33 protein-coding genes are annotated in these 56,537 nt (G+C 55.2%); 13 read left to right on the top strand and 20 right to left on the bottom strand.

All coding sequences use genetic code 11. From position 1 onward, the window contains the following. Positions 1-163: 163 nt before the first annotated feature. Entirely contained in the window at positions 164-757 is a 594-nt protein-coding gene (locus tag ABJK56_RS04730; RefSeq protein ID WP_347243514.1) for a hypothetical protein, read from the bottom strand. 210 nt (positions 758-967) lie between these two features. After that, positions 968-1,318 carry a hypothetical protein gene (locus tag ABJK56_RS04725; protein ID WP_347243513.1) on the bottom strand — a complete coding sequence of 117 codons (351 nt, stop codon included), beginning with the start codon at positions 1,316-1,318 and terminating at the stop codon, positions 968-970. An 828-nt stretch (positions 1,319-2,146) separates the two neighbouring features. Here ABJK56_RS04725 and ABJK56_RS04720 point away from each other — a divergent pair. Next, positions 2,147-3,931, top strand: coding sequence for a chemotaxis protein (locus ABJK56_RS04720; RefSeq protein WP_347243512.1), 1,785 nt, complete (start codon positions 2,147-2,149; stop codon positions 3,929-3,931). Here the strand turns inward: ABJK56_RS04720 and ABJK56_RS04715 are convergent. Beyond that, positions 3,922-4,875 (bottom strand): serine/threonine-protein kinase, encoded by a 954-nt coding sequence (locus ABJK56_RS04715; RefSeq protein ID WP_347243511.1) that lies wholly within the window; start codon positions 4,873-4,875, stop codon positions 3,922-3,924. The two genes, ABJK56_RS04720 and ABJK56_RS04715, sit on opposite strands and share 10 nt — an antisense overlap. 307 nt (positions 4,876-5,182) lie before the next feature. On the opposite strand from ABJK56_RS04715, the gene ABJK56_RS04710 reads away from it, so the two are divergent. From ABJK56_RS04710 to tatC, 4 genes are all read left to right on the top strand, one after another. Beyond that, on the top strand, positions 5,183-5,950 hold the full coding sequence (locus tag ABJK56_RS04710; protein WP_347243510.1) for an ABC transporter ATP-binding protein: 768 nt from the start codon (positions 5,183-5,185) through the stop codon (positions 5,948-5,950). A 52-nt stretch (positions 5,951-6,002) separates the two neighbouring features. After that, positions 6,003-8,384, top strand: a complete 2,382-nt coding sequence (locus tag ABJK56_RS04705) for an ABC transporter permease (protein ID WP_347243509.1) — start codon at positions 6,003-6,005, stop codon at positions 8,382-8,384. 45 nt (positions 8,385-8,429) lie between these two features. Further along, positions 8,430-9,749 (top strand): HlyD family efflux transporter periplasmic adaptor subunit, encoded by a 1,320-nt coding sequence (locus tag ABJK56_RS04700; RefSeq protein WP_347243508.1) that lies wholly within the window; start codon positions 8,430-8,432, stop codon positions 9,747-9,749. A 232-nt stretch (positions 9,750-9,981) separates the two neighbouring features. Then, a complete protein-coding gene (gene tatC / locus ABJK56_RS04695; RefSeq protein WP_347243507.1) occupies positions 9,982-11,358 on the top strand; it encodes a twin-arginine translocase subunit TatC in 1,377 nt (458 codons plus the stop codon). A gap of 134 nt (positions 11,359-11,492) precedes the next feature. Here tatC and ABJK56_RS04690 read toward each other — a convergent pair whose 3' ends face one another. The 7 genes from ABJK56_RS04690 to ABJK56_RS04660 all read right to left on the bottom strand — a co-directional run bounded on the left by ABJK56_RS04690 (position 11,493) and on the right by ABJK56_RS04660 (position 21,131). Then, positions 11,493-12,884, bottom strand: coding sequence for a hypothetical protein (locus ABJK56_RS04690; RefSeq protein ID WP_347243506.1), 1,392 nt, complete (start codon positions 12,882-12,884; stop codon positions 11,493-11,495). A 75-nt stretch (positions 12,885-12,959) separates the two neighbouring features. Next, on the bottom strand, positions 12,960-13,907 hold the full coding sequence (locus ABJK56_RS04685) for an NAD(P)-dependent oxidoreductase (protein ID WP_347243505.1): 948 nt from the start codon (positions 13,905-13,907) through the stop codon (positions 12,960-12,962). 165 nt (positions 13,908-14,072) lie between these two features. Further along, a complete protein-coding gene (locus ABJK56_RS04680) occupies positions 14,073-14,756 on the bottom strand; it encodes a hypothetical protein (RefSeq protein WP_347243504.1) in 684 nt (227 codons plus the stop codon). Between the two features lie 47 nt (positions 14,757-14,803). Next, complete coding sequence (gene floA / locus ABJK56_RS04675; protein WP_347243503.1) at positions 14,804-15,874, bottom strand: flotillin-like protein FloA; 1,071 nt, start codon at positions 15,872-15,874, stop codon at positions 14,804-14,806. 172 nt (positions 15,875-16,046) lie between these two features. Beyond that, positions 16,047-16,637, bottom strand: coding sequence for an NfeD family protein (locus ABJK56_RS04670; protein ID WP_347243502.1), 591 nt, complete (start codon positions 16,635-16,637; stop codon positions 16,047-16,049). A gap of 246 nt (positions 16,638-16,883) precedes the next feature. After that, the gene (locus ABJK56_RS04665) at positions 16,884-19,160 is read right to left on the bottom strand and encodes an NfeD family protein (protein WP_347243501.1); all 2,277 of its coding nucleotides are present in this window, start codon (positions 19,158-19,160) and stop codon (positions 16,884-16,886) included. Positions 19,161-19,454: 294 nt separating this feature from the next. Then, on the bottom strand, positions 19,455-21,131 hold the full coding sequence (locus tag ABJK56_RS04660) for a right-handed parallel beta-helix repeat-containing protein (protein WP_347243500.1): 1,677 nt from the start codon (positions 21,129-21,131) through the stop codon (positions 19,455-19,457). A gap of 269 nt (positions 21,132-21,400) precedes the next feature. Between ABJK56_RS04660 and ABJK56_RS04655 the strand changes: the two genes are divergently transcribed. After that, on the top strand, positions 21,401-22,429 hold the full coding sequence (locus ABJK56_RS04655; RefSeq protein ID WP_347243499.1) for a zinc-dependent alcohol dehydrogenase family protein: 1,029 nt from the start codon (positions 21,401-21,403) through the stop codon (positions 22,427-22,429). A 24-nt stretch (positions 22,430-22,453) separates the two neighbouring features. Here ABJK56_RS04655 and ABJK56_RS04650 read toward each other — a convergent pair whose 3' ends face one another. Next, positions 22,454-24,052, bottom strand: coding sequence for a cation:proton antiporter (locus ABJK56_RS04650; RefSeq protein WP_347243498.1), 1,599 nt, complete (start codon positions 24,050-24,052; stop codon positions 22,454-22,456). A 160-nt stretch (positions 24,053-24,212) separates the two neighbouring features. Between ABJK56_RS04650 and ABJK56_RS04645 the strand changes: the two genes are divergently transcribed. The 3 genes from ABJK56_RS04645 to ABJK56_RS04635 all read left to right on the top strand — a co-directional run bounded on the left by ABJK56_RS04645 (position 24,213) and on the right by ABJK56_RS04635 (position 31,227). Further along, positions 24,213-24,662 (top strand): hypothetical protein, encoded by a 450-nt coding sequence (locus ABJK56_RS04645; protein WP_347243497.1) that lies wholly within the window; start codon positions 24,213-24,215, stop codon positions 24,660-24,662. A gap of 458 nt (positions 24,663-25,120) precedes the next feature. Beyond that, positions 25,121-27,250 (top strand): efflux RND transporter periplasmic adaptor subunit, encoded by a 2,130-nt coding sequence (locus tag ABJK56_RS04640; RefSeq protein ID WP_347243496.1) that lies wholly within the window; start codon positions 25,121-25,123, stop codon positions 27,248-27,250. 92 nt (positions 27,251-27,342) lie between these two features. Then, positions 27,343-31,227, top strand: a complete 3,885-nt coding sequence (locus ABJK56_RS04635; protein ID WP_347243495.1) for an efflux RND transporter permease subunit — start codon at positions 27,343-27,345, stop codon at positions 31,225-31,227. 23 nt (positions 31,228-31,250) lie between these two features. On the opposite strand, the gene ABJK56_RS04630 is transcribed toward ABJK56_RS04635, so the two are convergent. The 3 genes from ABJK56_RS04630 to ABJK56_RS04620 form a co-directional block, all read right to left on the bottom strand. Further along, the gene (locus ABJK56_RS04630) at positions 31,251-32,282 is read right to left on the bottom strand and encodes a rhomboid family intramembrane serine protease (protein WP_347243494.1); all 1,032 of its coding nucleotides are present in this window, start codon (positions 32,280-32,282) and stop codon (positions 31,251-31,253) included. Between the two features lie 202 nt (positions 32,283-32,484). Further along, positions 32,485-33,339 (bottom strand): sugar phosphate isomerase/epimerase family protein, encoded by an 855-nt coding sequence (locus ABJK56_RS04625; RefSeq protein ID WP_347243493.1) that lies wholly within the window; start codon positions 33,337-33,339, stop codon positions 32,485-32,487. Positions 33,340-33,422: 83 nt separating this feature from the next. Continuing rightward, on the bottom strand, positions 33,423-34,079 hold the full coding sequence (locus ABJK56_RS04620; RefSeq protein ID WP_347243492.1) for a hypothetical protein: 657 nt from the start codon (positions 34,077-34,079) through the stop codon (positions 33,423-33,425). A gap of 176 nt (positions 34,080-34,255) precedes the next feature. Here ABJK56_RS04620 and ABJK56_RS04615 point away from each other — a divergent pair, with 176 nt between their 5' ends. Next, entirely contained in the window at positions 34,256-35,794 is a 1,539-nt protein-coding gene (locus tag ABJK56_RS04615) for a sulfatase (protein ID WP_347243491.1), read from the top strand. 52 nt (positions 35,795-35,846) lie between these two features. Here the strand turns inward: ABJK56_RS04615 and ABJK56_RS04610 are convergent, their stop codons facing one another. Continuing rightward, on the bottom strand, positions 35,847-37,106 hold the full coding sequence (locus ABJK56_RS04610) for a trypsin-like peptidase domain-containing protein (protein ID WP_347243490.1): 1,260 nt from the start codon (positions 37,104-37,106) through the stop codon (positions 35,847-35,849). An 821-nt stretch (positions 37,107-37,927) separates the two neighbouring features. On the opposite strand from ABJK56_RS04610, the gene ABJK56_RS04605 reads away from it, so the two are divergent. Then, a complete protein-coding gene (locus ABJK56_RS04605) occupies positions 37,928-38,680 on the top strand; it encodes a gamma-glutamyl-gamma-aminobutyrate hydrolase family protein (protein WP_347243489.1) in 753 nt (250 codons plus the stop codon). Between the two features lie 71 nt (positions 38,681-38,751). On the opposite strand, the gene ABJK56_RS04600 is transcribed toward ABJK56_RS04605, so the two are convergent. Together ABJK56_RS04600 and ABJK56_RS04595 are read right to left on the bottom strand one after the other, a co-directional pair. Then, positions 38,752-40,911 carry an alpha-amylase/4-alpha-glucanotransferase domain-containing protein gene (locus ABJK56_RS04600; protein ID WP_347243488.1) on the bottom strand — a complete coding sequence of 720 codons (2,160 nt, stop codon included), beginning with the start codon at positions 40,909-40,911 and terminating at the stop codon, positions 38,752-38,754. Positions 40,912-41,175: 264 nt separating this feature from the next. Beyond that, positions 41,176-42,186: a DUF4921 family protein gene (locus ABJK56_RS04595; RefSeq protein WP_347243487.1), complete on the bottom strand. Its 1,011-nt coding sequence runs from the start codon at positions 42,184-42,186 to the stop codon at positions 41,176-41,178. 240 nt (positions 42,187-42,426) lie between these two features. Here ABJK56_RS04595 and ABJK56_RS04590 point away from each other — a divergent pair, with 240 nt between their 5' ends. Then, a complete protein-coding gene (locus ABJK56_RS04590; protein WP_347243486.1) occupies positions 42,427-43,509 on the top strand; it encodes a PmoA family protein in 1,083 nt (360 codons plus the stop codon). Positions 43,510-43,754: 245 nt separating this feature from the next. Further along, positions 43,755-45,119, top strand: coding sequence for a dicarboxylate/amino acid:cation symporter (locus ABJK56_RS04585; protein WP_347243485.1), 1,365 nt, complete (start codon positions 43,755-43,757; stop codon positions 45,117-45,119). 65 nt (positions 45,120-45,184) lie between these two features. Here ABJK56_RS04585 and ABJK56_RS04580 read toward each other — a convergent pair whose 3' ends face one another. From ABJK56_RS04580 to ABJK56_RS04570, 3 genes are all read right to left on the bottom strand, one after another. Next, entirely contained in the window at positions 45,185-46,636 is a 1,452-nt protein-coding gene (locus tag ABJK56_RS04580; protein ID WP_347243484.1) for a hypothetical protein, read from the bottom strand. 165 nt (positions 46,637-46,801) lie between these two features. Further along, the gene (locus tag ABJK56_RS04575; RefSeq protein ID WP_347243483.1) at positions 46,802-48,142 is read right to left on the bottom strand and encodes a Gfo/Idh/MocA family oxidoreductase; all 1,341 of its coding nucleotides are present in this window, start codon (positions 48,140-48,142) and stop codon (positions 46,802-46,804) included. Positions 48,143-48,403: 261 nt separating this feature from the next. Then, positions 48,404-56,506 (bottom strand): GEVED domain-containing protein, encoded by an 8,103-nt coding sequence (locus ABJK56_RS04570; protein ID WP_347243482.1) that lies wholly within the window; start codon positions 56,504-56,506, stop codon positions 48,404-48,406. Positions 56,507-56,537 lie beyond the last annotated feature (31 nt).

Genomic DNA, 56,537 nt, shown 5'->3' with positions numbered 1-56,537 from the left:
AAACGCCTGACGCTGGAACCACTTCAACTCCCGACCACCGGGTTCAGAGGGAGTTCGGTTGTCCTTTTTGGAGAATCTCCTCGAGTGGCGAGATGGCCGTTCACAACGGATGGGTCCTGGCAAGAACAGACATCCTAAACGGATGAGTGTGGGGGGACCGAAATTACCCTCCCGCTGCAAACGGATTAGTGATCCGCTGGGGTTGAGGACCGATGGAACCGAAGCGTACCATCACCTTGCTACGGTCACCGACCTCCGGCGACACCGTGGATGGGCTGTGCACTTCCGGCCCATTCTGCGCGTCCGCGGCAAACGGATTGATCACAAGGATGGGGCCCGAAACCTGACGATAATGGTCAGACGTTTTCGTTTTTGCCCGGGTCACTGACGAGTCATTCCCCGGTACGATCTCCCCTTTGGCCAACGCTTGCGCGATCCACCTGTAATTCCACCAGGTTTGTCGGGTCCACTGGTCACCGTAGCGCGCGATGTCCGAGCGATAGATCGCGCGTCCCCATCGATGGAGAGTCCGGTAAGAGAAGCTGATCACAGGAAACTGGGAGAAGTACGGCACCATGTTCGTTTCGTAAGGGAGGAGACCGCGGTCGAGAATACAGGCCGGAAGGTTGTTCGGCGTCCACGTATAGCCGGGCATTCCACGCCAAACGGGGTCACACCCATGGCTCGCAGAAAGGCTCGAGCATGCTGTTGCCGTGACAAGAAAGCAAGTCCATGTGATGCCCGAACAAAACGACATGGTTGTGACTCCTGTGTGGTGTCAGCCAATCGCCCACTGGCCCCATCTATTTTTCAGCTTAATCAACGAGGTTGGCGCAATCAAAAGGTCGGCTTCGTTCGCCGACCGGGGATCTGGCGAGACGCACTTTCTCCGCCAGTGTGTCAGGAACTCCACACCGCCATGATCGGCGAAATCCCGCCGACCGGGTTCTTTGTTCCTAACCGAATGTCAGAAAGGTCGCTCCACAATCGGACTGCAATCGCCAATGGGATCTTGGTCCTGACTCAGGTCTCCGTTAGCAAGGCGACTTTGCGCCATACCAGCAGAGTCCTGGTAGGACGAGCTGGACGCGCCGTCGGCTTCACAGTTGGGAATTTTGATCTCCCACGGGTGGGCGATAAAGTACGACTGGTCGAGGGAGATGACAGCTTCTACAACATCGCCCAATTCTGTGATCAGTCCATCGCGAACAGCGCTCAAACCGCCAACGATTCCGATGACGAGGATGGTAATCAAGAGGATCCATTCAAACGTGAGAACGCCCTCTTCCTGCTTCAAACGTGCCAGCAAGCGTGTCATTAAACTCGACCCTCCATTGCTAAACGTCAGAACATGCAAGCTACCAATTTCGACCCAATTCTCGTTCGCGTGGCGCCGATCCAATTCCCCGCATTCGGTTTCAAGTTTACCAATTTGAACAGACACCGGCGCACCACGACGCAATGATTTCCAAGCAAAGCCTGTGCCACGGCTTTGTCACTGACGCGGGCTTTGGGATAACAGATTGTTTGTTGGCCTGTTGTGCAACGGCTTATCGCGAAAGTGGCCATAATTTGTCGCATACGAGGGGAGCGAACATCAGCCGTCCTGAACGGTCGCTGTGCCAGCCCCTACGTCTGGTGTTCAGAAAAAGCAACATCGAGCGTCGTTAGAGGTTAACCGCACCGAACACGCTTGGCGTGGTCACTCGGCGCTTGGATCAAGTTCCAAATGGGCTTATCGTGCTGGATATGCGGGCGGCGGCAAGTGCGAGGGAACGCGCTTAATCGCTCGGGAATCTGTAATAGGGCGAGTGTGACGTAGGTTTTTGTAGAGCATCCTCAGTCGTTTCCCACCCGTGATCGGCTACATCCTGAACAAGGGCACCGGCCAGTCGTGCCTGCGGATTCTCTGTGAGTGCTGGCAATCCCAGCCGGCAATTCGACACGAACTGGTTGAGTGGCTTTCTGGGAGAGCGGAGGTCAGGAGTTAAGAATAGCGATTAGTATATGGACCATGATTCGGAAGTTCGTTGGCCCGGTGAACCATCTTGGATGGTCTGCAACAGATTGTTCCGGCAGGTGAAAGACCAGAGTACACAGTAAGCGCCACAGTGGTTTCGCCTGATTGGCTTCACGAGGTAAACCCATGAGCAAGATCAGCCGTTTGCTGCTGGAAAAAGAGATTCTGCTCGAGAGCGGAACGAATGAGTTGGAAATCCTCGTTTTCGACGTGGGGGATTATGTGTTTGGGGTGAACGTCGCCAAAGTCCGGGAAGTTCTACCGGCTCCGGAAATTACCCATCTCCCGGATGCCCATCCGAGCATTCGTGGCGTTTTCAAACTGAGAAACCAAGTTGTTCCGTGCGTCTCGTTGGCAGATTTTCTGGGCGTCTTTCGACACAACGGAGAAGCAGAAACGACCGCAATTCTCACGGATCTTAATCAGCAGCAGACGGCATTTCTGGTCGATAGGGTGGAGAAAATTCATCGCTTGAGCTGGGAAGATGTTCTGGCCGTGCCGGCCTGGCGAGATCTGTCCCAAACACCGGTGACGGCTTTGGCCCGATGTGGGGACCGTCTTATTCTCATGCTCGATTTTGAAATGATTCTGGACGAAGTGACCAGTCAGTATTTCCGCACTGCCTCCGTGGAGAATCCAGAGGGACTTCCGCGCCACGAGGCGACGATTGTCTTGGTGGAAGACTCGCCGACGGTTCGGGCAGCGATCCAGCAGACACTCTTGGGTAGTGGTTACTCTCAACTGGTTGTATTTGAGAATGGCAAGAAGGCCTGGGAATGGTTGGAACGGAAGATTGGTGAGCTGCAATCTGATCCTTCTTGCGGGAGTCGGCGCCTCCCGTGCGACCTACTCATCGCAGATATTGAGATGCCCCAGGTGGATGGCCTTCACCTGACGAAACGGATTAAAACCCATCCTCAATTGAGTAATATTCCAGTTCTTCTCTACTCCAGCATCATCACACCAGAAAATCGCCGAAAAGGGGAGGCTGTCGGCGCGGACGCCCAGGTCGCAAAGCCTGACCTCTGTCACGTCGTGGAATACGCTGACCACCTCATCTTTAAGTCAGGAACTTTACAGGCCCAGGATTGGAGCAGTCAGTCACCATCGGATTTGGCCGCCTCATGCTCCGCCCTAACCTGGCGCACGGAGAGTGAAGGCGTTAAGGAGGAGCAGGATGTAACGGCCCTCGATGGCCCGATTCCAAACACGGTCCATCTGGGGCAGGGACACAAGGTAGCTCAGGCCAAAGCAGCAGAAATTCCTGAGAATAGGAAATCGACTGATGCGAGAGATACGCGAGCCGATACAACAGTAGATGCGACGTCCGCGGAAATGCTTTCCAACCATCCGATTTGCTCAGTGAGCGAGAAGATAACCGATGCGACCGCAACGAAGCGTGCAGAGGGCACTTGCCAGTTTGACATGTCGGAGGATCAACCAAGCCGGGAGGAATATGAATTCGAGACTGCCAACTGCGTTGAACCGCCAGAAGGGGTAGATCATCATTTGTGGCAGACGTTCCTTCACGAATTGCATCATCGGTCACAGCTTTTGCGAGTGTCGATTGCGGAGTTGCGGAAAAAAGAAAATCAGAATCTCGCAAATAGTTTTGATATCGTGGTGGACCTGGCCCGAGGGCTCCATACTATTAAATCGGCTGCGATGGTGGTTCCGGTGGATGCGGTCGTGCGGGTGACACACTCCCTGGAGAGTCTCCTGGAGACAGCCACACGTCCCAATGTTGCTTGGGACGTCACACTGCTCCAGAGGTACTGCGACTGGCTGGATATGTTTCTGAACTGTGCCGGACTCACCTGGGTCGATCTAAATAAAGTCGGAGAAAATCTCCTTCACGACCTGGAAAAGATAATTCCGGCTGAAGTACCCGGGACATCCGTTCAGCAGTGACAGGAGAAAGGGCCTTTCGTGCCGGCGAGCTCCAAAGCCAGCGAATAGTCGCGATCGGTGAAGAACTCGATTTCGAGCGGGTAAAGTGCCTCGATCAGAGCGCTTGCAGAGTGCGGTCTTCGCTCGGGTATTCTTGCAAGAAGGCTCCGCAGCAACCGAACCAGCTCGTGCGGTAGCGTCCCTCGCATAATGCGTCCATTGGGGAGATGCCAGGTTCGATGCAGTGCGACCAACTCATCTAACGTCTTCGCGTTGAAGGGTCGCTGCCCGCAGAGCATTTCGTAAAGAATAACTCCCAAACTGTACAGATCGGACCGGGCGTCCGGCCTCCCGTGCATGGTCCACCACTCGGGCGCGATGTAATTGAGTGTTCCCGCGATAATTCGCCGGCGATCTTGAATTTCAGTCTGACGAACGCAGAAACCGAGGTCGATGAGGGTCACATGATAGTCGGAATTGACGATAATATTCTCTGGTTTAAGGTCGGCATGAATCCATCCCGCTGCGTGGAGAGCTGCCAGCCCCTCAGCGATTTGGCGTGTCAGCCATAGGGCCTCACCCGTTGGAAGGGCAGAGCGCCGACGAAGCAAGTCTCGCAGAGAAAGACCCTCAAGCCAGGGCATCACGAGATACTGAGGCTCCTGGCGTAACTGCCATGCAAGCACGGGTACGATGTGAGGATGTGTCACCATCCTCGCAACTTCGACTTCGCGAGTAAGGACTCGCTGGGCAAGTGGGGAACCGATACATTCCGGTCGGATTGTTTTGACCGCATATTGGGGTGGAGACCCTGGTGAAGCCGATACTGCCTGGGCTTGGTAAAGCCGCGTCCAGTTTCCTTCCGCTACCTGGCGGATAAGTACCCATTCGCCGAGGCGGCGTGGGCTGTCCGGTGGTTCTTGGTAAGAAGACCGCTTCGTGGTTCCGGCACGTAGGACAGTCATGATTGACTCGCGGCGTCGTAAGACACACAGCAGGCTGGAACGATCTAGCGCAAACATCGGCCAGCCTGGCCTTGGTGTGAAGTGTCGGTTCGTCCTCCAGTTCCTCTGCTACGACCGTTGGCAATGGTATGAACGGGACAGCCCGTTACGTAAACAGCACCGGACTGTGGGTTGCTCCCAGTTCTCTTGGCATATCCCGTACAATAGCAAATTGTGCTACTGTTCTTAATTGATGAAGATCGCTGGGCGGATCAGAAAGGATCTGTCTTCCTCATTTTTTTCAGATGCGTTACTGGGACCGCCACTGATGCTGGGCCGATACTTTGGTTTAACTCGCTATGCCCAATCGGAAGTGGTGACGGGCAATTCTTCAGAGGGCCTGTTACGGGTTATGCAGGTCACGAAAGTTTTCCAAATGGGGGAGGTCACATTAGAAGCCTTAAAAGACGTCAGTTTGGATATACATGAGGGAGAGTTCCTGGTCATTTTGGGGCCGAGTGGTTCGGGTAAGTCGACATTGCTCAATTTGATCGGGGGACTCGATAGGCCGACTGTGGGCCACGTGTTGTATCGAGGGATGGACCTTTCAGAGTTTTCCTATAGAAACCTCACATGGTATCGAAGAGAAGTGATCGGCTTTGTGTTCCAGTTTTACAATTTGATCGGCAATTTGACGGCGATTGAAAACGTCATGCTGGCAGCCAACCTTGTTCCCTCTCCGCTGGATCCCTTTGAGGTACTGGAAAAGGTTGGACTTTGGGAACGGGCCAACAGTTTCCCCTCCCAGATGTCGGGGGGAGAACAACAGCGGGTAGCCATTGCCCGAGCTTTAGTCAAGAATCCGCCCCTCCTTCTCTGCGATGAACCGACTGGCGCACTCGACGACGTGACAGGACGGCAGGTTCTGCGGTTGCTGCTGGACTTATGCCGCGAAATGAAAAAAACGGTGGTATTGATAACGCACAACACGGCGATTGCACAGATGGCCGATCGCGTTGTGCGGTTGCGAAGTGGACGGATTGTCGAGGTTTTCCAACAACCCCACCCGTTGCCGCCGGAACGCATTCAGTGGTAGCGCGGCAGATACTGCTGGGCAGGTTTTCTGTCCAAATTCTTAAAGCGAGCCTATGTTCGGTTTGCTTCACCGAAAACTATTGAGAGAGCTTGCCGCTTCCGGGATGACGGTTCTGGCTATCGTCCTGGTGACGATGGTTGGCATCGCCTGCTTCGTTGCCATGCAATCGGCACATCGCAACCTTAGCTGGGCACGCGGCTATTATTATTCCCGCGGACGCATGGCAGACTTTTGGATCTCCGTCAAGAAACTTCCCCGGGAGGAGCTTTTCCGTCTGAAGAATATTCCCGGAATCGTGGAAATCCAACCTCGTATTCGCTTTCCGGTGACTGTTGACTTGCCCGACCAGAATAAGCCACTTGCGGGCGTTGCCCTGAGTTTGCCGGATGTCCTCCGTCCTACCCTCAATCAAATCGAAATATTGCGTGGCGGCTATTTTACAGGTACCCGACCGAACGAAGTAATCGTCAACGACGTCTTTGCACAGGCGCACGGGCTGCGGGTGGGACAAAAAATCACGCTAAATTTGGGCCGACGCCGGGAAGATTTGACTATAGTCGGGACAGCCTTCAGTTGCGAGTTTGTCTATCCGCTGGGGCCGGCGGCCATTGTTCCCGATCGGGAAGGATTCGGCATCTTCTATCTGAAGGAAAGCTTTGCACAGGATGTTTATGACATGGCTGGAGCGGCGAACGAACTTGTAGGCCGATTGAAGCCCTCAGGTCGGGAGACCGTGCGAACCATTCTCGCGGAAGTCGAACGCAGGATAGAAGAATACGGAGTGATTTCCACTATACCTCTGGACGAATATCCATCGAACACGTTTTTAAGTCAGGAAATTGAAGGATTGCGAACATTTGCTTTCATTATTCCGGCGGTTTTTTTAGTTGTTGCAGCAATTATAGTCAATATTGTCATGATTCGACGCATAGAGCAGCAGAGGATTATTATCGGAACGTTAAAAGCTCTGGGAATGGACGATCGCGTCATCGGCTGGCATGTTCTGGAATACGCGCTCGTGGTGGGTGCGCTGGGAGGAGTCTTGGGGTGTGGTCTGGGGCAGTGGCTCGCTGGGGCGATGACCCAGCTCTATCGCCGGTTCTACGAGTTTCCAGCGCTCCCAAGTCGGTGGTATCCCGATTTGCACGTCGAGGCCGTAGCTTTAGCGATTTTGGCGGCTGGGGCGGGTGGATGGCAGGGGATGCGGCGCTCTCTCGCCCTGGAACCGGCTTCCGCTATGCGACCGGCCGCACCTCCTCTGGGGGGCAGTGTCTTTTTGGAAAGGTTTCGGCTTTTGTGGGGAGCCCTCACTCCGCCCTGGCGGATAGTGGTGCGATCTTTGTTCCGTCATCCTTTTCGAACAGTTGCAGGCCTTCTTACTGGAATCCTTGCCACGGCAGTGATGTCGATGATTCTGTCTCTCTCCGTTGGCATTGATTACCTGATGATTTTTCACTTCGAGTGGGTATACCGCAGCGATGCAACGCTGGTTCTCAAGAGCGAGCAGAACGACAGCGTCCTGGAGGAGGTGCGGCGGCTTCCGGCAGTTCGATGGGTCGAGCCAATTCTGGCTGTCCCAGTGACACTACGGTACCGAGCACGCGAAAAGCTGACGACGATTACCGGCCTGCGGCAGGACCGCCTGCTTACCGCACCACGTGATCGGGTAGGCCACGCTATTGCGATCCCTCCCGTTGGGTTCGTGATCAGCCGGCAACTGGCGAAGGAGTTGGGCCTTGCAGCGGGAGATGATGTTGAGTGGCGTCCGGTCAAGGGCCGCCGGGAATGGTATTGTTCGCCCATTGCGGCGGTTGCCGATGATTACGTGGGGACCGCGGTGTACGCGAATATCGCATATCTCGATCGAATTCTGGGAGAAGAGTGTCCGGTTAATCGTGTTCAGCTCAGTTTGGATGAAAACCCACAGCAGCGCACCCGATTTTTTCAGGAGCTCAAGAGATTAGCCGGAATAGAAGAGGTCCTCAATCATGCTGATATGAAGGGCAATCTAGAAAAAACATTGCTTCGCAATATTTGGGTAATTCTTTCCATCGAAATCGGGTTTGCGGGTACGCTATTCTTCGGTGCTTTGCTCAGTGCAGGAGTCATTGCCGTTGAAGAACGAAGGCGGGAGTTTGCGGCCCTTTATGTGACCGGCTATACGCCCCTTCAAATTGGTGGGCTGCTTGCTCGGGAACACCTGTTCATTCTGTTGATTGGTTTGATCATGGGATTGCCCCTGGGCTATGTGCTTTCAGATTACGTCGTAGGAACCTACCAGAGCGAAGTGCTCCGCATGCCGCTGTTGTTTCCGCCTCGAGTGTGGTTGCTTACAGCGTTTTGGGGAACAGTGTTTGCAGCAGCTTCGCACCTGGTGGTGGAAACCATGATCTGGCGGACCGCGTGGCTGGAAGCCATCAAGGCTAATGAGTGAGGGACAAGAACGATGGCAATTGGGAGGACGATTCGGAAAAGCCCAATGCGTGTTGTGGGAACGGTGCTGTTCGTCTGCGGGCTCGGCGCAGTTCTGTATGTTATTTTTCAAAGTTCGAGTAAAGAGGATCAAACCGAAGTAGTCCTTTGCCAGCGCGGTACCATAAAGGAATTTATCAGTGAACGGGGAATGACTCGATTGCCGGAAACCGTGCTGATCAGCATGCCGTTCAATGGTCGGATCGAGGCCATCCCCTGGCGGGAAGGAACGGAAGTTAAAAAAGGGCAGGTCCTTGCCCGAATTGTACCGGCGGATGTCGAGAACATGCTGGCCGAGGCACGGGCAGTGGTGGCGCGTGTCGAAGCAGCCATCCGCACGAATCGTGACAACCGAGTGGAAGAAACAGCCCTCCAGCAGGCCCAGCAGTACGTGGAGTCGATGAAATCCACGGTCGAAGCGGCAGCGGCTCGGGCGAATGCCAGCGAAGCTCGCTACAACTATGCGGAGACGCGGCTCAAGCGGGTGACGGCCCTGGTCGGATCAGGAGCTGCATCCCAGGATGATGTGGATCGGGCCCAGTTAGCCAGTATCGAGGCTTCTCTCGCCTACCGTCAAGATCGTCTGGTGTACGCGGCGCTTTCTTCGCTTCAGGCCGCTACGAACCTTTTGCCTACTCTTATTCAGAGGTACATCGAACACAAGTCCTTGGTGGAAGGGGAGCTTGCGCAACAACTGGCAGAAGCCCAAGCGCGTTTGAAAATGGCGGAGGAAAATGCACGGCGTGCCGTGATGACAAGCCCCTATGATGGTGTCGTACTTCACCGGTTTGTAAGCCATGAACAGTTCCTCACAGCGGGAACCCCGCTTTTGGAAATAGGACGCTGGGAGGATCTGGAAGTGGAAGCCGATATCCTCACGGAGCAGGCTGTTCGGATCCGGCCGGGCATGCCGGTGGATATATTCCTTGGGTCCCAGGAGGATGTACCGGTCTGTCAGGGCCGAGTCAGCAGTATCTATCCTGCAGCGTTTACCAAATTGAGTTCACTCGGGGTGGAGGAACAACGCGTGAAAGTTATTGTGGCTCTCACCCCGGAAACGATTGTCAAGCTACGGGAGCGGTACCACGTGGGGGTTGGCTACCGTGTGCGTGTTCACATCATCACGCAGGAACGAGCCAATGTGCTGATTGTGCCTCGCATCGCCGTCGTACAGATCGATCAGCAGCACTGGGCCGTATGGACTCGGCGCGGGGGTGTCATTCGCCGACGGGCGGTACAAGTCGGAGTGATGAACGACCGCGAAGCAGAAATCCGCGAAGGGCTGAACGAAGGGGATGAAGTCGTTCTGACGCCGACAATCCAGTAGGGATATTAGCTCGTTCTCTAATCAAAAGTAATGGGGTATTCGACGCAGAAAGGGAGAGTGCCGTGCGGAGCGTTGCCGGGGGAATTGGTCCATGATACGATGGCGATATGGGAAGTTTGTCGTCGTGTGTTCCCCAGGACGGCAATAAGAAAAGGAGATTATCCCCATTACGTCTATGATCCGCCTTTTGCCCCCTCCGAAGTCCGACGAGGATCTCTTCCGAGAATCCACGATGACCTTTGGCGAGCACCTGGAAGAGCTACGGCAGTGCTTGTTCCGCGCTCTGTGGGGCCTCGCTGTCGGCGTGGTGATCGGCCTTATATTTGGTAATTGGGTGGTGATGCTGATTCAGCAGCCGCTGGAAAAGGCCCTCACCGAGCACTACATTCGACTCTCCCAGAGGCAAGTTGCACAACAGATTAAAGCCTTACGTGCAGCCGGGGTGGAAACGCCATTCACGGAGGACGCCGCATCACAGTTTGTGGTGTCGAAGCAGGTGCTTGCGGAAGAATATCTGATTTCTCCCCGCGAGTTAATGGTGCAATTTGCATCGGCTTTGCAGGCGATGCGAAAGAGGTGGGAGGACGATCAGAACGCCTTACTGACCCTCAGGAAACATTTGCAATCCGGGGAATCCCTTCCGCAAGATGCAAAGCTCCTGACGCGTCTTTCACACGGTTTTGAGGTGCTCGCATCTCGCTGGCCTGCCATGTTGGGTGATTCGGAAGCAGCGCCTTCCGGCAAGTCTACGACGTTGCTTTCCCTCAAAGAAATTGCCACGCTGAAAAGGAAGTTTCTCTCCGGGGAATCTATTACTGAGGAGGCTCGAAAAAAGTTGATCGATGCCCTGGGGCTGGTTTCAGGCCAGATTGAGAAAGGAATTGCTGCGCTCAGTCGCGAACATGGAGAGCTGGCGGGTCTGGCCGGTGCAGCTCTCTTGGAGCCAGGTCGGGTGGATGATTCTGAATTCATGCACGTGTTTCTATGGAGACCAGCCAAAGAAGATCCACGGGTGAGAGCAAGGAGCTTGAGCGCGCACGAAGCGTTCGCCATCTATATGAAAGCCTCATTTCTTTTCGGCGCAATCATTTCCAGTCCATGGGTCTTTTACCAGATATGGTCGTTTGTGGCCGCTGGTCTGTACCGCCACGAGCGGCGATTTGTCTACATTTTCTTGCCCTTCAGTCTGGGGCTTTTTCTCGCCGGAGCAGCCCTGGCATTTCTGTATGTTTTCGAGCCGGTTCTCACGTTTCTGTTTCAGTTCAACGACTGGCTTGGCATTCAACTCGAGCCGCGAATCAGCGAGTGGTTGTCGTTCGTACTTATCCTGCCACTGGGATTCGGCATTGGCTTTCAATTGCCGCTGGTGATGCTTTTCCTGGAGCGGATCGGCATTTTCACACTCCAGGATTACTGGTCGCAATGGCGCATAGCAGTTGTTGTCATCTTTATTATTGCGGCGATTTTGACGCCACCCGATCCGTCGAGCCAGCTCCTGATGGCCATTCCTTTGTGCTTGCTCTACTTCGGTGGAATGGCTTTATGCAAATTCTTTCCGCGGAACATCACCGCAGCCCCGCGAGGACGATCGCAGGCAGGCGTGGCCTAATGTAGGATCATGCTCGCAAAGCCAATCGTTAAGTTAGTCGAACGTACAGGAACTTCATCAGATAGGGGGTCGTCAAGGAGTACCCCGCGGGTTTCTTACCCTAAGTCACCGTACCTTGGAGGATGCTCAGTGGACTATCGCGCCGGGACGACCCAGACTTTTTCAACCAGGTGGGGGGCGTCATCCGGACCAGAAATCTGGACGACCATGGTGGAATGGTCGGCGTCGGCGGTTAGTTCGACTTCGGACTGTTTGGGGCCTGGCTGCGCACTGTTTATGGTCACCTGTGTGGGTGCCGGGGATTTCCCGGGTTTTTGAGCGGGCTGGGCAATGAATGTGACTGTGGCGTTAGAAGATTTGAGAATGGCACCGCAACGGTAGATGGTGCCGGGTTTGACGACGATGGTCGCGCTTGTCCACACCTTGTTATCGCCATGAGTTGTGACCGTCCACCGGTCTGGGGTCTCGACAGGTAAGGTGTGGAGAGTGAAGTCGGGGTTATAAACGAGGTTTTGGGGTGGATCCGTAGGACTAAGTGTGATTTCGATCTCCTTGCTCTCGCCTTCGGCCAGGGTCACGGTCATCTTGGCCGGTAATGCACCGGGACGATACACGGCAAGTTCGTACGTTCCGGATGGCAGATTGCGGAACTCGCCTTTGCCAAACCATCGGTCCGGCCTGTTTGTGGGTTGTGCCTCGGTGAGAGTCGAATACGGTGAGCCAAGGAGCACAACGCGGGCCTCCTGGTCATTGTTTTCGGCGAGCTTGGGGGCTGTGACCAGCACGGTAAGACGGGTTGTGCCGGGTTCCGTGCCCGATTTCAATCCGAGTGTGAAGACTGTATAGAGGACATCCGCAGTGACGCGTGCAGTTTCGAGGGCGCTTTCCAGGATGATGGGTTCGACCTGCGAACGATCCGGATGAGGTTGTGACACGAGCGGCAGGGCTCTTTCCGCACGTTCTTTGGAGAATTCCACAAGCCCTTCAATTCGTTTGAGCAATCCGGCCACGGCCTCGTCATCGGTGTTGCCGAGCAGTTTGGGCTGGTATCCTTTGATCGAAATGAGTTCGGCCTTAACCCAGTTTTCCAGTTCCCCGTGGTGAGGACAATTTTCTTTGGCATGGGGTGGAGCCCCGACGTCTTCGACAAAGTGAACGAGCGGTCCCAGTTGACGGCAGGCATTGGTGGGGGTCTCCGTGCGGAGCGCGAGCAGAGCGCGGCGAAAATAGGGTTCGAAGGTTACCTTGACCGAGGGCATGACGTGGCCCACATGTCTCGGAATGTCGGGAATCAGCAGGAAATCGTCGGCGTAGAAGCTTCCGAGGTCACGTCCTCGGTGGTCGGGGAGCCAGCAGTAATCCTGGAGGGCTGCCACATTCGACTCGCCGAGCTTCTGTTTGACCTCTGGGAGATTGGGGAGGACTTCCAACGCCGCGCGCGTAATCTGCGGATGCGGGCCCCACGCGTGGGCTGTTGCCGTGAGAAGACTGACAATCCCAATAGCAACCCATGCATACCGGCACATACGTCACCTCCAGGTCTTTGTGTTGTGCACCGTTTTCTCCTCGGCCACAAGTCTGGCCTCAATATGAAGTTTTGGCTACTCAGTTGAGGTACTGGCCCAGGTAGGTGGGCGGTTGAGCCAATCGATGTTGGAAATGCGTGCCAGTGCGATTTGAAGTGCGTGTGTGCCACTGCGCGCATGACCGCATGCGGCGACCGCAAGATAAAGCTGCTCGGCGAGCGCTAGGCCCGGCAGGACCAGTCCCATACGCTTGGCCTCTTGGATGGCGATGCCAAGGTCCTTGATAAGGTGTTCCACATAGAAACCCGGCTCAAAGCGATTTTGGATGATCCGCGGGCCCAGGTTGGAGATCGACCAACTTCCGGCTGCGCCGGAGGCTACAGACTCGATCACTTTGTTCAGGTCGAGACCCGCCCGATACGCATAGAGAAGCCCTTCGCAAACGCCCACCATCGTCGAGGCAATCAGAATCTGGTTGGTCATTTTGGCATGTTGCCCTGCCCCTGGTCCCCCATGATGGACGATGGTCTTTCCCATCAGGTGGAAGCACGGCATGACCGCCTCAACAACCTCGGGATGGCCACCGATCATAATGGAAAGCCGACCCTCTCGGGCTCCCACATCTCCGCCCGAGACGGGAGCATCCAGGGCGTGGCAACCTTTTGATCGAGCGGCCTCGTGGATCTCAATGGCCAGTTTGGGTTCATTCGTAGTCATATCGACGACGATTCCTCCAGGGGCCAGCCCTTGAAGGACTCCCTGGGGGCCGAGTATCACCTCGCGGACGTCTTGCGGATATCCGACGATGGTGAAAACAATATCCGATCTTTCGGCAACCTCCTTGGGACTGTCCGCCCAGCGTGCTCCGGCAGCGAGCAGCCCCTCGGCTTTCTGGCGAGTGCGGTTGAATACCGTGCAGGTATAACCCGCCTTCAGCAAATGGCTGCACATCGCTGCTCCCATCACTCCGGTACCAATCCAGCCAATTCGAGTTCGGGAGGGATCTGCCGATGGAATGGTCATCTGGAACATCCTCCTTTCCAATCGTATTTCTCCAAATGCTCGATCCATCTGGCTTGAACCAGATGATGAAGCGGCTTCCCCTAGCTCGTGTTCTCACCTCAGTCTTCTTGGGAACACCCGACAGGACTGATCATTCCTGCCGGGTCTCGACCGGGACGGTGACACTTACTGTCGGTACCATCGCCATTCGGGGCGCTCCAAGACGTCGCGCAGAATGACGGCTGTGGCCATCCCCTCCGGCGTGCTGAATGTATTCAGAAGAACTTGAGAAAGCGGGTGAAATTGAACCTCTGTGGGTACAGCAGACGGCGGAATGGAGACATCCTCGGAGACCATGGGTAACACCTCAGCCGGCTGCGATGGCTGAGTTTCCGGAACAACGGGCACTTCATGGGTTGCTACTGTCGATTTTTCCGCGGACTGACGCGTCAGCCCCTGCCGGGAAGCGACGTTCTGAAAGGTATGTGCCACGTGCTCCGCGATAGTCTCGTCGGCTCGGTTCTCAGCGAGAGAGGCCCTCACGACATCTCCAGCCGTCGGTTCTGGTAGTCGTGTCGGAGGGGCAGTTCGATCGGCTCCGACCTGTTGGGGGCGGGGCTTCGTCGGTAGTTTGCGAGGAACCTGCATGCGATCGCCAACGGGACGCAAAGGTTTTTCTTCAGCCTCCCTTAAGAGAACCTCGATATTGTCCTCTGGCGGTGGAGCACGGCGAGCCCTTTTTTGTTTCTCACGTTTAAGTGCTTCCTGCCGGCTTTGGATGATGGACCCTACGATCGACAAAATGATGATGATGAGCGCCACAACGAGCTGCGTGAAATCGGCCAGAAGGAAAATATTATTCAATGCCATGAGCACCAGCTCCTGGAGTACGAAGGCTTGTTGGACAAGCCGTGGGGCTACCCGGCCTGCTGCGGGCGGACCTGTTGGGTGACCGGGACGCCCATCCGCGCGATCGCCGATCGCATCTCGGTATCCGCCTGAATGTTCTTCAACCGGTAATAATCCATAATTCCCAGTTTGCCTGATTCGAACGCCTCTGCAATGGCTCGCGGGACTTCGGCCTCCGCCTCTACGAGCCTTGCCCGCGCCTCCTCAATGAGGGCCAAGTTTTCCTGCTCAGCGGCGACGGCCATGGCCCGACGGCCTTCGGCCTTGGCCTGTGCCACGCGCATATCAGCTTCTGCCTGATCCGCCTGAATTCTTGCACCAATGTTCTGGCCAACATCGATATCGGCGATATCGATGGAAACAATCTCGAACGCCGTCTGCCGGTCGAGGCGTCGCGCCAGGACAGCCTTCGAGATCCTGTCGGGGTTTTCCAGAACCTCGTAGTGGCTTTCTGCAGAGCCGATGGCACTGACGATGCCTTCACCTACCCGGGCAATTATGGTTTCTTCCGTGGCCCCGCCGATCAACTGGAGGATATTGGCCCGTACAGTCACGCGAGCCTGTACCTTAAGCTGAATTCCGTTGCGGGCGACGGCTTCCAAAGCCTCTTTACCCGAGCCTTTCTTGGGGCAGTCAATCACCTTGGGATACACGCTGGTCTGGACGGCTTCCAGGACGTCTCGACCGGCCAGATCAATTGCCGTGGCCAGCCGAAAATCAAGCTCGGTCATTTTGGCGTTCCGTGCAGCAATCATCGCACGGATGACTTTGTTAACGTCACCCCCAGCCAGATAGTGGGCTTCCAGCGCTCGGGTAGTGACGCCATCTTTCTCCGTGATACCGGCCTGGACCGCCATGATTTTCGCACGGACGATCACTTCGGGCCGAACTTTTCTGAACGTCATGCCGAGAAGGTCAAGGATTCCGATGCGGGCTCCGGTCGTCTTCGATTGAATCCACAGGCGAAAGAATTTGAAGAAAACCGCCAGAAAGACCAGTGCTACGATAATCGCGGCAAGGATTAACACAAATCCGATAATCTGGATAATGTCTTGGTTTTGCTGAGCAATGGGGAGCATTTTTCGAACCTCTCTCGACTTCCTCGTCAGTATGCCGATGGATCGCTCGTACTTTTGGCTACCATCCTTAATTTTCCTGACGAATTTTCAATTCTCATCACCCTTGTTTGTGACTAGGAACGATCAATTCCACCTTCGCCCGGTTTTGGTTACGTGCACCCCCAGCTTATCTTCACGCAGCAGCAAACGGGTCCAGGCCGATTTCGTCGATCGGCTTTTCTCGCCAGTTTTCGCCGGGTTGTTCCTTTGGTTTCTGGTCAACCGGCTGTTCGCCCTCTTCGAGCTTGCGCACCGTGATCCAGGAACCAAAAACGTTCACCACGCGTACCCATTGATCCGCTTCAATTGGAAAACCATCGCTGACAGCATCATAGGAGCGACCATCGATAACGACCACCCCTGCGGGCAACATCGGACTTTTGGTTTTGCCAACCCGTCCAATGAGGCTTCGCAACTCGCGCAGTTTGGGATTATCCGGCAAGCACGCCTCCACTTGGGGAGGCGGAAGCATCACCCGCCTTCCCACAGGCGTTTTGGGCCACAGATAAACGGCCAGAATCACGAAAGCGGGGATGCCGAACACACTCACAAGAAGCAGGGCCATGCCCAAACTGGCACTGTACATAAAACCGGTGACAATTGCCCCGGCAACAGCACACAGCGAGAGGAAGGTGAGAATTCCGTGAGAAACAAAAAATAGCTCAAGAATAGCCAGGAACAAGCCTGTCAGCATTAACAGAACCGGCCACAGCCACGTGTTCATCCATCACTCCCTCTACCGTTAACCGGCCAGACAGGCGGTGTCAAATAGATATCTTATTTGCACCCTCTCCATGCCAGTCGAAGCCCAGTGTATCACAGCGCTCCGGCATGAGCAAGTACGCGAGGCCGTCCCTTACTCGATAGTAACGCTCCGCATTCTCCAATCGACTGCGCCAGACGTCAAATCAAACCTGACCTACCATGTGTTGACTGCCTGACTACAGATGGAAAGCAGGTGGCGACCTCTTTATGACATCTGGGGACGAACGTAGATACGGTTACCACGGACCTCAGTAACTACCACGGGAGTACCAGGATCGATGGGATCCCCATCCTGGGAGATCACGTCGAGGGTGCGCTGGCCAAAGCGGGCCTTTCCGCTGGGTAACAACTTCGTGACCGCGACACCCTGTTGGCCCACAAATGATTCGTCAATGTCCAAAAGGCTTCGACGTCGAAGCATGTCTTCCGCCTCGTTCTCGGAGGGCGGAGCAAGCATGAGGTGCTTGAGTCCAGGAGTTTTCGGTAACCACCGATTGATGAACCCCAGGACCACCCCAATGCCGATCGCCGCGAAAAGGAGGATCAAAAGCGATTTTTGGAGCTGAAGCCATTGGTAACTGTTCTGCGGCACGATGAATGTTTGACTGGCCAGCACCAGAGAAGCAACAATTAGCAAACCCCCGCCCAAGCCGAAGATCCCGAAACCAGGCAGCACGAATATTTCCAGAAGCAGGCAGCAGGCCCCCAGCAGGAAAAGGAGGACCTCCAGCCATCCGGCCGTCCCTCCGAGAAATCGGCTCCAAAAAAATAGTACAAAACACACTGCCGCCAGGAATCCCCCAATTCCAATGCCCGGCGTCTGCACTTCGACGAGTAAAGCCACACCCCCGATAATCAGGAGGAGCACCGCGACATATGGCGAGGAGAGCGCGCGCAAAAGCGTATCCACCCAAGTGGGCTCGAGAAGAGCGGGATCGTTTTCCAGCCCGTACAATCCCTTGAACTCAGCGAAGCTTTCCACAAGGTCCCGGCACAGGCCGTATTCGACTGCTTTTGCTCCGTCCACCTGCAAAGGTTTACCTTTTTCTTTGACGAGGTTTTTTCTTTCCCACTCGTTTTTGTCCGGTAACTGGGCCCATTCCTCTTCCGACATGAACTCGGCAGAATTGGGCATCCCCTTGCGCACGTATTGGAACAATTCGATATTGGGGTCCACCAAGGAAAGCGGGAGTGACCAGGTACGATTGGTGCGTTTGGCAATGACCTCCTGCACGACGCGCCTGATTTGCAAAAGGTCATCCTCGGTAGGCACCGCGTTTCCTTCTCCACCCAGCAACGCTCCGGGAGCCATGATGATCTGGTCACAAGCCACGGCAATCAGTGCAGCGTCGGCCAATGCACGAGACGGAATATAGGCGACCGTCCGAACCTTTTCGGGATCCAAATCTGCCGCTAAATACGAAGCCAATTTGAGAGCATCACGCGGCGAGCCTCCCGCGCTGTCGATCCGAACACACACGAAATTAGCATCTTTTCGCTGCCTCGCTTCCTCAATGAGTCGTTGGGCACGCTCGACCGAAGCGGGAGTGATGGGGCCCTCGATCAGCACCTGAACAGCCCGCCAGTGATCGGCGACAAATCGCTCTTCCTGGACGAGATTTGCCCGAAGTCCCAGCGCCGCGTAGAGCTCCCGCGTATCGGCAACAGTGCTGGAGATCAAATCCAGCGCGCGCGATTCACGACCCGTGAGGCGGGCTACCTGCCCCGCTGGAAACACCACACTGGGTGTACCGCGTAAAGTCCGCGTTTTGCGTATTTGTTCCAGCTCCTCCGGTGTGACGAAGAGTCGCTCTGTATCAGTTTCGACTTGGAGCACGGTTCGCGAAGGATCCAACATTCCTAGAGCAACCGCGACAGGGATACTCCGACGGCGTTCCGCAATGTGCCGGTATGCACTGTGCATTGGAGGTGTGATCCGCCGCTCGGCGGCACCCGCTGCACCCCATTCTGCGTCCGGTGCCATGTATATCTCTTGACACGCGATGACAACGAGCACGGCATGGCCCTCCGCTCGATAGGGGATGTAGGCCACTGTTTTGATGCCGGAAAGGCTTTCGCTCGTGAGAAAGTCTGCGAGATCGTAGCAGGCTCCAAATTCACTTCGTGCCGCGTAAGCTTCTTCGCCCTTGTTGGTATCGAATCGGAGTATAAAAACGAGTTTGTCTTTTTGCCCTTTGAAATTATCGATCAGTCGGAGCATGACCTGCTTCACCCGGGCACCACTCGGACCGGTAATGGGCAACTGGATGGGAATCAGACGCCCAATCATCCCGGGGTTGGCGTTCTCCCCATCTTCCCCTGGGTTGGAAAGGCCTGCGTCGTGGGATTGATCCTTCGCGAAAAGGATTGCAGGAAACGTGGCCGTGATCGAGGCTGAAATCTGTGCGAATCCAGCCTGCCGCGGAGCACCGATTCCCACAAGCCACGTGAAAGCGAGCAATGCTGCCAAGCGTTGGCGCACGATCCGTCCTCCCGGGAAAAATCGTCGCTCGTTCATCCGTAACCCCCGCAAATGCGTGAGTGGTCCGAAGGCCGGTCGTGTTTCTGTTACTTTCCTCAAAATCATGCAGCGCGTCTTACGTGGACACCAGTCCCCGCCGCTTACCATTGTAGAGGCTGACACGTTACTTGAGCAGCCGTCATGCTGGCGGGCAGCGATTATGACGACTTCCGTTGGTGCCTCGCGCGGAGTGTCCAGGAGACAGCCATTACGGGCTCTCAGCCGAAAAACTCTGATAACGCACCAGAGCATCGGTCAGGGAGTCCATTCTGCGGTTACACCGAATTGCATAGGTTTCGCTCCGCTTTGGTGCGCACCCATATCAGGACTTTTCCCTGTGAAAGGGGGCGAAAAGTTGGGGATGAACTCTCCGGCGCCGCGGCCGGGTGAATCTGGAGCAAGCCGAAAACTGCCTGTCTTGGTATCGAAGTTGAGACCGGCGCCTTTCTCGTAGATTGGTACGCCGCGAATTCCGTGGACCTCATGGCCTTCTGGTACTCGCCCGTTGTAAAGGTCGTAGTCGAAATCATTGTCCCCGTTTTCCCGAGCCTCGCTGATGCTGCGCTGCTCAGGGGACATAACCTGGAGGATGTTGTTTCGAGAGATGCAATGCTTCACGATACGGTTGCCCCCCAATCCGCCGGTGGGTAGGAACGGCTCGCCAGAGAATATCGTGTTGTGGAATATGTACATATGGCCCGTCATCCAGTCTTCGCTACCTGCATAGCCCATTTTCAAGAAGTAGCCGCCCGTGTGGTCCGGGCGCCATTGGCTGCGGGCAACAACGTTTTGCCAGATGTACAGAGGTCCAATCGAGGTTGGTGCATTACCGATCATCATCATGCACTGCGTGATGTAATTGCCCCAGACGCGGACATTTCGGTTGCCACCTTCGACTTCCAGCCCATCGTCCCAGCAATGGCTCACGAAATTGCCGTAAATATCGCAGTCGGGGCCGGGCGCACCACGAAAACTCGCGTTGCTTCCGCCGCCGATCACGTCGTTAAACATGTGATCCAGATCGGAGTAGCACTCGTTGTAACGGATCACGTGATTACCAGCGGTATCAAAGAAAGAAATGCATTGTGGGCCTTGCGGATGTGTGGGGTACTTTGGTTCGTACCACGTGTTTGTATCGGCGAAGGGGTGGTGAAGTCTGCACCTTTGAATGATCACCCGTCGGACGTTTCGGTTTCGGCAGAGGACAGCCGCATCATAATCGAACCCAAAGCCCGTTTCGGGATTAATGCGCCCCCAATCGGAAATATCACAATTTTCAATGATGATGTCGTGCCCCTCGTCGATGCGAATTGCTCCGATGGGGGAACGCCTTAAATTGTCTCGGGAGCCTGCGCCCCGGAGGACGAGATTCCTCACGATAATGTACGATGCAGAAATCGTGATGCATGCGTCGTGCCGGTGTCCGACATCGATCACAGCCCCCTTGCCATCATAAACGCGATAGCCATCTGGTCGTCCGGACTGAGTGATATTGAGCGGGCTCGTACCGTCCGCAACGGCAACGGTTTCGCCCTCAGGGAACCTTTCATCCCACGTGCGTGCCACTAGGGTGGTGGATGTATCGGTGCCTTCCAATCGGAGCTCGATTTCGTAACTGGTGTTGGGCCGAAGGTTGACGATGCTTCCTCGATAGTCAGCCAGGTCTTCATCGGTGTTCGCGATAGGGTTAAATTTCATGGGCAGTCCATCTTGCCATAGGTTTGTGCCCAACTCCCGGAAGCGTATGAAGACCCGCCTGTCGGCAGCACCGCCGGGCGGCGACCAGTAGAGCCCAACACAATGAAACGTGGGGATTGCAACGGGCTTTGCGGCGATAGAAGAGGGCTCCTCGGCTACGGCTAGCGCACCTTGGGTGAGCGCCGTAGCGAAAATCACGTGCAGCGTAATGAACGGCACAGTGGACGAACGCATGGCCTGGCTCCTTGGAAACCTCTTGCCATCTGGAATGAAACGGCAGGAACGAAACTACTGGGCGTCACCATCCCGTGGTCATTGTCTTGAAGATCATTTCTTGTGGCAAGAGTACAGACATCCTTCCGCCGTTGCCTAAACTCACATAGATTGGCTGACAGGAGCCGCACAAGGTGGTGGTTACTTCAGAAGTTTTGGCAGAATATAACAGTGACCGACGAATCATTCATACTGAAGAAGGTTATCGATTGCCAGGGGAGACATATATCATGCGTGCGATGGTTCTCAGTGAAATAATGCAGGTCCATGAGGACTCCCAACCTTTGGCGCTCACCGAGTGGCCGGATCCAGTGCCCGGCCCCGGAGAGGTTCTCCTGGCCGTAACGGCCTGCGGGGTATGTCACACAGAGCTGGACGAAATTGAAGGTCGCGTCACACCGGCGTTTTTCCCAATCATTCTCGGGCATCAGGTGGTGGGTCGGGTGATCGCGATCGGGCCCAACGTTGAAAGATTCTCGATAGGAGACCGTGTGGGCGTGGCTTGGATCTTTTCGGCCTGTGGGCAATGTGCCCAGTGCGCGTCGGGTAAAGAAAATCTGTGCTCTGAATTCCGCGGCACCGGGAGGGATGCGCACGGCGGATATGCGGAAAAGATCATCGTCCGCGCCGATTACGCGTATCATTTACCAGAATCGTTGAGTGACCGGGAGGTGGCACCACTTTTGTGTGCCGGTTCTATTGGTTACCGTGCATTCCGGTTGACGGAATTAAAAGAGACAGGGCGACTGGGCTTGATGGGTTTTGGGGCCTCCGGCCACCTCGTGCTCAAAATGGTGCGCGCGCACTGGCCGAAAATGGATGTTTATGTCTTCTCGCGCAATCCGGCGGAGAGAGCCCTCGCTCACGAACTCGGCGCTGTGTGGACAGGGGATATCGCAGAGAGGCCGCCGGAGCTTTTGGACGCCATCATTGACACCACACCTGTATGGCGGCCGGTTGTGGAGTCGCTTGCTTCTTTACGGCCGGGCGGTCGGCTGGTGATCAACGCGATTCGCAAAGAAGAGGTGGACAAGGATGCACTTCTTCGCCTTTCTTATTCGGAGCACCTTTGGATGGAAAAAGAAATCAAGACCGTGGCCAATGTCACCAGGCGAGACGTCATCGATTTCCTCAAATTAGCTGAGGTTGCAGAAATCCGACCGGTGGTGCGGGAATACAAATTGGAAGATGCCAATCGGGCGCTGCAGGATCTGAAATTTGGGAGGACACCAGGGGCAAAGGTGCTCTGTATGGGCTGATCCCCGGATCGGTATCGGTGATTGCTAGAGTCCCTGGAGGAACCGCTGGACCGCCCAGGCAGCCTCGATCTCCTCTACGATAATACAGTTGGCTCCTGCGCGTTCCAGCGCGATTCGATGGCTTTGATAGCGGCAGCGTGCAATGATGGTAGCTTGGGGGTTGAGCTGCCGGGCTGTTTTCACAATGGCGGTAGCGACCGAGTCGTCAGGTACACACACGACGACCATTGTGGCATCTAGGATTTCAGCTCGCTGAAGGACATCTGTATCCCGTCCGTCGCCGCATATTGTGCGAAAACCTTGCTGAGCGAACGGCTGCAAGTTGACGGGGCTTTGATCGATGAGGCAAACGTCCATGCCCAGCGTCTCCAGATATGCGGCGATGTGTCCACCCATAGGACCAGCCCCGATGAGGACCACTTTGCGTAGTTGCGATTCGCCCCCAGGTCTACGGTTTGGCTGGCCCTCCAAGACCGAACCACGTACCAGGCGAAAGCCCCAGTAGACCAGAATGGGTGTGGCCATCAAAGTGGCGACAGCCACCAGCATGAGCGCGTTGTACAGGCCGCCGGAGACGATTCCTGATTGTCTCCCATTCCATAGCAGCAGAAAGGATAATTCACCCATTTGCAAAAGCGCGGCCCCTAGTCCCACTGCTGACCTCCAGGGAAGTCCACTCCATCGCAAAGCAACGACAAGTGACGCAGCCTTAGCAGGGAGGCAGAGAAGGCAAAGAATCAATGTCCCAAGCGTCACTTCGTGCAATTTGTCCAGGTTCAGGTACGCGCCGAGACTGATAAAAAATATGGCTCCGAAAGTTTCCCGAAAAGGGAGAGCAAGCGCATCAAGTTGTTTGGTCATGCGATTCCCATTGAGAACGAGACCTGCTGCCAGGGCTCCCAACGCAACGGGAAGATTCAGCAGATGGCTTACATAACCGAATGTAGTGAGGACGAGCAACGCAAAGAGGACTGCAATTTCTGTACTTCTCAGCCGCCCTAGTCGGGGGACGATCCAGTGGGCGACAACCAGACGAAGAAGAGGGATTGCCAGGATCAGAGGAATTGTCAGCAAAATTGCGCTTATTGCGAACGAACTGGCTCCAACACCGTGCCTTTGAATTGCAGCACTCCACATCATGATAGGAAGAATAGCCGCGTCCTGGAACAGCAGGATGCCTATGGCTCGGCGGCCCGCGGGGTGGGCCGTATATCCCCATTCCGTTAAGGCGCGGAACACGATCACCGTGGAACTTACTGCAACGCTCATTGCCACTACAATGGCGGTTCCAATTTCGAATCCTAAAAGTCGGCACAAAACGGCAACCACGAGAAGACAGAATCCCACCTGAATCGTGCCAATGCTCAGACACTGCCTCCAGGAACGCCGCAGTTCTTCTAGGGACAGCTCGATTCCAATTGCAAACAGCAAAAAAACAACCCCAATTTCGGCAAGCCACTCAATTTGGTTCCCCGGGCCGATCAAACACATTCCACTTGGACCGATAATCGTGCCTGCCAGCACGTAGCCGGGCAGAATCGGAATTCGACATACCCGACAGATTGTGCCAGCCAAAAACCCGACCAGCAAAATGACAATGATCTGAGGAATAGATGATTCCATGCGTAAAGCCGCTCCTTTCGTGTCCCGGAGCTAGGTCGCGCAACAGAATCCTCAAAGGTGCCTCATGTTCATGATACCGCGGGTTTGCAAGAGGCGGCGTGGTTTGGGATTGACGCATCCCGAGGTGCGGCCTAGACTTTGCATAGTAGGACGGTTCACCATGTCACGTTTAATGCGACTCTTTATCGCCATTTGGTTCCTTATTGGCTGGGCGCCGCACGGTGTGTGTGGTGTCGGGGCTTATCTAGTGCGACAGGCCGCCCCGGCTGTCAAAACTACCCCAGTATCCCAGGCTATCGAATGCCCTTATTGCGGCCGTAACCAGGTTTTGGGGGCAGTTCGTGATGGTGAAAGGAACAGTACGGACTCTTCTTCTCAGCACACCTCTTCCGACTGGCCGAATGATCACCAAAATGGGCATCCGTGCTGCCACCCGCATCCTGGCCTTTTGAGTGCCGATTCATTCGTTTCGGGCCTGATGGCATCTCTGATCGACGGCGTGGCATGGTTTGCCTGGGACGAGACGCAATCTCCCGCCGGCCTTCTTCATGAACAGCCTCATTTGGCTGAAAATCTTCTGGCGCCGCCCTGGCAGAATGTTCCTCTCTAATTAGCATGCTGTTCTCTTCTCATCTAATACTCTGATTCGCCTGTTTTTTTCAGGCAAGTTTTGGGCACCCTGCCGTGGAGAGTGTTGCGCCGGGTCATGTTGATCCCGCTCCGAGTGTCCGTTCCAGTCCGGACGGCTCAGCACGGGAATAGTGTGCCAGTCATTATGTCCCACTGTCACAGAACGTGCCGTGTATACTGCTGCGCTGCTCGGTCGAAATTCCACAAGAAGACGCGTCGGCAGCAGTTGAACAAAAAACACAGAAAGAGCGACGTGGACAAGCCAAATAAGCCATCCGGTGCAATTGCTAAACATTCATGTATTTCAAAGCCACGAAAGGTACTTCAAACTATTTGTGAAATGTCTGAATGGGAGGAGCATCTTGCTCTTCTCCGTAGTCATTGCTCGGCGACTCAATGAATGCTGAAAAATATTTTTAGACTGTAAAGGAGACAAATATGAGCGAATTCCGCCCTTTCGCTGATCCACAAGACGCGAGTGTTCCGGGGGAGGTGAAAGCCCACGACGAGGCGAGCGTCTCCGTTCCTCGGAAACCGGGGCGAGCATTCTTCGGCCGAAGGCGCGGGTGGTTAATAGCCGTGTCCATTGTGGCGGCTTTCGGGGTTGGTTGGGGCGCTGCTCAGCTAATGCGTCATCAAGCCTCCGGTGGCCACACGGAATCTGAGCGGAACCAGGTTCAGGGAGAGCAAAAAATCAAATGGTGGACCTGTGCCATGCACCCGCAGGTGCGGCAGCCGGGCCCGGGAAAATGCCCGATCTGCTTCATGGATTTGATACCCGTTTACTCTGAGGAAGAGACTCCATTAACAATACGCCAGATCCGTATGACACGGGAAGCGGTTGCTCTTGCCGAGGTAGAAACAGCTCCGGTCCGGCGTATTTTTCCTACCCGTGAAATCCGGTTATGGGGACGGATCGATTTTGATGAGACGCGTCTGGCTACCATTTCGGCACGATTTCCTGGTCGTCTCGATCGCCTTTATGTGGACTACACGGGTGTGCCCGTGCGATTGGGAGATCACCTGGTGGATATTTACAGTCCTGAACTGGTGGTGGCGCAACAAGAGCTGTTACAGGCGCAGATGTCGTTGAAATCGGCAACACCCGGCAGCACTCAGTACACCGTGGCGTCCTCTCTGCTAAGGAGTTCTGAAGAAAAGTTGCGGTTGTGGGGTATCCTTCCGGATCAGATTGAAGAAATCAAACAGCGTGGATTCGCGACCGATCACGTCACGCTTTATGCGCCGATAGCCGGCATCGTGATCAACAAACATGCCAAGGAAGGAGATTATGTGAAAACAGGAGATCCAATTTATTCTATTGCGGACCTCTCACAGGTTTGGGCTGTGTTCGACGGTTATGAGGCAGACATTCCCTGGTTGCGGTATGGCCAAACTGTAGTCTTTGAAACGGACGCCTTTCCCGGTGAAAAATTTTCCGGACAAATTGCGTTCATCGATCCAACACTGCGAGAAGCAACACGCACGATAAGAGTTCGAGTCAACGTGGCCAATCCTGGTGTGCGTCTAAAGCCCGGGATGCTGGCACGTGGTCTGGTGGAAGCGCATCTGGCGGCCGAGGACACGGTTTTTGAACCCTCTCTGGCTGGAAAGTGGATCTGCCCAATGCATCCAGAGGTGATTTCGGACTCCCCAGGGAAGTGCACGCGATGCGGTATGGATCTGGTTCGGGTGGAATCGCTGGGATACGTGGCGATGGATGAAAAACTCACCCCCCCGCTCGTTATCCCCGCATCCGCACCGTTAATCACGGGTAAGCGGGCCCTCGTATATGTCCGCGTTCCGGACGGTGAGGAGCCGATATTTGAAAGTCGCGATATTGTACTCGGTCCACGAGTGAAAGAGGGATACATTGTCCACAGCGGCTTGAAAGAAGGTGAGTTAGTCGTCGTTAAAGGGAACTTCAAAGTGGACAGCGCTGTGCAACTTACCGGAAAAGCCAGCATGATGCATTCGGTCGATCAGACGTCTGAGGTCACAACTACAAAGGGACCGGAATTTGGTTCGGCAGGCAATCCCGTTCTCGCTCGGGCGCTCCAAAGTCTGTGGTCTCCCTACCTTAGCATCCAACGGGCGCTTTCGCACGATGAGCCAGGCGAGGCGGTTGCAGGATTCGCCGCAATCGAAGCAACTCTTCCGCAACTTCTCCGTGCAGACCTACCGGAGAAGGAGCGGCAACAGCTTGCAGAAATTGTGCCGCACCTACAAGCGGCGTGTGACCAGGCCAGGAACATGCAGGACATGGAAGTCTTGCGGTCCGCTTTCCGGCACCTGTCACAGTCTCTGATTGAGGCAGTGAAACAATTTGGCCACGCCCACGAGAAGCCGCTCGTCGTGGTCTATTGCCCGATGGCATTCTCCAACCAAGGAGCGGAATGGTTACAGGAGGGGGAAGAAGTGGCCAATCCTTACTTTGGAAGTCGCATGCTTCGCTGTGGGGAAGTTAAGGAACGAATAGAACCGCTGGGCACCAAAGGAGATGTCAATCCATCGACGCGTGGCGGTTCTCAGCCTCAGCCGCCAATGAATCACTTCCATCAGCATTGACAGTCGCAGCGACAATTGCCGGAAATTGCCGAAGCGTGTAGTCGAGTAAATATTTATCGTACATTGCCGATGACAGATTGGAAAAAGAAGCAATGACGGATAGAAATATTCCGTTTACATCACACTTTATCGACGGCATTATTCGATTCACCCTCGACAATAAGCTCGTGGTGTTTCTCATTATCGCGGCCATTATCGGGTGGGGACTGGCCGTGATGCCCTTCGACATCAACCTTCCATTGTTGCCTCGCTCGCCGATTCCAGTCGATGCGTTTCCTGATATCGGCGAGAATCAGCAGATTGTCATTGCAGAGTGGCCGGGAAGAACGCCTCAGGACGTGGAGGACCAGGTCACGTATCCTCTCACCGTGTCTCTACTGGGTGTTCCTGGCGTCAAAACGATTCGGAGTTCTTCCTATTTTGGATTTGCGATGGTGTATATCATCTTTCGGGACGATGTCGACTTTTATTGGGCAAGATCGCGAATCCTGGAGCGTCTCCCGGTAGCCCAGAAGTCACTCCCTCCTGGTGTCAATGCGACATTAGGACCGGACGCCACAGCGCTGGGGCAGGTGTTTTGGTACACGCTGGAAGGCCGCGATCCGAAAACGGGTGAACCGGTTCCTGGATGGGATCTGGAAGAGCTGCGATCGATTCAGGACTGGCAGGTCCGGTATGCGCTTCAGTCGGTAGAGGGGGTGGCGGAGGTCGCTTCAGTCGGTGGTTTTGTTCGAGAATACCAGGTGGATGTGGATCCCGAGCAGCTTGCCCATTATGGTGTCTCACTGGAACAGGTGCTGGACACGGTGCGCCGTTCGAATCTCGATGTGGGAGCGCGAACGATAGAGATTAATGGGGTTGATTATATGATCCGTAGCAGGGGATTTATTCGTAGTGTAGAAGATCTAGAAAATGCGGTGATTAAAACCGATCGGGAAGTTCCCATTCTTGTCAAGAATGTTGCCCATGTTACCCTTGGGCCAGCCATGCGCCGGGGTGTTCTTAACAAGGGTGGCGCGGAGGCCGTGGGGGGCGTTGTGGTGGTTCGGTACGGCGAAAACCCAATGGAAGTGATTAAACGGATTAAACAGAAAATCGCCGAAATTGCTCCGGGGCTGCCGCGGAAAAAGCTTTCCGATGGGCGAATTTCCCAAGTGACCATTGTCCCCTTCTATGATAGGACTCAACTTATTCAGGAAACACTCGGTACGTTGAGCGACGCGCTGCGGCAGCAGGTGATTGTAACGATCATTGTTGTGCTCGTTATGGTTAATCACTTCCGATCTTCTTTTCTTATCTCAAGCTTGCTGCCGATGGCTGTTTTAATGTCATTTATTGGTATGAAACTATTCCATGTCGATTCCAATTTGATGTCACTTGCCGGGATCGCGATCGCCATCGGCACGATGGTTGATATGGGGATCATCCTGACGGAAAACATGCTCAAGCGTCTGGATGAAGCACCTCCTGACGAACCGCGAAGGGAGGTTATCTTTCGAGCTGCATCCGAAGTCGGACGGCCGGTGCTGACCGCCATAAGCACAACCGTGCTTGGTTTTCTGCCTGTGTTTGTGATGACCGGGCCCGAAGGAAAGATGTTTCGTCCCCTTGCTTATACTAAGACATTTGCGTTGATAGCTTCGGTGATCATCGCCCTTACGCTTTTGCCGCCACTGGCCCATATTTTGTTCAGCGTGAGAAAACCGACGCGTTGGTTGCGACTGACGGCTGCCGGAATTGTGCTCCTGGGAACCGTGGTGGCCGGGGCAAACCTGGGATGGTGGCTTCTGATCGTGGGAGTAGCCTGGGCCGGAGGATTTCTGGTTGCGGAGTTCGCACCAGAATGGGAGTTCCGCTACCGGCAGCTTCTGACCCTGGTCGCCGCTGCAGTGGCCATCGGTATCTTGGCGGCGGACTGGTTACCGCTTGGACCAGGTGCGGGGCTTGCGCGGAATATCATTCTCGCAGGCGGTGTCATCACAGGACTGCTGGCCGGGTTCATTTTATTTCAGAAGTTTTATGCAGCATTCCTGAAGTTCTTTCTGCGCCATAAACTTATTTTCTATGTGTTTCCAGCGATCACTCTGCTTCTAGGGGCGTGCATCTGGCTCGGGTTCGAACGCATATTTGCCTTCGTCCCCGGTTTTCTCGAGCGGATCGGCATTTCCCGGGAGAGGGTGCTGGGGCATCCTGTTTGGGTTTGGGCACGGCACGAGTTTCCCGGGCTAGGACGGGAGTTCATGCCACCTCTCGACGAGGGAGCGTTTCTCCTCATGCCCACAGCCATGCCTCACGCAGCTCTGGCCCAGGCACAGGACTATTTGGAAAAACAGGTCAAACTGGTTTCCTCAATACCTGAAGTGGATGTCGTTGTGGGAAAACTCGGTCGAGTCGATAGCGCTTTGGATCCAGCGCCCATCAGCATGATCGAAACAGTGATCACCTATAAGCCGGAATATATTGTCGATGCAAACGGCCGGCGATTAACATTTAAAGCGATTGAAAAAGACGGCCGCCTGGAATTTGTTCGCGATGCGAACGGAAATCTCATCCCCGATTCCCAGGGCTGGCCTTATCGCCAGTGGCGGCCGGAAATTCGCTCGGCGGACGACCTGTGGCGCGAAATCGAGAGAACCGCGCGCCTGCCGGGGCTAACCTCGGCTCCAAAACTTCAGCCGATCGCTGCGCGCATCGTGATGTTGCAGACAGGTATCCGGGCGGCAATGGCAGCGCGGATTAGGGGAAACAGTTTAGACGACATTTATAAGGTAGCACTTCAGGTGGAAAACATACTCAAGGAGGCACCGGGAGTCGATCCCAAGACCGTGTTCGCCGACCGAATGATTGCATCTCCCTACCTAGAAATTGTTCCCCGACGGGAAGACCTGGCGCGATATGGTGTGAAAATTGAAGAATTTCAGCATTTAATAGAAACTGCGGTCGGTGGCGAGCCGCTCACTACCACCGTGGAAGGGCGGGAGCGATATCCCGTGCGCGTCCGTTATTTGAGGGAGCGCCGCGATTCTATCGAAGAACTGAAGCGCATATTGGTGACCACGGCGACCGGAGCTCAGGTCCCACTGGAACTGCTCGCCGATATTCACTACGTACAAGGACCGATGGAAATTCGTTCCGAAAATACAAAGCTCGTGGGTTACGTGATCTTCGATAAGCAACCAGGTTATGCGGAAGTGGATGTGGTGGAAGCCTGCCAGCGTTTGTTGCGCCAGAAGCTGGAAAGTGGCGAACTGGTATTGCCACCGGGGACGGAAATGCCCACATTCATCGGCTCCTACGAAAACCAGGTTCGTTCCGCACGTACTCTGGCGGTAGTGATTCCCGTGACTTTCTTGATCATCTTTTTAATTCTCTATTTTCAGTTCAGAAATGTGTTGACCACATTTATTGTTTTTTCCGGGGTACTGGTCGCAGCATCGGGTGGTTTTCTGCTGATCTACCTCTATGCACAACCGTGGTTTGCTGATTTTTCGGTGTTCGATGTCAATCTACGAGATCTTTTTCAGATGCGGACGCTCAATCTCAGCGTGGCCGTGTGGGTCGGTTTTATCGCGCTCTGGGGTATTGCGACCGACGACGGCGTGGTGATTGCCAGTTATCTCGATCAGTCGTTTGTCGTCCGAAACCCACGGACGATAGAAGAAATTCGGGAGGCGACCTTAGCCGCTGGGTTGCGGAGGATCCGACCATGCCTGATGACCACAGCCACAACGGTTCTGGCGCTGCTTCCCGTTCTCACCAGCGTCGGTCGGGGCAGCGACGTGATGGTTCCCATTGCGATTCCTTCTTTCGGCGGGATGCTGATCGAACTCATGACATTGTTCGTCGTGCCGGTTTCGTATTGCCTGATGAAAGAGATCGGCTTGAAGGTGGGTGGTGTCATCCGATTCGAAAGGGAACCAGCTAGCCAGAAGAGTAATAACGCTTCGTCCGATTCCGGGACGGGCAATCGCGAGTAGGCCGAGCCCTGAATATGCGGCCCTTAGCTGTCCATTTGGCGGGGCGGCTGGGGGAGCCCAAACCAGTCGGCTAGGAGAATCTGATTTTTCCAGAGCATCCAGGCTATCATTCCCACAGTGGATCCGCCAAGATGGGCTAAGGCCGATACGTCGCTGGCGCCGGACAGTTGTGAATATGCCGTGAGAACCTGCAGCACAACCCATGCCACAAGTCCCCAAACGGCCGGGAATCGCAGCCAAAAGAAATATCTGAATAAAATGCCGAGTTTGGCTTTGGGGAACTGGAGCCCATAAAAGACGATGGCTCCAGATATTCCTGCGCTGGCTCCCACGCAGGGAATATCGACACGCGGATCGCCCAGCGCATGGAAAAGGAGGCCTGTCACATGGGCCAACACCAGGAGGGCGAGATAAAACCACCGACCAACGTGGTCTTCAACGTTATCCCCGAATACTAGAAGAAAATACATATTCCCAATTAGATGAAAAATCCCACCATGCAAGAAGAACGATGTAAGAAGCGTGAGGCCGGCCAAACGGAACGGCTGTGCCGGAATGAACCCGAGTTGCTGAACAAAAACTCCTAAATTCTGAAGGGAATAGAGGAAAACAAGTACACACGCCACCACCGTTCCCCATGTGAGCCAGGGAATGCTTCTCAGTGCTGGGCCCTCCACTTCCACCGGGAGGCCGAAAAACGCGGGAATCCACTGCCAGGGTTCCGAAGGCAGGTCCTCGTTTGCTTGATCGCGACGGGCAAGTTGCTCGATTTTGGCGCGGGCGATGGCTTCGCGCGCTGCGGGAGACAGTTCTTTGTTAGGAGGTCCGACGGATGGAGGAGCTTGCGGAAGGGCCTCCCACTCTGTGCGATCGAACCATGCAAGGTAACAGTTTGGACAGAGATCAATGGGGATGGTGTGCTCATTGTGAACGATGGGGACAACGGCCATGGGGCGGTGGCACAAAGGGCATGCGTCGCCGTGGCGGTCTTTTTGCTCCTTGGCTCGTTGCCAAAGTTGGCTGGCGATGTTTTTGGGGACCCGACCGCGTACCACCGCCCAGCTCGTTGCCTGACCCCTGCACTGGGGACAAAAGTAAGCCATTCCTTGCGGAGTGCGAGCGCCTTTCAGCGGAACATTACAACGCGGGCACAGGAGCATGTTCGAGCTCCTCGTTTCGATCTCTGGCAACCGGCAAACCGAGGTCGCTGCCAAAAACCTTTTTGCTGCCAGAGACAGTTCCCACAGCGTGTTGAATTTATTTCCAACGTTTAGCAACTTCTTCTTTCATGAATCGCAGCCCGTCTGCAGCGAGCTGGCGTTCCGACTCGTACATCCGGCGCCAGATTTTGGTAGCAGGAATCAGCTTCTCCAATGCCAGCCCAAACGCCTCGATGACCATCGTGTTGTTGTAGCCAATCTCATGGAGAGTGTCGAAAGTTTCCTGCCACCGGACGTTCCCTGTTCCGGGGGTGCTGCGATCATTTTCGGAGATGTGAACGTGGACGAGGTAGTCTTTCAGTGCGCGGATGGCTGACGGAATGTTCTTTTCCTCGATATGCGAGTGGAAAGTATCATACATCATTTTGCATCGCGGATGATTGACCTCCCGGCAAAAACGGGCGCCGTCGGCGGCGGTGTTCAAAAAGTAACATTCAAATCGATTAAGGTATTCGACGGCTAAGGTGACGCCGACTTTCTCAGCGTGTTCGGCTACCTCGCGCATGGCGTCCACACCCCATTTCCATTCATCCTCCGTGGGTCCGCGGCCGGTAAATTCACCCAGCGCCGAGTGGAATGGTCCGGCCATAATCTCGGCGCCGAGCATGGCGCAGCAATCCAGATTCCGTTTGTTGGCCTCGATGCCCCGGCGACGGATTTCCGGATCGGAGCTAATCGGGTTGGCATCGGCTGTGCGAACCGCTGTGGCTGTCCGTGCGAGTCCGAGTTCGTCGAGACGTTTGGCCCACTTCTTATAATTTGCCTCGTTGTCGAGATCGAAAACGGGAAGCTCAACCAGGTCGAACCCTAACTCCTTGACATCGTCGAGAAGCGGTAGGTACTGATCGCACAGGGTGTCGGTCCACAGCAGAAGATTGATTCCGAAGCGCATCGTCGTCCTCCCATTCTTCTTCGTACAAGACGTCAGGACTGTGAATATCCGCGGTACGAAAGTGTGCTCTTATTCTGCCACGGCTATTCGGGGGCGTCCAGTGCCCGAAGGAGCTCTTCCGCATGGGCGGTGACAATCGGGCGTGATGCTACAAGCGCATTCTGAAAAGAATCGGAAAGATCCGGCAGCCGCAACCGTCGCATCACCTGATTGAGCCGTCGGAGCAGGTGTACATTGTCGGCATAATCGAGGAGAATTCTCTCCCGGCAAAACAGTCGGATAAAGTGCCCGAGCCCACTCACCGGTTGACCAAGAATTTCGCCTGTTGCCCACTCCGTCCAGTCCGGATCTACGCTTTCCAGATCAGCATAGTAGCGGACGACATCCGCCCGTCGCGATTGAACGAGCTGGGCGTCCAGCAGGACTTCCACCAAAAGATGGGAGAGAAAGACAGGTGGAATCCCCATGCCATTGAGAAACGGGCGGACTTCCTGAAGCACGGTGACGAGGCAACGGGAAAACGCCTCGCAGTTGTGAAACCGTCTGTCATCTTCAAGATGTTGCTTGACTCCGGCGACCAATTCCGAAACATTTTGGTCACGATGATGAGCCGCTTGATGGAGCCGCGGAGGCCGAAAGCGGAGACGTCGATTGACCACGGAGAGCCAATCCGGCAGTGCTGTCCCCGTTACGAATCGCGCTCGACCCACAAATCTGAACGCATGAGCAAAATAATTCATGGCGTTTCAATATTGAACAGAGGCTTGCCCGCCCGTGAGGGGACGTGATACACAGAAGGAAACATCCTCCCAAATGTCCAGCTCATTGTCGCGCCATTGCGGCTAGGCTGAAATGCATTATCATATGCTCCAGAAAGGTTGTTCACCACTCTCATGTCCGTTGGAGGTTTCGAGCTATGTTCCGGGCAGGCGCTCGATTCGCATGGATTCTTGCTTGCTGTATTGCGGTCTTTTTTACCGGAAGTTTTTCGAGTGGAAAAGATGTTGGACAAACTCCTCGGCGGCCGAATATCCTATGGATTTGTTCGGATGATCATGCCGCGTATGTCACCGGCTGCTACGGCAATCGAATCGTCAGAACACCGCACATCGACCGCCTCGCGGCTGAAGGCATTCGATTTGACCATGCTTTCTGCAATTCTCCCATTTGTACAGCTTCTCGGCAGTCTTTTATTACGGGACGTTACCCACGGAGTGTCGGCGTCACGTTGCTGAAAACTCCCCTGCCCCAAAGCGAGGTGACACTGGCGGAGATGCTCAAAGAAGTCGGCTACGAGACCGCAGCCTTCGGTAAAATGCATTTCAACAGCCCGCTCAAACACGGATTCGATGTGCGACTGGACTTGCCGGACTGGCAGAAATGGCGCAAAGAACAGCCGAAGCGCCCCCTGCCTCCAGGAGTGAACGTTCTTCCCCCATGGAGGCCCTTTAAAGATCCTGCACGCATATGGCTTAACAGTATGTACTGGCCGTATGGAGCGTGGGACAGCGAGATGTCAGGGACGTTTTTTGCGCAGAAGGCCGCCGAGTTTCTCGCCAGTCCTCACGAAAAACCGTTTTTTCTGATGGTTAGTTTTTATGAGCCGCATTCGCCGTTTCATTTTCCGGTGGAATACCGTGGGCGTCATCGGCCGGAGGAGTTCACAGTACCGGAAGTTGGACCGGAAGATGACGACCAAATCCCGGCTATTTTCCGAGATTTAACGGATGACGAAAAACGCGGCATCAACGCAGCGTATTACACGTCGGTGGAGTTTATGGACAAGAATGTGGGAATTGTACTTAGGGCACTCGAGGAGAGTGGACTGAAAGACAATACGATTGTCGTGTACATCGGAGATCACGGATACATGCTCGGTCATCACGGGCGTTTTGAAAAACATTGCAGTTATGATCCGGCGATTTCTGCACCGCTCATCATGCGGTATCCGCCTGTCATTAAACCGGGGAGTTCCACCAAGGCCTTTGTGGAGTTTGTCGATATTGTCCCCACCCTTCTCGACCTGTGTGGAGTTCCCATTCCCGAGCGCGTTCAGGGAAAGTCGTTGCGACCGCTCTTGACAGGGGAAACCACCACCCATCGCCCCTACGTGATTGTGGAATATGCCCACAACGACGAGATCTGCATCCGGGACGAGCGATACAAACTTGTGTACATGCGCGGTAAAAGAGTGCGAGATGATGGCCACGAGCCTGGGCGTCCGCTGCCGGGCGTCACGATAAAACTGTTTGACCTGGCGAGTGATCCGGGCGAGTTTTATAACCTTGCCAATCGGCCGGAACATCAAGAACGAATCAAGCGTTATCTCGAGCTCCTCGCCGAGCACATCAAAAAGACAGAGCGTGATCCAGAGCAGCTTCCGAAAACGAACGATCCGCTCGAGATCATCGAATACGGGGTGCAACCGCACGACGTGACCAGCGCCGAGGAATGATGGCGTTTGTCAGGGTCAGTGGCCGGCTTTTTGGCAGACACGAAAAGCCAGATCATTCTTCCGCGTCCAATTGGACCGGAATGTCCAACGTGCGCCCCTGGCGGATTATCCGGAAGATAGCTGTTTCTCCCGGCCGTTTGGTGTCGAGAATACTCAACATATCATCGACGGTTTTTACCGGTTTTCCGTCGATAGCGATAACCAGGTCGGCTGTTGAGCGGTCGATGGTGGTCGATTCAAAAACCAGAGGACCTTGCCGCCTCGTCCGCTTAACTATGCGGAATCCCTGAAGACCTGCACGATCGGCCGCACCACCCGGTTTCAGAACCGCCAGGAGCACGCCTCGTTCCGTTTCTAAAACCTGAAGTATCCCGGCGTCCGCGCGAATGACTCTGCCGGTACGGATGAGCTGGGGAACCACGCGAGCGATTGTATTGACGGGAATGGCAAAACCCACTCCGGCACTTTCTCCTGTACGGCTGGCGATAGCCGTATTCATGCCGATCATGAGTCCGTGACTGTCCAGAAGTGGCCCACCCGAATTTCCCGGGTTAATAGCCGCGTCAATTTGGATCATTTGTTTGAGAGTCCGCTTTGTTCTGGGATTGGGCAAGGAACGATTGAGACTCGAGATAATGCCCGTTGTCAGAGTTCGCTCCAGCCCAAAGGGATTTCCGATGGCGAAGACACGCTGACCCACCTTTAAATCTGTTGAATCCCCGAACACCACCGGAAAGAGCTTGTCCGAGGGGGCATCGATCTTGAGCACCGCGATATCACTGACAGGATCGGCTCCCACAAGCTGGGCGTCGTAAGCCATCCCATCGAACAGAGTGACCGAAATGGCCTGGGCATTCTCCACCACGTGATAGTTGGTCAGGATGTGTCCCTGACGATCGATGACTGAACCGCTACCTTCTCCCTCGGCAATAACGTCCATAAAGAAAAAGGCACTACCCTGGATGCTCTTCGTGCGAATGTTGACAACGCCTTTGTTCGCTCGTTCGTAGACGCCGATGTTGATCAACTCCTCTGGGGAGTACTGTCCAACGGGGGGCAGAAACCGCTCCCAGGGACTGGCGGTCTGCTCGAGCGCAATTGTTGCTGCTCCGCTTGGAGTGTTATTCTGGGAATACATACTGAATTGGAATGTTTGCCCAGGCAACTGTGAGCGGGCGCCTGTGATGACCTGATTTTGCGCCAGTTGGATCGGCGGTGCGTGAGGCCGGCTTTGGCCTCGTGCAGAGAAAGCCCAGGCGAGAAGCCCTCCTGCTAGGGCACTCAAAAGACAAGGGATCGCTATCCAACGCATCTTACCCTCCTTATTCTGTCGCCATGAGCAAAGAACTATTGCGGAGCGCCCTCCGGAAGCCTTCAAAAAGGGAAGCCACTTTCTAACTATCCCCGGACAGGAACAGTTTGTTTCACTTTAGCGAAGAGCAACTGCCAGGAAAAGGGCGTAGCAGCCCTTACACTCTCAGTAAGTTCGGCTGAGTTCTGAAAGGGTTGGAAGAGCGCTCTAAGAGCGCGCTCCATGCTTGCAACAACTCCGTGATAACGTCCGGCTCGTTCCGCCGATTACGGGCGATTGTGAGGGGAGAAAAAGGCACCGTACTCACAACTGCCAGACGCATGACGACGGATTAGGCGTGCACGGCGGCCACTCTGTTATTGTCGAAAGTGCTTGACAGGCCGCGTGTTTTGCTCGGATTTCACGCTGACATCCTGAGAACATGCCCAGGCGATAGCAGTGCATGCACTACAACGCATTGTGGCAGGTTGCTGCCTTTGCCAAGATATTGAGTGAGCATTGACACCGGCTGTACGTTCGGTAGATTTTGCTTAGTTCGCTTAAACGATTTTCACAGGTCGGAATTCCACGGAGGAAATTCCCCTCGCCATGACAGGGATGTCTCGTACATCTTTTCCGATCGTTCAGCCTTTGCTGGTTTCTGCCTCACGGCATCTTGATGCTTTTCCCGTTGATCGACTTCGCGGGCAAAAGTGCTCAAGATGTTTCCGTATCGGCCATGGACAGAGACACGGCGAATTCTTGCGCAGAAAGCGGTACTACTGCTCTGCAGTATCCGTTCCGGTTTAATGGTTTTGTTGTTGACAACAGGGAGGTGTTTTATGCGACGGAAGCCACTGATCGGCCTGAACATGGACTATCGGCCTGCTGACAAGGTCAACTTCGCAAAAGGAGAGATTGCCGCAGGCTATTTCGACTGCCTCATTCGCGCACAGGCGGTGCCTGTGGTAGTACCTCCGCTAACTTCTCGGTCTGACATCGAGCGCGTTCTGGATACGCTGGACGGATTCGTTCTCATCGGTGGTGCCGACCTCGATCCCATTCGAGACGGTTGTTATCGCCATGCGCACACCCAGGTTATGCATCCGCGGCGGGAGGATTTTGATCGCTTGCTGGCAAAGTTGATTGGGCAGCGCCGGATGCCAGTCCTGGGAATCGGAGCGGGAATGCAACTTCTCAATGTGTCCCAGGGAGGCACGCTTTCCCTCCACATTCCCGATGACTTCCCGGCGGCCATCCCCCATTGGGATCCCCAGGATCCATATCACCGTCACGGCCTCGTGGTCACTAAGGGGTCCCTCATTGATCGCGTCTACGGCGAGGGAGAAATCCGCGTGGCGAGCCGGCATCATATGGCCATTCTGGATCTGGCGCCCGTGTTCGAAGTCACCGCCCGAGCACCAGACGGGATCATCGAGGCCATTGAAAGTCGGGATCCAGACTGGTTCGCGATCGGTGTTCAATTCCATCCGGAATGCGAAGCCGCTTCGGCGCTCGATTTGCGCGTGTTCGAGGAATTTGTGGAGGGCTTGTTGAAGCGGACGGGGAAGCACGCCGCGGCGGTTCAGGTGTGAAGACTGGTCGGCCAATATGCGGCCTCTTCAGTGGTGAACTGGACAACGCGGCTGCCCTCGCACATATTGCGTTACGCCGTGGCCGATAGAAGCGGCACTGTCGTCTCAGGTTGGGGCAGCGATTCGGCTACAAGTAGGAATCGCATGCTGACTGTCCACCGACCCTCGGCATCCGGCTGGACCAGCCAGTGGGGTTGAACCGCCACTGACTGATGCACTAACTCGAATCCTCCTTCAGACTGGCTCACCGAAGCCACTGGGAAAGTCCAGACGTCGGTAGGACGGGAGAACCCAAGCTGAATGCGCAGCCCAAGCCACTGGTCCACCAAAGCCAGGCCCGACACCTGGCAGAGGTCCAAGCGGGTCCCCAGGTGACCGAGTTTCTCCTCGGCGAGGCTGAGAAAGAATCGATCATCGGCTTCGGCGGGTAATCCAGCAAAGTTGAATTCCACGGCGAAAAGGAAGGGACGATCGGGGGGAAGATTCTCCAGCCGGTAAGCCACTTCGAGGGTGGACGAACCGGCACTCAACAGGACGGCCTTTGTCACGCGGATCTTCTGGTCAAGGATGTCCGCTTCTGTGCTCAGCGTGGCGCGCACACGCTCCGGATTAGTATGAATGGTGCCTTCGTAGGGTTGTTCCCAAAGCTTCGTCCAAGGCGTTATCTCTCCACTGGCGGCCTGTTCCAGTGTGGTTTCGGGACTGAGCATGAGATCGACAAGACTTTTTCTCGGATAGATGTCGTACTGTAGACGGGACTCCAGGCCAGCTTGTTTGAAGACAACGCGATCGTGAATACTCGCACAACCTTTGTTTTCGGGCGAGGCACCTGCTCGAACTTTCTCATGATAGATTTCAGGACGGCGAGTCATCGTCGCGAGAAGATTTCGACGAACGGGGCGACAATCCCATTCATAGAGAATTCCCCCCTGGTACGGGCTCAGGTAGGCGACCATGCGATCGTTAGCCAGGCGGATTTCTGGCCTCCCATCGAAGTTGAAGTCTTCTGCGGTCGCCTCAACCCAATGTTCAGGTCGCCCCTGGGACTTTTCCAGAATTTCATCCGCAGTGATTAGCTGCTCGTAGATGGCATTGCGTAGATGCGGTAAGTAAATGCCACCGAAGGCACCGTGCCAATAGGGGCAATTACACTGTCCGCGATACAGTGACAACTGGGCGGCTCGCAATTGCTCGTTTGCTGGGTCGTTGTGGATTGCGTCCTGAATCCGGCGACTAATCTCCATCATCCTGGCGTACATTTCATTGGCCTCGGGATATTTGACCCGAAAATTTCGCCAGAAGCCGCCGCGGATGAAGGATCGCACCTGGGGCCAGCGATGGTCATCGTGAAACTGGCGCGCGAGCTCTTCCAGGGCCTGCTGGCGACGGTAAGGGAGCGCCCATTCCGTCATCTCGCGGTAGCTGCAATCGGGAAGATAGATTTTCCCAATAGAGGCCACGGCGTCGTAGGCCTCGCCGAGTGTGCACACTTCCAGCCACTCGCGGTTGGTGGTCAGGGCCGTGAAAAAGCGTTCCAGCCAGCCGTCGGAATAGACATGCTTTTTGGTCTCTGGCCAAGTTCCGAATTTCTCACCGTCATCGCCAAACACGACCACGGCGCCAGGATGCTGTCGGCCAATTTCAGCGAGATAGTCAATCGTCACCTGCGGGTCCGCAAAGGGGATCGTGTAGCGCAGACGCTCACTTCCGGGAAAGATGGCCAGGACGCGACCTTCATCTTCTGTCAGATAGTAGCCCCTCAGCTCGTCTTCCGAAAGTCCAGCGGCTTTGAAATGGAAATCATCAAGGACTGTGTATTCGATGCCGGCGGCCACAATATCGCGGGTCAGGGACTGTTCCCAAACGCGTTCGGGAATCCACATCCCGCGAATACGCGCTCCCAGCCGGTTCTCCAGAAAACGGGAATACCGTCTGATTTGTCCGATTCGGTCGACACTCGGAATCATGGGTAGAATGGGCTCATAGAACGGCCCACCGATCATCTCCACTCTCCCGGCCTCCACCAGCTCTCGTAGGTGATCGAGGTAGCCCGGTCGATGGGTTGCAAGCCATTCCATGAGCGGGCCACTAATGTGAAGCGAGATTTTGATGGGATCCCACCGGGAAAACACCTCCAAGAATGGGCGGTAGCTATCCTCGTATGCTTGCTGAAAAACGTGGTCGAAGTTTCCGACGGGTTGATGATTGTGCAGCAACAAAACGAGTCTCACGACAGGGGATCGATTTGCAGGGGGGTGACTCATGGGTGTGTCCAATCGATGCTCGCAAAATCAACAAAGTTGAGGAAACCATCCGTCAAGCCAAGTTAGGAGGGAACAAGTGCGAACGGAGAGGCAACCAGAAGGAACGGACTCATCCGAGATCCGCAGCGTCCTATTCTTTTCGCCAAACCGTTCTATTTCCTGTATCGGCAATCTCTAAGCAGTCACTCCAGATTACCTATCCCAATCTGTTTTCCTGAGTGGTACGGATTCTCAACTGGCGCGGAGCGTTTGTGCCGCCTCTTCCGGAAAAACGGGGTTGATATGGATGCCCGTGCCCCATTCAAACCCAGCCGCGCGACTCACGCTCGGTAGAATTTCCAAACGCCAGTGAAAATGGGGGCTTTGCTTGCGAAAAGGGGCTGTGTGGAGAAGTACATTATATCCTGGTTTACCGAGTCGGGTCTCGATTGCACTGAGTACCTTTTGAATGGTTTCTGCGAGGCTGGAAAGCAACGTTTGTGGAGTTGCTTCAAACCGTTCTTCGTGCGCTTCAGGAAGGATCCACGTTTCGTAAGCAAACCGGCTGACGAATGGACAAAACGCTGTGAAGCCGCTGTGACGCAGAACGATCCGTTCGCCCTGGGCCTGTTCCTGCGACAAAAGCTGGCAGTAATAACATCCACCTTCTCGTTCGTGCCAGCGTCGGGCCGCTTCCAGTTCACTGATGAAAGAAGGGGGAACAATCGGAATGGCGAGAAGTTGGGAGTGGCTATGTTCCAAGGAAGCACCGGCAGTTGGGCCAACGTTCTTGAAGATGAGCGCGTATTCCAGGTAAGGCTCATTCGAGAGTTGTCCGAGGCGCTCGCGAAAGACGTCGAGCAGTTCCGTGACCTCGCTGACTGTCATGTCGGTCAGGCTGACCACGTGACGCGGAGTGTCCACAATGACATCGTGGACGCCTAACCCTGGAAAACATGACGCCGCCAGTGCGGAGTCGCTTGCCGACATGCGGCAGTGCACAGCAGGATATTTGTTGGACACGACGCGGACGCGCCAGCCGGGACCATTCGGTTTGCTATCGGGATTGCGGCGGGCAAGCACTTCCGGGGTCGTTTCACTTTCGTTTCCCTCACAAAAGGGGCAGGGGCCCGACCGCACGCGGCGGACAGCCGTGTCGTAGTCCTGGGGGCGTTGGGATCGTCCTGGGGCGAGAATGACCCAGCGGCCTGTCAGAGGATCTTTCCGAAATTCCGGTTTTTTCTCTGTCGAAATGGTGGCCATCGATAGTAACCTGCAATTTACAGAAGGAATTCCCAGCAGTCGGGCTGTCGGGGTTGCTTTCATAATCTGGAAAACCTTTCATTATGCCACTCTGGGGCAAATCCTGCACGGTTGGAGGTTGCGATAGGATGGTTCCCCTGGTAGATTCGCCGCTATCACTTAAGTGACGTCATGATGGCGCCACTGGCCGTCTGCACCGGTCGTCGAAAAGGCTTCCATTTGCACGAGGGGGGTACCAAGATGGCTTCCGTCACTTTTCGAGCACAATTAGTCGTACGAGGGTTCGCGTTAAAAAGAAGAACAACCACCGCGGACTGGATGGTCATTGGACCGGCGCTGGTCCTTGGGGGTGTTCTCACAACCTTCTGTTGGGGGCAGATAAAAGGACCGCCCTCACCTGAAACTTTTCCCGCCTTACAGGTTGTTCCCGAACCTTACGGACAAGCGTGTTTCGTGTTCGTGCCACTTCGCCAGGAGCTCTGCCGATTCCATTTCAGTTCGGGGCTTCAGCGGCCTTTTCTCTACCCGGTGAACTCCCCGGACGGTTGGCCGCTAACCAGAATGGGACATCCTCACGACCCGGTGTCACACAGTCACCACAACTCCGTGTGGATATCGCATGCCGATGTGAACGGTTTTGACTTCTGGGCGGACCGTCCTTACACGCAAATCGTTTGTACCAGGGTTACCGAATACAACGAAAGCGCTGAAGATTCCCTCAGGGCATGGCTTATCGCAGAGCTCGAATGGCGTGCAGAAGGGCAGCCACTTCTCAAAGAGCGCCGTCTTATTGAGGTCAAAGTGTCGGGGGATACCAGCTTGGCCTGGCGCTCACCCAAGGATGTCCTTGCCGAAGGATATTTCATCCTCATTGAATCGCGATTCACTCCAGTCAGACAAACGGTGACTTTTGGAGAGACGGCATTTGGCCTGATTGGCGTGCGGATGACCAAAACGATCGGGGTGCGCGATGGGGGTGGGCGGATCCTCAACAGCGAAGGGCTGGTCAACGAGAAGGAGGTCTTCCGCAAGCCAGCCAAATGGGTGGACTACAGCGGTTACATCACCCCAGGCGTTGCAGGAGGTATTACCTTGTTCGATCATCCCCAAAACGAGGGTTTTCCCCACCCCTTCCACGTCCGCGACGATGGGTGGATGGGAATCTGTTTCAGTTTCCAGCGGCCGGTGACACTCTCTCCGGAGGGCAGTTGTACGGTGAAGTATGGCCTGTGGTGTCACGACGATATTCCCGACCGGCAGACAATCGAGCGGCACTGGGAGTCCTTCGCAACGTGGGTGGGACATGAAGGTGGCAAGCCGTAGGACATCGCAAACGCCGGCGAATGCGGTCTTTCTTATGGCAGGGCAGATGGACCGCCATTTCTTACAGCTTTACGGTGCCGACCAGAACGTCTTTGGTCTCACAGAGCCCTGAGTCACGTGGTACTTTAACCGCCATGGTGAGGGAAGCCGGCGCTCGTAAAGATCAGCAAGCTTAGCGCCGCAAAGTGACAGATGAGCCATTTTGGTATTGTAGTTCCCGTTCTCAGTCCAAGGAGGAGGGCAAATTGAGCGAAATTCGCGAGCGCGGAATACTCACGAGGGAGTCTCGGCGAGAATCAAATCATCCGGCCGGGATGGCAATCGGACTTGTGATCGGTCTGGTTCTCGGCCTCCTGGTGAATCTTTTGAGCAAGAGTAGGGATACGTTGTGGTTGTCATCATTTTTCCGGTGGCTGACGCCCGAACGGGTTGAATGGATGACAGGACACGTGGTGGAACCGATTGGAAAGGTCTTTCTGAGGCTTATACTGTGTGTCGTTTTACCACTCGTTTTTTCGGCGTTGGTTTTGGCTGTCGTTGAGCTCAAAGACATCCGTAAACTGGGTACAGTGGGACTGCGGGCCATTCTTTTCACGCTCGCGTTTTCGGCATGTTCGGTGCTTATTGGCCTCACGCTGGTTCACGCATTTGGTCCAGGCCGGTTCATCTCGGAGCAGACTCGCGAAGAAATTCAGTCTCATTATCGGATGACGCAGCGGGAGGAGCCGACTCTTACAAAGCCACTTTCGCAGGTTCTCCTCGATCTGATACCCGAGAATCCGCTCCAGGAAGCCGTGGGAGCCCTGGACGGATCAGCCAAGGGTAACGGGATGCTGGCCCTGATGGTATTTGCATTGCTGGTCGGGTGTGCAGCCGTCAGTGTGGGAGGTAAGACCGACGGGGTGGTGGGCGTTCTGGAGGGGCTTTTTGCCATTTCAATGAAGATCGTGGATTGGGCGATGCGGATCGCCCCGCTGGGCGTGGGATGCTTGATGTTTGCGGCGATGGCCCGCCTCGGAGTAGATTTGATTATTCCCCTGTTGGGATTTCTGGTTGTAGCGCTGGCGGGACTAGCGCTGCAGACGTGCGGCGTGTATTCTGTAGCTTTGCGTTTGTGTGGAATACGTCCTGGCCAGTTCTTCCGCGCGATCCGTGGGGTCATGTTGACAGCGTTTGGGACGTCGTCGTCGAACGCCACGCTTCCCACGGCACTGCGTGCCGCTGAGGAAGACCTTGGGCTTTCGCCTCTAATCGCCCGATTTGTGCTGACAGTCGGGGCGACGGGTAACCAAAACGGCACAGCCCTGTACGAGGGAGTCGTCATTCTTTTTCTGTGCCAGGTTTTTGGCGTGCACCTCACCTTACTTCAACAGGCAAGCGTCATGATTTTTGCGATATTAGCCGGAGTGGGGACGGCTGGTGTTCCTGCCGGATCGATTCCGATGATCATGGCCATTCTAGCGGGAATCGGAGTGCCGCCGGAGGGGATCGGTCTGATTCTGGGTTTTGATCGCTTCCTGGACATGTGTCGAACGGTCGTCAATGTCACCGGCGATCTTGCAATTGCGCAATGTTTGGACTCGTGGCATAAACGGCAGCAGGCCGGGTGATCCGGACCGTTGCGAAAGTCGGCGTTCCAGCGGAGGAATCAGACCGGCCAGGAAACCAGGTTCACTCACCGTTCCGGCAGGCGAACGATGCGAAGCGCGATGTCGTTATCAAAGGTTGGCGAATGTAAAACGTGAGAGGCCCCGGCGATCGAAAATGCTTCCACTTTGGCGTTCTCGCCGGTTTTGGTGTCGACCCATGTCGCCTGATATTTTCCGGCTGGCAAACGAATTGCCAGCTCCGCCGTGATATTGCGTCTTTTAAGCTCTTCAATGTTTTTAGGTTTATTGGGAAGTGGCACATGGAGATAAATGGCATACACCTTTCCATGCTGAGATAAACAGGTGGCGGTTAAATCGGGGGACACATGTTCGATTGACTGTGTATCCGGCTGCATGTTCACGAAAGGAAGGGCCTCCATGAACCTCTTGAGGATGGCAAGTTGTTGCCGCAGGGCCGGGCTGCCGCCTCCGGGAGATTTGTAATCCAGAAAATCACCCTCTGGATGACTGGGAGTAAAGGAATAATCAAGATTACTATAGAGTGCCCCACCGGCAAGAATAAAATCCCAGCCCTCGGTCCGATACAGAATGTCGTCTTTTCCGCGAAAACCCGTCTCATTTTCGCCGATCGCAACATTCCAGTGATAATTGAGCGCCACAGTATCGGGCGGCACGCAGTAATGAAAATTGAGTATCTTGACGGCGGGGTGGAGCTTTTCCACCTTCGCCCGACCGTTGGCAATATTCATGGACACAAGATGACGCACGCCAAGCCTTTCTTCAGTTTCTGCGATGACGTCAGCGATTTTCCATTGCCATTCTAGTGTGACTCCACCGAAGTATGGCTCATTGCAAACCTCGTAATATAGATTGTCAAAGTCTTTTAATTCTGTAACGACTTTGCGAACAAACGCGATTTGAACTTCCGTAAGGTCTTTGTGTTTAAGGGTATAAACTTCCTCGCGGGGGCAATTACCTATTCCGTTAATATTGTTCCGATGATTCAGCGGATTTGCGGCCCACAGCTCCTCATTATAGAACGGACAGAATAAATTGAATTCGACGACTACGCCGCATTTGTGAGCCATCCTCATGAAGTCCTTGAGACGCGCAAAATAGGCTTCGTCCCAGCGTTGCAGGTCGAATTTATTGCCGCCATCAAAGTAGCCAGGCTGCTCGCTGCGTGCCCAGGGACAGATGTAGCGGAGAGGTTTTGGTGCGAGCGGATTATCGGTGATCCCGAAAGAACTGGGGACTTCACGATAGGTTCCGGAAAAGGTACGGGTGTGATTGAGTCCCTCTCGGGCAAGTGTCTTCAGATAGCGGACATAATCGAAGTCCAAGTTGAGCACCGCACCGTAGTGCTCACCGGAACCGATAAGCACCGTGGGCCGACCCCGCCAAAGAAAATAGTGAGGATTGTCTGGATGCAAGCTGATAGGTGGTTCTGCGTGCGCCCAGCTCGGAACAAAAAGAAAAACGACGAGCACAATAGCGTGCCGAATGCTAACTTTCATCGGAAAGCCTTCCCACCAATAACACGTAAACAACTTTACATCAGAATTAACCCTCTTGATTACAGACTAAAAATCATGCCGTAATTCCATCGGAGGCAAGACAAGTTGCCGCCGAGGAAAGTTTTGGTAGCTCTCGTGCTCGAGTGCGAGTCCGTGATTTGCTAATCAGACTTCCCAACCTTGTCGGTAGTCGGGCTTGAGCCATTGATTAGCTTCAACCGGGCTGATAATGCGCTGATTTTTGGCATCCCATTCAATGCGGCCGCCAACCTTGAGGGCAATATTCCCGAGCAAATACGCCATGGTCAATGGACCAGCGTAACTGAACGGACAGCTTGGACGTTCGGGATCACCGGCCTTGATTCCCGCGATCCACTCGCTGTACATATCCCCGTAGCGTCGCAAGGTCTGGGGAACATCAGGAAAATCTTGTTCTGACTTATGTCCCACACCGATCATTCCTTTGGTTCCGACGATGAGTGATCCGCCATCGGGTACCTCTTTAACACCAAGGAGATCCGCAGGAGGCGTCTTGCCGCCGTCATACCAGTACAATTTAACGGCCGGTCGATTGCCCTTGGCTGGAAAGTTGAAGCGCAGGATTGTCGCCAGCGGGAACATCTGCGTCATGGGACCGGAGGTCTCCACCACTTCGACACTCTCTGGAGCATCAAGTTCCAGTCCCCAATAGGCGGAATGCCACATGTGCGGGGCGATGTCGCCCAAAGCCCCCGTTCCAAAATCCCACCAGCCGCGCCATACGAACGGGTGGTAAACCCAGCCAGCGTGCAGCCGCTGCGGCGGGAGCTTGTAGACAGGATGGCCCTCCGGCCATTTTTCTTTGTATGGGCGCGCCGGTGCAACCCCAAGCCAGTTATTCCAGTCCAGATAGTTTGGGACGGGATCCTCGCCCTCCGGTCGATCGAAGCCCTGTGGCCAAATCGGGCGGTTGGTCCAGTAGTGCACCTCTGTCACATCCCCAATGGCACCACTGCGGATGATTTCCACAAGCCGAACGGTGCTGTTACTTCCCCGGCCAGGGGTTCCCATGTGCGTCACAAGCTTCTTTTCCGCTGCCACTCGGCTCATCTCGTAGGCTTCAAACACGGTCCGCGTGAGGGGCTTTTCGCAGTAGCAGTGAAGGCCCTGCTTCATCGCACGCAAAGCAATGGGAGCATGCATGTGATCAGGAGTGCTGATCACTACGGCGTCCAGTGTTTTCTCCTTATCGAGAAGCTCGCGGTAATCGGTATAGGTGCGCGCTTTGGGAAATTTCCGAGCTGCCGATTCCAAAGGCCGCCGGTCCACATCGCAAAGAGCGACCACGTTTTCACCGGCCACTCCCTGGAGATTTGCACCACCACGACCGCCTACCGCAATAACGGCGATGTTCACTTTCTCGTTGGCTTCATAGCCAAATACTAGGCGGGAACGAAGAATAAGAGTTCCCGCAGACATGGTTGCGGTGAGCTTGAGACAATCGCGGCGCGAGAGGGTGCGCTTCATGGGTGGGCCTCCTTGTGGCAGGAAGATTACTCGAACGGTACATCGAAGCTGCGACAATCTTTGGAGGGTCTGTCTCAATCCGGCCGCGATTATAACACCGCAGCGCTCAATTGTTCAACTAGGCACACAGTGATTCTGGGAATTTGGAAAAGAGCGAAACATAAGGAAAGCGGCGTAGCTTCTGCTACGCCGCTGACGACTTTTCGTGGTTTCAAATCGCTGATTGAGATCGTAGATTGAGTTGGGGAAGCGGGACCTCCATCATACGTCGGTCCAGAATCCCTTGGCGATCAGCCAGTCCACGACGCCCTCAATGTGTTTGGTGTTGGACGGACTCGTTCCCCGAACTTTGACTTTCTCCATCTGGGTCAGATACACGTAGTAGGGCAGGTCGGGATTTTGCAGGAGAGCCTCCACACGGTTTGCCTGCAAGTGGTCTACACCGGGGGAATCCCACACGTCGCCGGTGTCATAACCACCGCCACCGTAAACCTCCACCCGTTCGAAGAACTTCGCACGGTTGTAGAATCCGGGACCTTTGAGCCGGCTGAACTCGGGAGTCGCAGTGAGCACGTCATTTCCGGCTGAACCGTACATTTTTGCCGTGTCAAAACCGCCATTGGCTGAATAAGCGTGGACGAAGTCGAAGAACTTCGCTCGAGCGAGGTAATTGCTGCCAGTGATCCGTGTGTACTCCGGTGTCATCACCACCAGGTCATCGCCGGCAGTATCATAGAGCTGGGCGGCATCCAAGCCACCGGCTGACGCATAGGCATGCACAGTGGGCACGTCTTGCACAGTGATGCTGTAACCCGGGCCGGACAGCGTGCTCAAACCTGGCTTTGCCACAAACAGGTCGTTACCCGGTGAATCGTACAATTGTGCCACGTCATTGCCGCCACCGCCCAGAATCGTGACGTTAGCGAAGCCAGAAACGCTGATTTCCACAGACGAGTTCGATACGGCGGCCCCAGTCGGGCTGGCCTCGATTGTGTCGGCACCAGCGGAACCGGTGATCGTGGCTCCGTCCGTACCGCCGCCCGAGAAAACTCTGACGCGGTCGAAGAATTTCGCCCGAGCCACGTAATTTGTGCTGTTCAGCCGTGCTTCCGTTTGGGTAGCCGTCAAGGTGTCGTCACCCGGAGTGCCGTCAAGGTTGGCACTGTCGTTACCCATGCTGGCATAGCCGTGCACGAACGCCACGTTGGCAAGGTCATACGAATAGCCAGGACCGCTCATCGTGGCATGTCCGGGTCGAATCTCCAGTACATCGTCTCCCGCGCTGTCGTAAAGTTGGGCGGCGTCCAATCCACCGTTCCCGTTGGCGATCATACGCTCCACATTGACAGCGGAGACGGTAAAACCGGTGCGCGTCATTCGTGCTGTACTCGGCGTGAAGACGAACGTCTCCACCCCCGAAGTACCTACGAGTGTGATGGTGTCTTCACCGCCAGCGCCATCGAACTGAACCTCGTCAATATCCCTGACGTTGTAGCTGTAATTTGTGCCGTTGACCACAATCAAGTGGGCATTTCCGACGGTGCTCACCGAAACGTTATCATTAAGGGCGCTACCGGTGATGATGACGCGACGCCCTTGCTGCGATACCTGAGTGGTGGACGTTGTGATAGTCACCACATAATCTTCAACTTCCCCATCCGGAGCGTACCCGGTCGGACCGGCCACGCCTGCACTACTGAGACGGAACCGCGCGAACGTGGTCCCGAGTAAAGCCTCGGCTGGCACGGTGAAAGTGAGGACGTTGGCCCCAGCGACCACATTACGGCCGGTGAAGATACGTTCTCCGGGATCATTCCAGTCGCCGTCCTGATTGAAATCAATCCAGGCGTCTAGTTTGCCCGGCCCGGAAGCCGTGGCGGTGATCGTAGCCGAAGCGCCGACTGCTAGTGGTGTATTGAACACGATGCCATCTTCATCATCAGAAATGTTTGTGTCATCTCCGTTGGCCTCGGCACTCGGTCGTCCGTTGGGTTCGGCATCGGCAAGACTACCCAGTCGCAGACCGGGCGTGATGAGATGTCTAGCACCGTTGTCGGCCAGGAGCGTTGGATACGGGGCCGGCGCATCACCGTAATCCAAGCTGCCGTCGTCATTCAGGATGAGAATCTGAGCCTGCGGGTCGCTAATGACGGCGAGCTGCGGATTGCTGATGTTGAGGAAGAAGTTTTCATCTGGTTCAATCCTTGTGTCACCAACGATTTCGAGCTCGATCGTGGCGCGTGCCACGGCGGGCTTTTGCCTTGCCACCATGATCTCGTAATTGCCTGCGCGATAGCTTCGCCAGACGACGAGGTTACTGGTGACGGCAGGATACCAATCGTAACCGGGGTCGGAGGAGATATTCCGCGGGATGACGTTGGTGTTGAGATCAGTGTAGAAGACCTCCCAATTTCCACCGACAAACGCATGCCACACGAGCCGGTCGCCATAAACACGCGGGAGTTCATCTTGGACGGCGTTATCGGTGATACGCGTCACAGCGGCCGGCCCAATGTTCAGGTTGATGTAATAGATTTCGGTATCGAATCCATCGTTGTGTTCGAAGACCACATTGTTGCCCGAGATATCGGGATGAATGTCGTCCTCGTTGTTGGCAGTGAGAAGCGTGGTGGTACCTGACGGGATATCGTAAATCGCGATTTCCCAGTCGGTGCCGTCATGTTGTTGCCAAACGACTTTGCTCCCATCGATTCGCGGATAACGATCATCCAGGACGTTGCTGGTGATTTGTCGAGTGGTACCTGAGGAGTACAGATAAATCTCATTGTCAAACCCGTCGAAGCCATACCACGTGACATTGCGTCCCGACACGTGCGGGAGATAGTTATTGAACGAGTTATTGGAGATGTTGACGGGGTTTCCACCAGCCACTAAATCGTAAGCAAATATCTGCTGCGCGCCACCCACGTTTGCTGTCCACACCACGAGATCACTCGAGAGTTGTGGGTCGATGTCGTCGTAATCGTTGTCCGTGAGTTTCTGCGTGGTGTTGGTCGTGGTGTCGTACAGGTAGATCTCCCAATCATGTCCGTCATACCCACTCCAGACGACCCGGTCTCCAAACACAGCGGGCATGCGATCGTCCGAAGTGTTGTTGGTCAACCGACGCGTCTGGGTGCCGTCGAACAAATAGATTTCCCAATCCTGACCGTCGAAGCTTTCCCATACCACTCGATCGCCCCAGACACTGAAATCGTAGTCATTGGATTGATTCTTGGTCAGGAACTGGATATCCCAGGTTGGTCGTGGCACGCCCTGGGGCGTGAACACGAACGTCCCTGAAGCCGGGATATAATCGTTGTCGGCCACAGTGGCCGTACCGTCAGCAGTCTGATAGTTGAAGGAAATAGGTGCTCCGAAGGAGTCTTGAACCTCGACCGTGACCCTGACTTTGGTCCTGCCACTGTTGCCTTCAGCGACCGCAATATCCTGCAGCGATACGGTGGCCAGCCGGTAGTTGCCGAATGTCACGTTATCAAGCTGTTCGCCGGTACCCAGGGTGACCTTGTATGAGCCATCAGACTGGCTGCGAGAGGTCACATCCTGGACCGGGCTGGTTTGGGGATTAAAGATCACCGTGGGACCAGCGAGATTAACGAGGTCGCCGTCGGCAGTTGCGTTGATGCCGAATCCCGCCACGCTGTTGATAGCGTTGGCAATTGCGGCAGCCACCACGTTTGGTGAATCGGTGGCAGTGAACGGGACACGGCGATTTCCCGCAGCCACGGTGCTGTTATTGTCGAATTCAAACACAACTGCTGTGGTGCCATTTGAGAGCGAGAACGTATTCCCGTCGACCAGAGCGCTACCGGCTGGGGCTCGCAAGTGTCGGGTCTGGCCATCCGGCAGGACAATCCCCGCAGGTGGATACGTCTGAATCCAGCCTGTCGGCACCTGATGCCGCACCACGTAAGTGCCGCTGAACAAGCCCGTAAACTGATAGAAGCCAGTCTCGTCCACGTTCGGAGTCAACGGATTGTCGTATTGGGTGTAGGTGACCGGCTCGAACGAGTCCGGCATACCGTTGTTGTTTAGGTCCACATACACCAACACGCCCGCCAGACCGGACTCGACACCGAAAAGTTGACCGGTATTGGGATCAAGACGGAACGCGTACTCTTGCTGCGTCATCAAGGCGGCGAGGTCGGCGGCATTTGAGGGCCGGGCGAATGTGGCGTAATGGATGCCGTCACCCGCATCGTATCCGATCACAGCGCCGGGTGCACCAAATCCGTTAACACCCTGGCCATCTCCGGTGGTCCACTGCATGTTGAAGTAATGGAAGACCACAATGTCACCACCGGGATCATCCTCGATGTACAGGGAGAACGTGTTCTTCTTGTCGTTGTGCTGGTTGTAATAACCAACGTTAATCCAGTCGATTTGCACCACCGGGTTTCCACGCGCGCTTGTGGACCGCTGGAGACGGATCTGGCCCGTCGCCCGGGTATCAACATCGGCCCAGAACGGCGCCAGCACCGGTTCTCCTTGCGGGAAGCCGCTCGCGGAGAACGTGGTCACAGGATTAGCCAGAGACACAAGCCCATTGGTCGAGACGTAGATCTGGTTGTACGTCTTGCCGAAGAACTCGAAATCGAATCCCAGCGGGATTGCGGCACTTGCCAGGTCGTCGCCGGCCGGGACGATGATATTCCCTGTGCCCGGCGGCAAGACGTTGACCGGCGGAAGCTGTTGACTGGGTTGCAAGTCCCAAATGCCATTTGCGTTGAGATCGTTGAAGACGTAACCGCTGAGCGACGAAGTGCCAGCGATAATATTGACCATATAATCTTCAACTTCGCCATCGGGAAGTTGATCATCGGGGATTGCCGCGGGAGTGTTGTACGAGAGTCCTGGCGTGTGGCTGTAGCGGAACCGAGCGAATGTTGCCACGGATTGGAGGTCACGCGGCACCCGGAATTGAATTTGCGTCGTCGTGCTCGTGATGAGCTGATCGATGACGATCTGCTCGCCGGGATCCGCCCAATCTCCATCGGCATTGTAATCAATCCAGGCATTCAAATATCCGCCAGTCTGAGAGACCGTCACCTGAATGGTGGCCAGTTCTCCGGTGAGGAGTGGCGTGAGGAATGTTACGCCGTCTTCATCTGCCAGGTCGTTGGAGTCGTCACCGGTCGCCGTCGGGTTGGGCTGGCCATCCAGTTCGTAGTCCACAAATTGTCCGAGGCTAAAGCCACGAACCACGCGGTGCCGGGCCCCGCCGTCGGCACGCAATGTCGGATAGGGCGCCGGCGCATCGCCGAAGTCCACCGGTGCATCGACGATGCTGACCCGGTAATCTTCGACCTCGCCGTCAGGCGCCTGCCCAGTGGAACCGATATCTAACTGTGAGCTGATGCGGAATCGCGCGTAGGTAGTGCCCTTTACCGCATTCGTTGGAACCACAAATTGGAGGCTGTGGACACCTGAGCTGGTGATGGGCTCGTTGGTGAAGATCTGTTCGTTGGCGTCGAAGATGTTGTTAGCGTTGAAGTCAACCCAGGCTTGCAGGTATGCTTCGGACATGCCGCTGGGCAGGTTGACAACCACCTGAACCTCGACAGGGTTTCCTGGTACCAACGCATCGAGGAAAGTGATACCATCTTCGTCATCAATGCCGGCAAGGTCATCGCCCTGGGCCGTGGCTCCGGGGCGGCCATTCAGCTCAGCGTCCACGCTCTGGCCCAAATAGAGTCCGGAACCCAGAATGTGTCGGGCACCATCCGCCGCCAGAGTTGTGCCATAGCTGTCCGGTGCGTCGCCGAAGTCTTCATGATAGGGCACAAGCTGTACCTGGTAGTCTTCAACCTCACCATCGGGAGCGAGACCTGTGGGTGCCAGACCGCCGGTGCTGCTGAAGCGGAACCGTGCAAACGTGGTAGCCGGATTGAGCCCCGCGGGCAGTGTGATGGTCACTATGTTTTCACCGGCCAGCAGTTGATAACTTGTCAGCACCTGCTCGCCAGCATCGGCCCAGTCGCCGTCCGCATTCAGGTCGATCCACGCGTCGAGATACCCGTCGGCAGACGCAATGACCTTGATTTGAGTATTGCCACCAATCAACAGGCCAGTGTCGAAAATTACGCCGTCATCCAGGGTATCGCCGGTGGCGTTGGCATTTTGACGGGCGTCCGGTTCGTTGCTGACACCACTGCCCAGATAGAAACCGGGCACAATGATGTGACTGGCGCCGTTGTTCTTGAGAGTCGTGGGATAGGGCGCATCCGGGGCGTCACCAAAGTCGATACCCGCCAGGTAGATCACGAAGTGCGTGGTGCCGTCGGGCCGATTCGGTTGTAGCGGATTGTTCGCAAGATCGCGAATTGCCAGGTTGTCCAGTTCGACTTTATAAGTATAGCCAATCGACCAGACGCCAGAGGCCGGCACCAGGTAAATGATGTTGTCGACGGGATGATATTGGAAGAAGTAATCCTTTCCGTCTTCCAAGAGGACATTGTCGCGGTATACCTTCACGGCGCTGGTGAGCACAGTCCGGTCATTGATTCCCACGCCCTCCTCATCAGAAAGGCGAATAGCAAATCGGGTAATCCGGCGACCGGCGATGAACACGTCATAATTGGCCGGGTTCCGGTCGATGCCGGCAGGATCGTTGTCGAGCGGTTCGATAAGACTAGCAGTTGGTCCGCGGAAATCAACGCGGTCCACCGCCCCGCGGTCTTTAAAGATACTCAATCCGGCACCAGGTCCGGGATTCACTGCCGGATCGTCTTTCCGAAGCTGTCCGTACAAATCGTAAGACGGCGCGATGATCGGGGACGGTGCAAGACCGATCGGGGCCAACACCGAGTTGTAATATCCAAACCGCTCTTGCAGCGAATCAATCGAACTATCGATGATTTCCGATCCACGATCGGGGATGAAGTTGTAATTGGCGGGATCGACAAACAGAGGCGCACCCGGGGCGAGAACACGATCAAACGTCCCGAGGCCCATGCCCTGGACATTCTGCGTGTTGCCCTGGTAGGCGTTGCCACCGAGGACCGTGTTTGGGGCTGAGGAGGCATCCACACGAATGCCCGTGTTCAAGTTGGCCAGCACGTTGTTCAGCAGCGTGGGACCAGCGTTGTTGACCACCTCGATTCCCACGCCGTTGGCAGCGAGTCCACCATACACCGTGTTGTTGACAACGCGGACAAACGGAATGGCCCCCGTGGGCTGACCAGTCGAGCCGCTGATGCGAATTCCGCCCTGTCCGTTGAAAGCCAGCAGATTGTTCTTGAGGGTAACGCCGGACACGAGCTGATTGGGCGCGTTGAGAGTCCGACCAGAGCCGGGATGCGGATTGTTCGAGCCAACATCTCGTGGCCCGGGCTCCACCCGAATTCCATACTGTGAAGCATTGAACACGCTCGTCGATTCAACAAGGATGTGGCCCTTCTCTCGCGTAAAGTTCTTATCCCCGATCAAGGGATGGCCATTGTTATCTGGATGGAACAATGTGACACCGGGCCGTGCACCACCCTCCACGGCGCCAAACACGATTTGTTGCAACGGAGTCGGGTTGGTGCCTCCAAGGTTGCCACCCGCGTATGTCGCGCCCCACAAGTCCACCCGATTACTCGTAAGGATAGACACAGCTTTGACGTCAAGCCGGCCTTCGCTATTAGCGAAGTTCACCGCGCTGGCAACAACATTGGCAATCTCGCCAGCGGTCATTCCGCGGCGGAAATACACAGGGACCTCGGAACCGGTGAGCGGCGGCACGAGCGGCTGTGACGTGCCGATCGCTTCATCCAGGAACACAAAAGTTACTCGACGGACTCCGTCTTCGATCCAGAATCGATCCCCGTGAGCCAGATGCGTCGCATCCGGAAACAGTAGCGTAATATCCTGCGTCCAGCGATCATTGGTGTCGGCCGAGGGACCAAGACGGGTCACGCGGTAGGGAGTAACAACCAAGTTCCCGAATTCGTCTCCCCGACGAATCTCGAGGACGTAGCTGCCAGTCACCACAATAGGATCTGCAACGCCCGGCGCAGGCAGGAAGTCGAAGCCCGTCACGTCAGCAGGGGCATTCGTCACCATCTCGCCCCGTTCGGCAAAGCCGATGATGATGTCATCAATGTACCAACCTTCATGGTTGTTATTCTGACCTCGCCGGTAATCGAAGAAACGATTGTTGCCGCGGGCCGTTGCGCCGTAGCTTTTACTTGTAGTGTCACCCTCCAGTACGTTGGAGTGGAACAATGGACCGGCATTGGTGATGGATACACCAAACACCCTCATCAGCGGTTGAGTGCCACCGATGGTGTCCCCACTCCGGTCATCGAGCTTGATCGAGGTGGCGTTGGGATCACTGGTCAGCAGCGGACTATTGGCCACATTGAGAAGATTTCTGCCATCAAAGGCCACC

Source organism: Thermogutta sp., assembly GCF_039793925.1.
Lineage (GTDB): Bacteria > Planctomycetota > Planctomycetia > Pirellulales > Thermoguttaceae > Thermogutta.
The sequence above is the reverse complement of the archived record's forward strand: the minus strand, read 5'-3'. Positions and strand labels throughout refer to the sequence as shown.

Excerpts from the sequence above, each read along its gene's own strand:
- ABJK56_RS04575 (WP_347243483.1), bottom strand. The coding sequence starts at position 48,142 with ATGAAGCGCACCCTCTCGCGCCGCGATTGTCTCAAGCTCACCGCAACC.
- ABJK56_RS04605 (WP_347243489.1), top strand. The coding sequence starts at position 37,928 with ATGCGACGGAAGCCACTGATCGGCCTGAACATGGACTATCGGCCTGCT.
- ABJK56_RS04610 (WP_347243490.1), bottom strand. The coding sequence starts at position 37,106 with ATGCGTTGGATAGCGATCCCTTGTCTTTTGAGTGCCCTAGCAGGAGGG.
- ABJK56_RS04730 (WP_347243514.1), bottom strand. The coding sequence starts at position 757 with ATGTCGTTTTGTTCGGGCATCACATGGACTTGCTTTCTTGTCACGGCA.
- ABJK56_RS04660 (WP_347243500.1), bottom strand. The coding sequence starts at position 21,131 with ATGCGTTCGTCCACTGTGCCGTTCATTACGCTGCACGTGATTTTCGCT.
- ABJK56_RS04690 (WP_347243506.1), bottom strand. The coding sequence starts at position 12,884 with ATGTGCCGGTATGCATGGGTTGCTATTGGGATTGTCAGTCTTCTCACG.
- tatC (WP_347243507.1), top strand. The coding sequence starts at position 9,982 with ATGACCTTTGGCGAGCACCTGGAAGAGCTACGGCAGTGCTTGTTCCGC.
- ABJK56_RS04590 (WP_347243486.1), top strand. The coding sequence starts at position 42,427 with ATGGCTTCCGTCACTTTTCGAGCACAATTAGTCGTACGAGGGTTCGCG.
- ABJK56_RS04720 (WP_347243512.1), top strand. The coding sequence starts at position 2,147 with ATGAGCAAGATCAGCCGTTTGCTGCTGGAAAAAGAGATTCTGCTCGAG.
- ABJK56_RS04620 (WP_347243492.1), bottom strand. The coding sequence starts at position 34,079 with ATGAATTATTTTGCTCATGCGTTCAGATTTGTGGGTCGAGCGCGATTC.
- ABJK56_RS04680 (WP_347243504.1), bottom strand. The coding sequence starts at position 14,756 with ATGGCATTGAATAATATTTTCCTTCTGGCCGATTTCACGCAGCTCGTT.
- ABJK56_RS04650 (WP_347243498.1), bottom strand. The coding sequence starts at position 24,052 with ATGGAATCATCTATTCCTCAGATCATTGTCATTTTGCTGGTCGGGTTT.
- ABJK56_RS04685 (WP_347243505.1), bottom strand. The coding sequence starts at position 13,907 with ATGACCATTCCATCGGCAGATCCCTCCCGAACTCGAATTGGCTGGATT.
- ABJK56_RS04725 (WP_347243513.1), bottom strand. The coding sequence starts at position 1,318 with ATGACACGCTTGCTGGCACGTTTGAAGCAGGAAGAGGGCGTTCTCACG.
- ABJK56_RS04640 (WP_347243496.1), top strand. The coding sequence starts at position 25,121 with ATGAGCGAATTCCGCCCTTTCGCTGATCCACAAGACGCGAGTGTTCCG.
- ABJK56_RS04595 (WP_347243487.1), bottom strand. The coding sequence starts at position 42,186 with ATGGCCACCATTTCGACAGAGAAAAAACCGGAATTTCGGAAAGATCCT.
- ABJK56_RS04655 (WP_347243499.1), top strand. The coding sequence starts at position 21,401 with ATGCGTGCGATGGTTCTCAGTGAAATAATGCAGGTCCATGAGGACTCC.
- ABJK56_RS04700 (WP_347243508.1), top strand. The coding sequence starts at position 8,430 with ATGCGTGTTGTGGGAACGGTGCTGTTCGTCTGCGGGCTCGGCGCAGTT.
- ABJK56_RS04580 (WP_347243484.1), bottom strand. The coding sequence starts at position 46,636 with ATGAAAGTTAGCATTCGGCACGCTATTGTGCTCGTCGTTTTTCTTTTT.
- ABJK56_RS04715 (WP_347243511.1), bottom strand. The coding sequence starts at position 4,875 with ATGACTGTCCTACGTGCCGGAACCACGAAGCGGTCTTCTTACCAAGAA.
- ABJK56_RS04615 (WP_347243491.1), top strand. The coding sequence starts at position 34,256 with ATGTTCCGGGCAGGCGCTCGATTCGCATGGATTCTTGCTTGCTGTATT.
- floA (WP_347243503.1), bottom strand. The coding sequence starts at position 15,874 with ATGCTCCCCATTGCTCAGCAAAACCAAGACATTATCCAGATTATCGGA.
- ABJK56_RS04625 (WP_347243493.1), bottom strand. The coding sequence starts at position 33,339 with ATGCGCTTCGGAATCAATCTTCTGCTGTGGACCGACACCCTGTGCGAT.
- ABJK56_RS04670 (WP_347243502.1), bottom strand. The coding sequence starts at position 16,637 with ATGAACACGTGGCTGTGGCCGGTTCTGTTAATGCTGACAGGCTTGTTC.
- ABJK56_RS04635 (WP_347243495.1), top strand. The coding sequence starts at position 27,343 with ATGACGGATAGAAATATTCCGTTTACATCACACTTTATCGACGGCATT.
- ABJK56_RS04705 (WP_347243509.1), top strand. The coding sequence starts at position 6,003 with ATGTTCGGTTTGCTTCACCGAAAACTATTGAGAGAGCTTGCCGCTTCC.
- ABJK56_RS04645 (WP_347243497.1), top strand. The coding sequence starts at position 24,213 with ATGTCACGTTTAATGCGACTCTTTATCGCCATTTGGTTCCTTATTGGC.
- ABJK56_RS04710 (WP_347243510.1), top strand. The coding sequence starts at position 5,183 with ATGCTGGGCCGATACTTTGGTTTAACTCGCTATGCCCAATCGGAAGTG.